Source organism: Vitreoscilla massiliensis, from assembly GCF_001457815.1.
GTDB lineage: Bacteria > Pseudomonadota > Gammaproteobacteria > Burkholderiales > Neisseriaceae > Vitreoscilla > Vitreoscilla massiliensis.
Map to the genome: position 1 here is coordinate 282,853 of NZ_LN898216.1, position 41,688 is coordinate 324,540.

The 41,688-nt window shown below is 50.3% G+C and carries 30 protein-coding genes, 2 tRNA genes, 3 rRNA genes and 2 pseudogenes (1 of these 37 only partly in view); 17 read left to right on the plus strand and 20 right to left on the minus strand.

Features of this window, described 5'->3' with window-relative positions:
• Positions 1–435: the 3' portion of a hypothetical protein gene (locus BN3003_RS02005; RefSeq protein WP_147645301.1), read on the plus strand. 30 nt of this gene lie to the left of the window's left edge; the window shows 435 of its 465 coding nt (coding positions 31–465); the start codon falls outside the window, past its left edge; the stop codon is at positions 433–435.
• 87 nt (positions 436–522) lie between these two features.
• Positions 523–951 carry a hypothetical protein gene (locus tag BN3003_RS02010; protein WP_147645303.1) on the plus strand — a complete coding sequence of 143 codons (429 nt, stop codon included), beginning with the start codon at positions 523–525 and terminating at the stop codon, positions 949–951.
• Between the two features lie 60 nt (positions 952–1,011).
• Here BN3003_RS02010 and BN3003_RS02015 read toward each other — a convergent pair whose 3' ends face one another.
• Entirely contained in the window at positions 1,012–1,479 is a 468-nt protein-coding gene (locus BN3003_RS02015; protein ID WP_058305065.1) for a TlpA family protein disulfide reductase, read from the minus strand.
• 147 nt (positions 1,480–1,626) lie between these two features.
• Here BN3003_RS02015 and BN3003_RS02020 point away from each other — a divergent pair, with 147 nt between their 5' ends.
• The 4 genes from BN3003_RS02020 to BN3003_RS02035 all read left to right on the plus strand — a co-directional run bounded on the left by BN3003_RS02020 (position 1,627) and on the right by BN3003_RS02035 (position 3,100).
• Positions 1,627–1,932, plus strand: coding sequence for a hypothetical protein (locus tag BN3003_RS02020; RefSeq protein WP_058305066.1), 306 nt, complete (start codon positions 1,627–1,629; stop codon positions 1,930–1,932).
• 70 nt (positions 1,933–2,002) lie between these two features.
• A complete protein-coding gene (locus BN3003_RS02025) occupies positions 2,003–2,311 on the plus strand; it encodes a hypothetical protein (protein ID WP_058305067.1) in 309 nt (102 codons plus the stop codon).
• Between the two features lie 64 nt (positions 2,312–2,375).
• Positions 2,376–2,705 (plus strand): hypothetical protein, encoded by a 330-nt coding sequence (locus tag BN3003_RS02030; RefSeq protein ID WP_058305068.1) that lies wholly within the window; start codon positions 2,376–2,378, stop codon positions 2,703–2,705.
• Between the two features lie 59 nt (positions 2,706–2,764).
• The gene (locus BN3003_RS02035; protein WP_058305069.1) at positions 2,765–3,100 is read left to right on the plus strand and encodes a hypothetical protein; all 336 of its coding nucleotides are present in this window, start codon (positions 2,765–2,767) and stop codon (positions 3,098–3,100) included.
• Positions 3,101–3,178: 78 nt separating this feature from the next.
• On the opposite strand, the gene BN3003_RS02040 is transcribed toward BN3003_RS02035, so the two are convergent.
• The gene (locus tag BN3003_RS02040) at positions 3,179–3,784 is read right to left on the minus strand and encodes a nitroreductase family protein (protein ID WP_058305070.1); all 606 of its coding nucleotides are present in this window, start codon (positions 3,782–3,784) and stop codon (positions 3,179–3,181) included.
• 240 nt (positions 3,785–4,024) lie between these two features.
• Here BN3003_RS02040 and BN3003_RS02045 point away from each other — a divergent pair, with 240 nt between their 5' ends.
• The 9 genes from BN3003_RS02045 to BN3003_RS02085 all read left to right on the plus strand — a co-directional run bounded on the left by BN3003_RS02045 (position 4,025) and on the right by BN3003_RS02085 (position 16,916).
• Positions 4,025–5,800, plus strand: a complete 1,776-nt coding sequence (locus BN3003_RS02045) for a DUF2138 family protein (RefSeq protein WP_058305071.1) — start codon at positions 4,025–4,027, stop codon at positions 5,798–5,800.
• The gene (locus BN3003_RS02050; RefSeq protein WP_199822534.1) at positions 5,782–6,456 is read left to right on the plus strand and encodes a DUF1175 family protein; all 675 of its coding nucleotides are present in this window, start codon (positions 5,782–5,784) and stop codon (positions 6,454–6,456) included. Before BN3003_RS02045 ends, BN3003_RS02050 begins: the two co-directional genes overlap by 19 nt.
• 11 nt (positions 6,457–6,467) lie before the next feature.
• Positions 6,468–11,162 carry an alpha-2-macroglobulin family protein gene (locus BN3003_RS02055; RefSeq protein WP_147645305.1) on the plus strand — a complete coding sequence of 1,565 codons (4,695 nt, stop codon included), beginning with the start codon at positions 6,468–6,470 and terminating at the stop codon, positions 11,160–11,162.
• Entirely contained in the window at positions 11,162–12,913 is a 1,752-nt protein-coding gene (locus tag BN3003_RS02060) for a DUF2300 domain-containing protein (RefSeq protein ID WP_058305074.1), read from the plus strand. The genes BN3003_RS02055 and BN3003_RS02060 overlap by 1 nt, the downstream gene beginning before the upstream one ends.
• A 1-nt stretch (position 12,914) precedes the next feature.
• The gene (locus BN3003_RS02065; protein WP_058305075.1) at positions 12,915–13,679 is read left to right on the plus strand and encodes a YfaP family protein; all 765 of its coding nucleotides are present in this window, start codon (positions 12,915–12,917) and stop codon (positions 13,677–13,679) included.
• A gap of 28 nt (positions 13,680–13,707) precedes the next feature.
• Positions 13,708–14,439 carry a toxin-antitoxin system YwqK family antitoxin gene (locus BN3003_RS02070; RefSeq protein ID WP_058305076.1) on the plus strand — a complete coding sequence of 244 codons (732 nt, stop codon included), beginning with the start codon at positions 13,708–13,710 and terminating at the stop codon, positions 14,437–14,439.
• A 63-nt stretch (positions 14,440–14,502) separates the two neighbouring features.
• The gene (locus BN3003_RS02075; protein ID WP_058305077.1) at positions 14,503–15,249 is read left to right on the plus strand and encodes a toxin-antitoxin system YwqK family antitoxin; all 747 of its coding nucleotides are present in this window, start codon (positions 14,503–14,505) and stop codon (positions 15,247–15,249) included.
• Between the two features lie 82 nt (positions 15,250–15,331).
• Positions 15,332–16,312 (plus strand): toxin-antitoxin system YwqK family antitoxin, encoded by a 981-nt coding sequence (locus BN3003_RS02080; protein WP_058305078.1) that lies wholly within the window; start codon positions 15,332–15,334, stop codon positions 16,310–16,312.
• A 121-nt stretch (positions 16,313–16,433) separates the two neighbouring features.
• On the plus strand, positions 16,434–16,916 hold the full coding sequence (locus tag BN3003_RS02085) for a hypothetical protein (RefSeq protein WP_058305079.1): 483 nt from the start codon (positions 16,434–16,436) through the stop codon (positions 16,914–16,916).
• Positions 16,917–17,036: 120 nt separating this feature from the next.
• On the opposite strand, the gene BN3003_RS02090 is transcribed toward BN3003_RS02085, so the two are convergent.
• From BN3003_RS02090 to BN3003_RS02120, 6 genes and pseudogenes are all read right to left on the minus strand, one after another.
• Positions 17,037–17,744 (minus strand): phospholipase D family protein, encoded by a 708-nt coding sequence (locus tag BN3003_RS02090; RefSeq protein WP_058305080.1) that lies wholly within the window; start codon positions 17,742–17,744, stop codon positions 17,037–17,039.
• A gap of 49 nt (positions 17,745–17,793) precedes the next feature.
• Positions 17,794–18,843, minus strand: a pseudogene (locus tag BN3003_RS19040) (alpha/beta hydrolase).
• A gap of 100 nt (positions 18,844–18,943) precedes the next feature.
• Positions 18,944–19,261, minus strand: coding sequence for a quaternary ammonium compound efflux SMR transporter SugE (gene sugE / locus BN3003_RS02105; RefSeq protein WP_058305083.1), 318 nt, complete (start codon positions 19,259–19,261; stop codon positions 18,944–18,946).
• Between the two features lie 161 nt (positions 19,262–19,422).
• Positions 19,423–20,742, minus strand: a complete 1,320-nt coding sequence (gene niaP / locus BN3003_RS02110) for a niacin transporter NiaP (protein WP_058305084.1) — start codon at positions 20,740–20,742, stop codon at positions 19,423–19,425.
• 197 nt (positions 20,743–20,939) lie between these two features.
• Positions 20,940–21,890 carry an NUDIX hydrolase gene (locus BN3003_RS02115; RefSeq protein WP_058305085.1) on the minus strand — a complete coding sequence of 317 codons (951 nt, stop codon included), beginning with the start codon at positions 21,888–21,890 and terminating at the stop codon, positions 20,940–20,942.
• 40 nt (positions 21,891–21,930) lie between these two features.
• Entirely contained in the window at positions 21,931–22,839 is a 909-nt protein-coding gene (locus BN3003_RS02120; protein ID WP_082625490.1) for a DMT family transporter, read from the minus strand.
• Between the two features lie 114 nt (positions 22,840–22,953).
• Here BN3003_RS02120 and BN3003_RS02125 point away from each other — a divergent pair, with 114 nt between their 5' ends.
• Entirely contained in the window at positions 22,954–23,397 is a 444-nt protein-coding gene (locus tag BN3003_RS02125) for an Lrp/AsnC family transcriptional regulator (protein ID WP_058305087.1), read from the plus strand.
• 43 nt (positions 23,398–23,440) lie between these two features.
• Here BN3003_RS02125 and pnuC read toward each other — a convergent pair whose 3' ends face one another.
• The 7 genes from pnuC to BN3003_RS02160 form a co-directional block, all read right to left on the minus strand.
• Positions 23,441–24,139: a nicotinamide riboside transporter PnuC gene (gene pnuC, locus BN3003_RS02130; RefSeq protein ID WP_058305088.1), complete on the minus strand. Its 699-nt coding sequence runs from the start codon at positions 24,137–24,139 to the stop codon at positions 23,441–23,443.
• A 150-nt stretch (positions 24,140–24,289) separates the two neighbouring features.
• Positions 24,290–24,637: a hypothetical protein gene (locus BN3003_RS02135; RefSeq protein ID WP_058305089.1), complete on the minus strand. Its 348-nt coding sequence runs from the start codon at positions 24,635–24,637 to the stop codon at positions 24,290–24,292.
• 138 nt (positions 24,638–24,775) lie between these two features.
• A complete protein-coding gene (gene carB, locus BN3003_RS02140; protein ID WP_058305090.1) occupies positions 24,776–27,988 on the minus strand; it encodes a carbamoyl-phosphate synthase large subunit in 3,213 nt (1,070 codons plus the stop codon).
• Positions 27,989–28,040: 52 nt separating this feature from the next.
• The gene (gene leuE, locus BN3003_RS02145) at positions 28,041–28,688 is read right to left on the minus strand and encodes a leucine efflux protein LeuE (protein WP_058305091.1); all 648 of its coding nucleotides are present in this window, start codon (positions 28,686–28,688) and stop codon (positions 28,041–28,043) included.
• Positions 28,682–29,569: a PhzF family phenazine biosynthesis protein gene (locus BN3003_RS02150; protein WP_082625496.1), complete on the minus strand. Its 888-nt coding sequence runs from the start codon at positions 29,567–29,569 to the stop codon at positions 28,682–28,684. The genes leuE and BN3003_RS02150 overlap by 7 nt, the downstream gene beginning before the upstream one ends.
• A gap of 30 nt (positions 29,570–29,599) precedes the next feature.
• A complete protein-coding gene (gene carA / locus BN3003_RS02155; protein ID WP_058305093.1) occupies positions 29,600–30,739 on the minus strand; it encodes a glutamine-hydrolyzing carbamoyl-phosphate synthase small subunit in 1,140 nt (379 codons plus the stop codon).
• 235 nt (positions 30,740–30,974) lie between these two features.
• Positions 30,975–34,760, minus strand: coding sequence for a pilus assembly protein (locus BN3003_RS02160; protein WP_058305094.1), 3,786 nt, complete (start codon positions 34,758–34,760; stop codon positions 30,975–30,977).
• 539 nt (positions 34,761–35,299) lie between these two features.
• Between BN3003_RS02160 and BN3003_RS18300 the strand changes: the two are divergent.
• Positions 35,300–35,952: pseudogene (locus tag BN3003_RS18300) on the plus strand (IS1595 family transposase).
• Between the two features lie 181 nt (positions 35,953–36,133).
• On the opposite strand, the gene rrf reads toward BN3003_RS18300, so the two are convergent.
• From rrf to BN3003_RS02195, 5 genes are all read right to left on the minus strand, one after another.
• A 5S ribosomal RNA gene (gene rrf / locus BN3003_RS02175) occupies positions 36,134–36,247 on the minus strand.
• A 166-nt stretch (positions 36,248–36,413) separates the two neighbouring features.
• Positions 36,414–39,305: ribosomal RNA gene (locus BN3003_RS02180) — 23S ribosomal RNA — on the minus strand.
• A gap of 413 nt (positions 39,306–39,718) precedes the next feature.
• Positions 39,719–39,794 (minus strand) — tRNA-Ala (locus BN3003_RS02185).
• 138 nt (positions 39,795–39,932) lie between these two features.
• Positions 39,933–40,009 (minus strand) — tRNA-Ile (locus BN3003_RS02190).
• Between the two features lie 79 nt (positions 40,010–40,088).
• Positions 40,089–41,626 (minus strand): 16S ribosomal RNA (locus BN3003_RS02195).
• Together the 16S, 23S and 5S rRNA genes with 2 tRNA genes alongside form the textbook arrangement of a ribosomal RNA operon.
• Positions 41,627–41,688 lie beyond the last annotated feature (62 nt).

A 41,688-nucleotide genomic window follows, 5' to 3' on the forward strand; every position in this document is an offset into this window, starting at 1 on the left:
AGCATTTTGGCCTTGGCCGCTTGTGGCGGTGGCGAAAAAGCCGCCAGCGACAAACCAGCAGAAACCACCACCAGCACTGCTCCTACGACGCCTGCTGAAACAGCCAAATCGGGTGGCGACCCAGCATTGGACAAAGAAATTGATGCGGGTTTGGCACAAGTAAAATCACAATTGCCAATGAAATTGGGTGATGCCATGGAAATGACCTCCATGGAACGCAATGGCACCGACATTGTGTATACCTATACCTTCTTAACCGATGCGGTGAAAAAAGACAATTTCAAACTGGAAGACGGCAAAAAAACCGGTGCCCAACAATTGTGTGCCAATCCTGAAACCAAAAAATACTTGGATGCAGGTTACAGCTTCAACTTCAAATACAAATTCAAAGACGGTTCTGATTTGGAAGTGCCATTTAAAGCGGGCGATTGCTGATAGACAGCCCCATCAAAAACAGCCATCTAGTGTGGCTGTTTTTTGTTTACAGGCCGCTATCCAAACAGTGTGAGCTTTAAGGAGCAGATGATGAACGCAAAATACGCCACCGCAGTCGGTGTTTTATTGTTGCTGACAGGTTGTGATTATTTTTCTGAACAGACGGATAAACCAACCTTAGCAGGCCCCAAACCCGATTTGGATGCCTTAATGGACGCCGAGCTATCGGTATTGCGCCAAGACTTGCCGCAAAAAATGGCCGACAACCTCGACATGACTGACACCCGCCGCATTGGTAAAGACGTGACTTATACCTACCAATTTCAAGATGAGGTCACACATGCAGGCAATTTTGATGTCGCCGCCGGCAAGAAAGTCGCCATACCCGAATTGTGCAACACCGCATCCACACGCCAATATCTGGATGCGGGTTACCGCTTTGTGTTTACCTACCGCTTTAAGCAAGGCGCCGATGTAGTGGTACATGTGGTGGCTGCCGATTGCAAAACCATTTAACCATCTGCAGCCACGCATCACACCAACACTTGTTGCTATTTATCGGTTTACAGGCCGCATTTATTGAATTTGCGCCAGATATTGCTGCAATTGCTCAGGGCTTAATTCACCCAAACTGTGCGCCACCACTTCGCCGTTTTTGTTCAAGAAATACGTGCTCGGCAAACCTTGGTAAGGCAAGGCGGTGCGCGCTTGCATGGCCTCATCCAACCACACATGCGGCATGTTCAACTGATTTTGTTGCAAATACGCGCTCACCGCCGCGGCTTTTTCACCTTGGTTGAGCAACACGAATTGCACCTCATTATGGCTTTTTTGTGCTTGTTGCAACAAAGGCATTTCACGCCGACATGGCGCACACCACGTTGCCCACATATTGATGACCACCGGCTTGCCCTGCAGGGTTTGCAGACTCACTTGTTGACCACGAATGTCTTGCAAAACCAATTCAGGCTTGGGTTTGGACTCACCACAAGCCGTCAATACCAGCGCCAAGCACAGCGCACCACACCACTGAATTTTTCTCACTACTTTGTTACCTCAACCACACTCAAGCGCCGTTCATCACAAGAATTAACCTTGTTTGCACCGTTTTACGTGGATTCATTTTGATGAAAACAGAATTGTCGTATAATAACATCATTCGATGTCGCTGTTTTTTATAAGGATAACACCATGAAACATGTCATCAGCTTAGTCGCATTGCTGGCCGTCAGCACCGTTGCCTTAGCCAATAACAACCCTGCGCAACGCTGCAAACGCTATGCAGAAGCCAATGCTTTTCAATCCACTGTGGCCCAATTGTGTGGTGGTAACACGCAGTCTGAATTTGCCGGCGTGATGCAAGGTCAAGCCTGCGAAGAAACCGTGGGTAAGGAAAAATTAGCAGGCCAAGGCAAGACCCAAAGCAATGAATTACAGGCCGAGTACAACCGCATTGGCCACCAACAGTTTTGTGCCAAATATTCGGGGCGCCAATAAAGCTTGAAATGGGTGACATTAGCCCCATTTTCCAGCCTGTGGCACACCCACTTAAAGTAAAGGAAACACAATGAAACATCTGTTAGGTAGCTTGTTGGCCGTGGTCGCTTTGGGCAGCAGCAGCTTGGCTTTGGCCGATGCCGCTTGCACCAATATGGCGCGCGATTTGTACTCTGCCCAAGGTTACCAACAACGCTGTGGTTACCAATTGAAACAAACCCCGAATTTGTCTGCTCAGTTCAAAGCACAAAAATGTGACCAAACCCTATCTGGCGCCGACAAAAACAAAGTACTGAATGAAGTGAACAACAGCTTGAACCAAAGCTTTAATGCTTCCAAAAGCAAAAGCTGCGACGAAGGCAAATCCCGTTTCAATTAATTCCCTCCTTACAATGTCATCAGGGCAGTGAGCAAACTGCCCGCGTGACAGGACGCACCAGTTTATGTTTGCACGTATGTTGTGGACAAGCGCCTTATTGGCCTTGCCTCTTGTGTCTTGGGCACAAACCCACCCTTGTATGAACCTCCTCACCCAATCCGCCCAAGCCGGCGTGGCTGCCAAGATTTGCAACAAGCAAGTGAATATGGAAGCCATCACCCAATTGCATCAACAAAACCAATGTGCGGCTTTTTTTGCGCAAGATGCGGTCAAAAGCCAGCTCAACACCATCGCCAGCCAAGCCAGCCATCAAGCGGCTTTGCAAGCCAAGCAAAGCGGCAGCCAAAATTATTGCCAACAAGCGGCCACCGATTTGGGCAGCCTGTTGAAATAATGGTGTGATTTACAGGCCGCCACTGTTATGCTGAGTCATCACTGTGATGGGAGCAGACCATGTGGCGCACACGCATATGCAGCATCTTGGGTTTCTTAGTGTTAAGCAGTCATGTCAGTGCAGACGTCAACGACACTTGCACGCAATTGGCCATAGGCATAGGCCAATTTGAAAAAGTCCGATTGCAATGTGACACCGGTGGCATAGACTCGGCTTTTTGGCAGGAGCAGCTTAAATCCCTCAATTGCAGCCAAGTCTTGGGCGACGATGTGCTCACCCAAATCATCAATACCGCCAATAACGATGCCGGCTATGCGGCGGCAGCCAAAGGCCGTACCCAGTTTTGTGAACAAGATGGCACACGTTTGCTACAGCAATTGAGCACCCCCATGTAAGTCATCATCAAGCAGTTAAACAGACAAAAAAGCGGCCTGTAACGATTTACAGGCCGCTTTCATATGAATCTTAACTACTTAACCGAAGACTTTGAAACGATCAGCGCGTGGCATAAAGGTTTTGGCATCGGCAGCTTTTTCAATTGAGCCGAATGGCATTTGCGCACGCAACGTCCAAGTGGCTGGCAAATCCCAAGCCGCGGTCACCGCATTGTCGATCAATGGGTTGTAATGTTGCAAAGTCGCGCCCAAACCCAATTGCGCCAAGGCAGTCCACACAGCAAATTGCGCCATGCCTGCGTGTTGTTCAGAGAATTCTGGGAATTTGTCGGCATACAAAGCAAACATTTCTTGTTGGCCTTTGATGACTGCTTGGTCTTCAAAGAACAAGACTGTGCCCACGCCAGCCGCAAAACAGCCATCGACTTTGGCCTCGGTTTGCGCGAATTGCTCAGCAGGGATCATCGGACGCAAAGTGTCTTTGACGATGTTCCACAATTTTTGGTGCTCTTCACCAAACAACACCACCACGCGAGAAGATTGGCCATTGAATGCAGAAGGGGTTTGTTCCACCACGTCTTCAATCACGTTCACAATCTCATCGTGAGAGAGATTCACATTTTTACCGAGGTTGTAAATAGAACGACGGCGGCTGATGCCTTCCAAAAAGTTTGCTACGCTCATGTTGATTCCTTGATGTACAAATTGAGGGGGTTTCATCAATTGATTTGATGTGGGGCAGTATAACGACTCCAACACACAATTTCATTAGCTTTACAGTCAATGACGATTTACTGACAGTAAACAATGCGTCAACAAGTAGCGTGTTTTGCACCGATGTAAATCCACAAGACATAGTCATACAAGCTTGCGTATACTGGCGCTTACTGACTAAATACTCACCCATACCAATAGAGGCAGAGCATGGCCAAGTTCCAGTCCAAACACATCAAAATGGCGGTGGGCGGTGTCTTAATTGCCACAGTGGCCATCGGCGGTTGGCGTTTTGCCCAAAATCGCATGGGCAGTTTGAGCCAAGTAGACGCCATCAGCATCGATATGGCCAAGCCTGATGTGGTGATACAGTCAGACCAATTCAACCAATTGCCAGCCAAACTGCTGACCATTCCTGTCGTTAAAGACGTACTCACCCAAGAGGTGGTGTTTTACTACCAAGAAGCACCGAGCAAACTGTCTTTACAGGGCGCATTACAACGCCTTGCCTTTGATCACCAACTGCGTTTTGAAGACAGACTCATAGACAAGATGCTGGCGCGCTCTGGCGATTTGTATGTGTGGAAAGGCCATACCAACAAACCCGATCATTGGCTGTTTGTCGGCAACAGCAATGCCATGAGCAGGTTTTCCGAAGTCTTGGCCAAAGTGGCTATGGACGACAGCCAATTGATCCAAGTGGGCACGCTTAAAGTCGATGGCGACAAAACCCCGTTGTACGCGCTGCATTACCAAGGCAAGACTGGTTTGTTTGCCGCCACAGCCGAACGCATCGCCTTTTTGTCTGATGCCGGCATGTTGATGGACGTCAAAGCCAGCCCGACCAAAGAGCTGCAATTGGAAGCCAAAATTGTGACCGATAAAAACGACAAAGAAACCGTCATCCCCTTGCCCATGCCCAAAGCCGCGCCCGTCAATGGCAAACTCATCTCTGAACGGGTGGCGATGTTGGAAAAACTGCTGAGCAAGCGGCCTGAAAGCCAACAAACCATCAATCAAGGCTTGGGCTTAAGCAAAAACGCGCAACACCCACATTCGGTGTATTTCTCAGCCGCCATGCTCACCTTGTCTTACCAAGATTTCATGGGCGGTTTTCAAGGCAGCCGTTTTGAATTTGATGGTCAGCAATGGCAACAAGCGCTGGCGATCAAGCGCAGCCTCTTGCCCGGCCAAGATTGGAATAGCAACGACTTGTTTTCCCACATGCCGCACAACGCCGCCTTCTGTGCCAACACCCCGACACAATGGGACAGCGTCAACCAACAAGCCAAAAAACTGCCCACCACCACCGATGCCGTTGGTTTGAACCAATTTAACAGCCCTGTGCTTGCTTGCTGGTATGCCGGCAGTCCTGCTGCCGCACCGTTGTTCCTCACCAAGCTGCCCAAAACTGAGCAACGTGCAGCGCAATTGGCGGCTTTGCAGCAAGTGTTCAGCGATGTCATCGGTGCCAAGGAATACACCCACAAACAGCGTTTTGCAGTCAGCCGCACCGAAACCCAAGGCGCAGTGGTGAGCGAACGCATCGTCAGCGCCCGTTATGGCAGCCACGACATGGACGACTTGCCCGCCCAAACTGCCAAAGAATTGTCGGCCGAGAGCTACTTCCCCGTGCGCTATGCCGTCAGCGGCGATTATGTGTGGTTTTCACCCAATGGCGATTTGGTTGAGCAAGCATTAGCCGTGAACTCGCAACAAGCCCCTGCTCTGTCCGAACAAATGAATTTACAAGGCAAACCGCTGCTGTGGCTCAATGGCCCAGAATTGGCGAAATGGCTGCAACAGCAAACCAGCGCCGTGATTGCCGACGACAGCGACATGCGCATCGTGTTGTCACAACGTTTAACGCCTAAATTGCGCCTCATCAGCAGCAGTGGCTCATGGCAAGCGCAAGCCGATGTAAGCGGCCTGAACCATGGCAACACCACCGCATGGATACCCGTGACATGGCAACACCAGCCTTAAGCCGCCGCGCTTGTTTGGGCCTGTTGGCGGCGCTGAGCATCAGTTCACCCGTACACGCTTTAAGCGGCTTGGGCGCAAGCCCCAACAGCGCGCGTTTGGATGCCGAGCAAAGCCGCCGTTTTCGCTTGTGGTTTGCCGCCATTGTGCGCCAACAAGTGGCGCAAGGCCCATCGGCACGCTGGCAACACCGCGACTGTGCCGGCTTGGTGCGCTTTGCCGTGTTTGAAACCTTGCGCAGCCACGATGCCGCGTGGCGCCGTGCCAGCGGTTTTCACAGCCAAAACCTGCCGCCAGAAATGCACTTGACCGCCGCTGAGCAAGCCTTGCGCAACCAATGGCAAGTCAGCGACGGTGGCAGCAGTGCTTATGTCAGCGCCATTGATTTAATTGGTCGCAACAGCGTGGCCTTGGGTAAGGCCAGGCAAGCAGCGCAAAGCGGTGATTTGCTGTTTTTTGACCAAGGCGACCACCAACATGTGATGGTGTGGTTGGGCGATTGGGTGATTTACCATACGGGTACGGTTACCCGCAACGACAATGGCTTGCGCGCCGTGCGCCCGCAAGCGCTTTTAGAGTGGAAGGATACGCGGTGGCGCATCAACCCAAGCAACCCCAATTTTCGCGGCTTTTACCGTTTGGCTTTGTTGTCGCGTTGAGTGTGCATGGTGTGAGCCATGCCCAGCCAACCGAGGCACAAAAGAAACTCTTCAACCGTTTGCCGCAAACCGCCGACATCAGCGAACGCAGTGCGGTAACGGAGCCGTTTTACGTGCTCACCGACCGCAGCTATGGCAGCAATGAGCCAACGTTGGTGCGGGTGGAAGTACCGAAAAGCTATGCGCAAGGCGACACGCCGTTGGAAGTGGACATGCGCGTCTACCGAATCGACAATCCGCTCGACTTTTTGGCCAAGCAGCCGGATTTGCACCGCATACAGCTACAAGGTCTGCCCAAAAGCGCGCCCTTGATGCCGATATTGGAATATGTGTGGGATGCCAATCTCAAGCGCAGCCGCATGTCATGGCAACGCATTTTCTCGGCCGAAACCCGACAAGCAGTGGTGAAAGAGCAGCCACAGCTGCGCATTCCGGCCAAGACTTTGCTCAGCGCCACACCAATGCAGCAAAGCATCCGCTTTGACGCCTTGAAAGACTATCCGCTGCAAGCGCAGTTTCGCTATCCTTTGTGGCAGGCCAAACCGATACAAGCACCGGCCGATGTGAAACTCGATGGCAGCTCTTCGCATTTTATTTCGCCGCGCTTGGGCAATGCCGAAGTGAATATTGGCACCTTACCGGCCGGCCTGTACGTGGTTGAGGCGATGGTGGAAGAACAACGCGCCACCACGCTGGTGTTTGTGTCTGACACTGTGGCGGTGACCAAATCGGGGCAAGAGCAGATGTTGGTGTGGACAGTGAATCGCAGCACGGGTCGCCCTGTCAGCAACACGCAACTGCGCTTGTCTGATGGCGTCGGCGTGCTTGGAAGCGGCAACAGCAACATCAATGGCATTGCCGAATTCAAACAAAACCTGCCTGAGAAAAACTATGTTTATGGTATGGATGGCCAAGGCGGTGTGTTCATCTCTGAGCAGTTTTATGAAGACAGCGCAGCGGTATTGCCAGAAGTGCTCACCGTTACCGACAAGCCTTTGTACCAAGCCGGTGAGACGGTGCGCTTTAAAGCCATCGTTAAAAATGCCAACGCGGGCAGCGGCGCGTGGTCTTACCAAGTCAAAGACCCGAATGGCGATGTGATGGCGCAAGGCAGTTTACAGGCCGCATTGGATGGGCAATTCAAGCTGCCAGCTCTCGCTATGGCCGGCGGTTATGAATTGGCCTTGAACCAAGGCGACGATGTGTACAGCGCCGAATTTCGGGTGGCGCAATACATCAAGCCACATTTCGACATGTTGCTCTCAGGCACCGATGCGCTCAAAACCAACCAGCCCATCGAAGCCAAACTGAGCCTGCGCTATCCCAATGGCGAACCGGTGAAAAACGCGCAAGTGCAAGTCGATGTAAAGGCGCAAAAACTGTCTATGGTCGACGGCCAACTCGATTACGCCGGCCTGTTCCCAATTCAATTGTCACAAAAAGAATTCAGCACCGACAGCAGCGGCGATGTCACCCTAAAACTGCCTGCTGCCACTGAGCCTAGTCGCTATGTGCTCACCATCCTTGCCAGCGACCAAGCCGCTTACCGCGTGCGCATGACACGCGAAGTCTTGGTGGAACGCGGTCCCAATCTTTACCATGTGCGTGCGGCCAAACAATTTGGCGCAGTCGGTGAAAACGTGCGCTTTGCCTACAGCTTGGCCAATGGCAATGGCGGCCAACAGCCAGTACGTTACCGTGTGGTGCGTTTGGAAGACCAAAGCGATTTCGGTGGCAAACTCGGCACGGGCACAATGTTTGACGTCAGCTTCAAACAAAGCGGCTCTTACAGCGTGGAATTGTTGGACAAACATGACAACCTCATCGGTGCCACCAATTATTGGGTGCAGGGCAAGGATTTACAGGCCGCTCCTTTGAGCGTGGAAATCGTGCCCGACAAAACCCAATACAACATCGGCGATGCTGCGCAAGTCTTGCTCACCTTCCCTGTACCGGTACAAGACGCTTTGCTCACCTTAGAGCGCGAAAACGTTGCCCAACACGGCTTGCTGTCGCAAGCTGGCGGTTGGGCACAGGTGAAAAAACTGTCGGACCAGCAATACCAATTGTCCATCCCCGTCACCGCCGACATGGCGCCGAACATGGCGCTGTCGGTGTTATACCAACACAACAACCAATATGCGTTTGAAAACGCTGGCTTGGTGGTGGCCAAACCACAATTGGGCATCAACATACAGGCCGACCAAACCACTTACAAACCCAAGCAGCAAGTCAGCCTCGACATCTCGACCTTATTTGATGGCGAGGGCGGCGTGCCGGCGGATTTGACCGTGAGCGTGGTCGATGAAATGGTGTATGTGTTGCAACCGGAAATCGCGCCGAGCATGGGCGAATTCTTCAACCACTTGCGCCGCAACCAAGTCACCACCGAATCCAGCCTCAACTTCATCACTTACGACCAATCGGTCAGCGCCAAAGGCGCACCGGAAGACAGCAGTATGGCGCCGCGCGAACGTGCCGTGAAGGTATTGGAGCGGCCGCGCCGCGACGACCAAGACACAGCATTGTGGCAACCGAGCATCAAAACCGATGCCAGTGGCCACAGCAAGCTGACCTTTACCCTGCCCGATGCCTTAACACGCTGGCGCATCACCGTGCGCGCGCAAGACAGTCAAGGCCGTGTGGGGCAAAAAGTCGCTCACATCACCTCCAGCCAACCGTATTATTTGAAATGGAGCTCGCCCAATGTGTGGCGCAGCGGCGACCAAATGAGCGCCGATGTGTTGGTGTTCAATCAAACCGCACAGAACAGCACCATGCAATGGCAAGCCTTAATCGACCAGCAAGTGGTCAAACAAGGCGAGTTGGAAGTGAAAGCCGGCGCCAATTATTTGCGCCTGCCAACCGCAGGCTTGAACGGCGTGGTAACACTGCAATTGCTACACAACGGCCAAGTGGTCGACAGCCTCAACCAACGCGTCAGCAGCGTCGCCGCCACTTGGGACATCCCGCAACAGCAAACCGTCAGCCTGCAAGAAGCACAAGCCGGCCTGAAACTGCCTGCCGATGCGCGCAACATCCGCGCCAGCGTGCTTGGCGATGGCGATTTGGCTTTTAACCGTGTGCTCGATGGTTTGGTTGATTACCCATATGGCTGTGTCGAGCAAACCGCCAGCCGTTTGATTCCGTTGAATCTGGCCGTCAAACGCCTGCCGACCACCACGCCACAGTGGATACAAAACAGCTTGCGCGAACGCTTGACCAACCAGCGCTTGCGTCTTATCAATATGGCCGGCGAAGGCGCGCAATTCTCATGGTGGGGCAACCAAGCCGACGGCGATTTGCTGATGAGCAGCTATGCTTATTACGCCGACTTCCTCAGTGGCCAAACCTTGGGCTACAGCCGCAATCCTGACGATGCCAATGTGTTGCTCGAGGTGTACAAAAAACAGGCCGACAACACACCCGTGACTGAGGTGATGTTGAGCCTGTGGCTGATGCGCGAAATGGGCTTGCCAGTGAACAACTTGGCCAGCGGTGCCAAACGCCGTTTGCTGCACGAATGGCAGCTTGCCAGCGAGGCCGAACACGCCAGCGCCGTGTTTGCCAATAACAAACAAAGCTTGGCCTTGGCCGTACTCATCAGCCAAATGCTCGAGAATAAAGCCGCACCAGCAGTGAATAAGCGGCCTGTAAACACCACCGTAGCACCAGCAAGCCCAATCAGCACGGTCAACACCGCTTCTGCGCCTGTTAACACCGACACAGCAGCAAGCGCCAGCGCGCCAATTAGCAAAGCCGATGCCACCACAGTTGCCGCTTCCGCCGTGGCAACACCTGCCGTGAGCAGCGCCCCCATCGTCAGCACCGGCTTAGACAAGGTCACGGCCGAAGCACTGGCTTTGGCACAGAACTCGCCGTCCATCGTGTTACAGGCCGCCTTAATCAAATTGGGGCACGGCCAAGCAGACCTAGCGGCGCTGTTATCCAAAGCCAGTTTGGAAACGCCGACCATAGACCGCGCCTTGGCCTTGCTGTGGTTGCAACAAGCGGTCAGCAGCCAAAGCGCCAGCTTTGCCGATTTGAAAACCAATAGCAGTGCATGGGCGGCCATAGCCCCAACCGGCAGTGGCCAATGGCAATGGGCTTGGCGCGGCGCTGGTGTGCCCACTGGTTTTGCCCTGACCCAAGCACCGAGCAATGCATGGCTGGTGTTGCGCTACGATTCCAGCGCCGCTCCGGCGCAAACCTTGCCGGTCACCGTCAGCCGCCAATTGTACAAATTGGAAACCACCAAGCTGGCCAAAGACAAGGCCGATGCTCCCGACAACCAATTCTTGGGCTTTAAAGCAGTGAAACTGGGCGCGGCCGAAGCGGTGTACAGCAACCAATTGTATGTGGATGAGGTCACCTTGCTGCCGCAAAACAACAGCGTGCCAGTGGCCTATGCCTTGGCCGAAGTGGCTTTGCCACCAGGTGCCAGCGTTGAAGGCTCGACTTGGGGCATGTTGATTGCTGGTTTGGGTGCGGCCGATTTGAAACCGTTTGCCAACCCCACTTATGAAGACGGCGTGTTGTCTTACCGCATGCCGGTGCAAAAATTAACGGGCAAAACCGTCTTGCGCCAATTGGTGCGCTTTGGGCAAAAAGGCCGCTTTGATTTACCAGCGCCACGCTTGTTCAATATGTACGACCCCAGCCGCGTCAGCTTGGCCCAGCAAAATACGGTGTTAGAGGTACATTGATGCGGCCTGTAACACCGATTGGATTGGCGCTGTTGGCACTAATCACCCTGATGGCTGCGTTGCCAGTGCATGCCGCCACCGTCTGGCCACAAGGCGAACAGGCTTTGTATGCCGAGGCCAACGGTGAGCGCATGCAAGCGTGGCAAGTCAACACGCGCACGGCGCGGTTGCAAACGCAAAACCTCAACGACTTGGCCACGCCGCTGGGCAGCACTTGGAAGCTGTTTGTGTATGCGTATGCCGTCGATAAGGCCTTGCCGGACACACCGTATCAGTGCACGGGTGGCAACAGCGAAGAAAAGTATTGTTGTGACAAAGGCGGCAGCATCGGTCGCGACCAAGCCTTATTGCAATCATGCGGCCTGTATTTTCAGCCGCAGCGCTTGGGCATCCGCGCGCAAGACTGGCGCTATTATTGGTATTTGCAACGCGCGCCCTTGTGGCTCACCGAACTGGGCAATTTAAAAGAAGACACGGTGTTGCCGGTGCGCGATGTGTTGTGGGGGCTGCAACAAGTGCCGAGCGCGCCCAAGTTACAGGCCGAACAAGTGTTGCTGAATGTGTGGCTGCGCACTGACAACCGCAACAGTTTGAATCCCATCGGCAGCCATTGGCGCGGCAAAACCCTGACCATGCCGCACCCGCTGGATAAGGCGCAGCGCATCGGAGGCATGGCTGGCTGGACTGGCGACGGCGCGGCATTTTGGTTGCTGGCACGCGGCAACAGCCACGAGGTGTTGGCGCGCAGCGGTGCATGGTTGCCCAAATTGAGTGCGTTAAAATCGAACCAGACAGAATTAAGCCCGGAAACAACGCCAAGCCAACCTGTACAGCCTTTACAGGCCGCTTGTGTGGAGGTGGATTATTTGGCGTTTATGACCAACCCCATCGTCAGCGTCAAACGTGCGGGCACACAGCAAAACATCTATGGCGGCGTGTTGCCACGCGGCGATTATGTGGTGGCCTTGCACAACGGTCGGCAGGTCAAGCTGCACAGCGTCGGCGACATCAGCGTGTTTGCGCAAGACGCGCATTACCGCCTGCGCGCGCGCATGGACATGAACGAGTATGTGGCGCGGGTATTGGAGCGCGAAGCGGCGGCCGTGCCCGAACAAGCGGCCAAGGCCTTGAGCGTGGCGATACGCACTTATGCTTTGAACGAAGCCAGCGGCAGCGGCGCTTGTTTGCTGATGCGCGACAGCACCCAGCAACAGCGCGTGCTCACCCAGCCGGCTTCAGCATCGGCCAAGCGCATCGCCATCAGCACCGATTTATTGGTGTTAAACGGCGCGCACGGGCGTTTTCAGGCCGACTCCAGCAGCAGCGGTGTGTTGGGTTGGCAACAGGCGGTGGCGTGGGCGCAGCAAGGTTTGGGCTTTAAAGATATTTTGGCACGCGCCTATCCACAAGCCAACCTTGGCGTACAAGGCAAAGACATGGGGGAGCGCTGTCGCCCGATGCTGCAAGCGCAAAAATGGTTGCAAACGCAAATGCCACGTTGGCACAAGACGTTGCAACGCGAGGCCGGTTACAAGCCGCTTGCCCAAGCGGCGAGCGTGTGCCAATTGTCGCGCGGCACACCGTATGCCGATGTGGCTGCCAATCGGGTTTACATCCGCCGCCTGCACAGCGAGGCAGAACAATTGACGCTCACGCACGAGTATTTGCATTTGCTGTTGCAACACCACCCCAATGGCCGCAATGAACGCTATATCGAAGCGCTGGCGCAGCGCTTATTGAAAGGACTATGACATGCAACGCTTGATTTTGGCCGCTGGCAGCTTACTGCTCATCGGCTCTGTTGCTGCCGAAAGCGGCATCCAGTTTTCCACTCCCAAAGGCGGTTGGCGCCATGCCCAAAGCCAAAGCCAATACACGCAATCGGTGCAATACCCCGCTTCGCGCGTCAACAGCGACAATTTCACCAAGCAAACGCAATTGATTGCTGGGCGGATTACAAACCACCGTAAAGACGACGCCACACCGGCACGTTTAATCGTCAACGGCATTGCCATGCCGCAAGCGATAAACGACGATGGCAGCTTCAGCCGCCCGTATGCGTTTGGCCGCGGCAGCAACAGCGTCGAATTGCGCAGCGCCACTGGCGACAAGAAACGGGTGCAGTTTTACGAAACCAACAAGGCCATGACCAGCCCAAAATTGCGCGTGGTTTTGTCTTGGGACAGCAATAACACAGATTTGGACTTGCATGTGGTGACACCCGATGGTGGACACAGCTATTATGGCAATCGGGTATTGAAGAACGGTGGTGCTCTTGATGTGGACGTGACCACCGGTTATGGCCCAGAAATATTTTCCGCGCCTTCGCCGCAAAACGGGACGTATTTGGTGTATTTGAACTATTATGGTGGCGACAGCGACCAAGTCATCACCACTGCCACCATCACCATCATCAGCAACGAAGGCCGTGCCAATGAAAAAAAACAAAGCTTCCGCGTGCCCATGCGTGCCGCTGGTGAGCTGACCTTGGTGAAATCTTTCCATTATCGCGGTTAAACGCGCTTAACCTATCAGGGAAACGACGATGAAACTGCTTTTGAACATCACACTCCTCAGCTTGAGCATGGCGGTCTTGGGTGCTTGCAGCACCAGCGCCACACCGAATGCCAGCGCCCAAGTCGCGCACAAAGACGCACGCACACTGGGCTATTTCTCAGAACGCGGCGCCTACAGCCGCGACAAAATCGCCAATGGTTTCGAGCGCAAACTGCTCAGCACCTCGCGCAAACAGCATTGGGTGTTGCAAGACTTTTACAGCATCAATGGCCAGCCGCAAACCGCGCCGTTTACCGTCATCGACGAACGCGCCCTGTATGACTGGGACACCATGCGCTTCATTGATGGGTCGGTGCATTTCTTCTATCCCGATGGCAAAAAACAATCGACCATCCAATTGAAGCAAGGCGTGGTCAATGGCAAGCGTGAGGTGTATTACCTCACCGGCGAGGTGTTCCAAGCGCAGCAGTTTAACGACAAGGGCGCAATTACCGAGGAAACCTTCTTCGAGCGCGATGGCAAACGCATCTTCACCTTGCATTACAACCCCAGCAATGCTGAACAATCGTCGTTGGTGTTTTACGATGCCAACGGCAAAGAACAATACCCAAATGCCAACAACCGTGAACAAGCGCGCGCTTTGGCCGAAAAAGTCCAAGCCATCATGATGGAATTGGAGCGCGAAGTTTACCAACAAGCTGGGCAAACGCCGCCTTTTGCCGATGACAATATGGCGAGCAACCAACACCAGCACCCCTGATTGGATGCGGCCTGTAAGCATTTACAGGCCGCATTTTTTTGTTTGTTTTCAAGAGGAACCACCATGTCATTCACACGCATCAGCGCCGCCGCCCTTATCTCCATCGCCATCTTAAGCGGCTGTGCCAGCACCACCGCAGCTACTGCCAAAACCGAAGCTGTGAGCAGCGTTAAAATCGCCCAAGCCGATGAGCGCGTGTTGGGCTATTTCAATGCCGATGGCGAATTTGGACAAGAAAAAACCAGCAATGGCTACATGCGCAAATACTTGGGCAAAACCGCCGACGGTAAATCGGTATTGCAAGACTTTTACGCCATCAATGGCAAGCCACAAACCAGCCCGTTTGTGTTGTTTGACGATGCTGGCTTAGAAGATTGGAACAGCTTGCAATACACCGATGGCGACATCGTGTTTTACAATGCCGACGGCAGCGTTTCCGCCCGCACTTCTTTGCAAGACGGCCAATACGTCGGCAAACACACCCAATACCACGGCAATGGCAAAGTCTTTGTCGAAGAGGTGTACAACCCAGACAGCGAAATCACCGCCACCTCGTATTACGATGAAGCCGGCAAACCCCTGTTCGCCTTCCACGTCGACAACAGCGACGATTACAAAGTCACGGTGCAAGTCTACGATGCCGCCGGCACCGCCTACCCTGCTACCGAAGACCATGCCGACAAAATTGACGCAGTGACTGAAACCATCGTCAGCTTGATGAACAAACGCGCCGCCACCGAAGCCAAGCTCGCCGGCCAAGCAGCGCCAGAAGCACAAGAATTACTGTTGCCGCGCCAACCTGAAGAATAAACCTCAGTATGGTCAACCGATGCGGCCTGTAAACCTGCTATCGCTTTACAGGCCGCATATTTGATTCACGACAGGAGTTGCGATGATTGTGTGCGTGTCTGCTTGGCTCAAAATATTGAGTATCTGCGGCGTGGTTGTGGCCTTGGCCGCCTGCCAAACCCCCGTCGCCACCAACCATACCAGCCTCAACACCCCGTCTTTGCCACACGCCGCCCAAGTGCAGCGTGCCCAAGCGCAAACCATAGGTTATTTCGATGCCAATGGCCGCTTTAGCCCCAACCAACAAGCCAACAGCGCGTATGTGCGCCAACAACTGGGCTGGGATGCGCACGGCCATCCTGTGTTACAAGACTTTTATGTGTGGCAACACCGGCCGCAAACCAGCGCTTACGCCATCATCAACACAGAAGCCTTACACACATGGAACATAGACGATGCCGGCGAAGGCGAATTTGTGTTTTACGACCCGCAAGGTCAGGTCTCTGGCCATGTGCGCTACCAAAATGGTGCACCGATAGGGGTGCAACGCCATTACCATGCCAATGGCACGCTGTTCAAACTCAGCCGCTACGACTATTTTGGCAATCCTTTGCAAACCACGTTTTACCGAGGCAATGGCGTGCCGCTGTACCAAATCACTTATGACTTGGCGGCTGGCGATGAACGAGCATTGGTGCTGTTTGACCCACAAGGCCAGCCTTATCCGCCAGCACAATTGAACGCCGCGCTGGTGCATGCTGCCGAAGCCGACATCGCCGCCACCATCAACTCCATGCAAGCGCGCACTGCCCAACTCGCCCACATCACACCGCCACCAGCCGTCGCCATCAAACTGCCGTTCAAACTGGCAGCAACAGTGGCAGGGCAATGCCAACAACACAGCGTGCAACAACTGATGGGCATGCAAAACCTCAGCGATGCGCAAATCCTGCACATCAGCGGCGCCACCCAAGTGCGCCGCGCCGCCGATAATGAGGCCGTCGAAGACGATGTGCGCACCGAACGCGTGACCGTGTTCATCAATCCCCAAACGCAGCGCATCAGCGGTGTATTTTGTGGTTAAGAACCAAACAAGCGGCCTGTAAGCTGCGATTGGGTTTACAGGCTGTTTGAAGCACATCAACCACGCGGTAAAGACAGAATGCACATAGAACATGCAGCACCCTATCCATGGAGCAAGCCCTATGAACACAGATGAATTCGCCAAACAGTATTTGTGGCAACTGGCCGATGCAGAGGCATTGCACTCGTTTTACCAACACATCGGTGGCACAGCGGCGCCAAGTGCGAAAAAAGATGACCCCGATTTTTATTTTGAGAGCAAGAAGTTTCTGCTGAATCTGCATTTTGTGGATGAGGATTATCTGCTCAAACGGGATGTCCCAAGCTATGGCCAGGCCGCGATGCGTTTGGTCAGTGCGGAAATTCCTATCGCAACTGCCACCAGCAAGCGTCAGCCCTTAATCGCATTACCCTTCGATGTTCACACCATTAGCAACCGGGCACAACTGCTCGCAGCCATGCCCAAAGCAGCCGATAAAACCTTTGAACTCAAAGGCAGCGTGCGCAATGATCAATGGTTCTTCCCCGATTACCGCTTGGTCTGCATCTACAAACCCGTAGACCTGAGTTTAAAAAGCATTCAAATCATTTCTCAGCATTATTGACCAAAGCGCTGCCTCATGCTTAAGCCCTGTTGAATCTGGCATGTACATCTATAATGCATACAATGCGGCCTGTAAACCATCAAACAAGGTTTACAGGCCGCATGTCGACGCTGAGATTACTTATTTCAATTCGGTTTCTGCGGGCCATAGGAAATAAGCACCATGCGGACCAGTGCGAAATTCACCGCCATTTTGCTTACCCGCTTCGGTAATAAAATGTTTGTCGCCTTTCAACTCCAACCAACCTTGCTGTACCAATTTGTCCAGCAATTCTGAGGTTTTCAGCTTCAATTGCGTCGCCAATTTGGAAGTGGTGAGTTTTTCATGTGGCGGTTTGCTGCTGGCTTTCACCTCATTGGTATTGCTGACACTGGCTTCGTCAATTTTTTCCATGCTGATGCGCACCTCATCGCTGACACGGATAATGCGCTGTGCTTCTTCATACGCATCTTTGTACACCTCACCGTCTTCTTCGCGGCTTAAAAAAATGCCCATTTCATTGTTGTTGATTTGACTGAATTCGTACAAATTCAAGCTGGTGATGATGCAAGAGTCTTCATTCAGATAACACTTGGCATGCAGGTTTTTGCAAAAACTGGTACGAATATAGTCTTGCGATTTCAGCCACTGAATTTCTTCCGGTTGCAATTCGCTTTTGCCGTAGACGATGCGGATGTCGATTTTTAAGCGGTTTTTGTCTTCCAGCAATTCTTTAACGCGGTCGTTGAGCTTCAAAAATGGGCTAATCAATATCACCCGCTCTTTGGCCTGCTTAATCAATTCTTCCAAAAAATAATTGGTGGCACTGGTGTTTAAAAACTTGGCCATCTCTCCCCCTGTAAATATGTCATGGAAATAAAATATGACTTATTCTAAATTAAAAACAGCGGCCTGTAAGCTTTATGTCTTGCTTACAGGCCGCTTGTTTATTGGCTGTGCTGCTGCATAAAATCCACCGATTGCTGCAATACCGTGTGGCTGGCGGCGAAATCCATATTGAAATGGAACACATGCGGCAGTTTTTCGGCGTGGGTTTTGGGATAGATTTGCGCCTGTACGGGCACGCCGTGGGCGCGTAAAGCAGCGATAAACGGCTCGGTTTGGCTGGCGGTAAGGCTGTCGTTGGCGCTGGCTGACACATACACGGTGGATAAGCACGGTTTAGCCACGGCGTTGCCGACATGTTTTTCAGTGTCTGCGCTTGTGGTGGGTTTTCGCCGCTGATGGCGCTGACCACATTGCCGACGCTCCAAGCGATGATTTTTGGGCTGTGTTCTCGTGCGGCGTACAAGGCATGCAGGTCGAACACGCCGCTGTGTAACAGCAAACCTCGCACGTGCTGGCTTTGCAACACGGGCCGCAAACCCAAGCGCTGTTGCAAATCGGCATTGCTGATGGCTGCGGCATAGGTGGACACCAAGTTGGCACCCGCCGAATCACCGCCAAAAAACACCTGGCGCATATCCAGCGGCCACTCGGAAGCGTGTTGCAACACATACGCCAGCGCTTAATTGAGCTCGTGCAATTGCTGCGGATGGTAGGCTTGCGGCGCCAGCGTGTAATCGACATTGACCACGGCGATGTCTTGATTGGCATACAAGGCCAAATACGGGCGCGCATCGTTTTTGCTGCCCGCTACCCATGCACCACCCTGCACCCATACCAGCACTGGCAGTTTGCGCCCCGCTTGCGCAGCGGCTTGCGGGTAGAGGATGTCGATGCGGGAGGGATACGCGCCGCCGACGTTTATGTCTGCATCCAGTTGTAGCGTTTGCTGGACATGGTTTTGGGCATACTCGTGTAAAGCGGCGGTGGTTTTGGCGGTTTGGTGCTCGAACAAACGTGCGATGGTGCGGGTGCCAGTGTGTGCGCACGCGCTCACTGCCAAGATGATGGCCAAACTGCATCCTAGGTGTGCGCGCAACATGGCTGACCCTCACAACAATACGATGCTGAAATCATAAAATAACAAGCGGCCTGTAAGCCCTATCTTGGCTTACAGGCCGCTTGTGTGTCTGATACAATGATTAATGTGACGCCAATTTCATCAACACCAAACCGCTGACAATCAACACAGCGGCGGCGATGCGCATGGCGCTGACTTGTTCGCCCAAAAACACAATGCCAACGATGAACGCACCAATCGCACCGATGCCCGTCCATACCGTGTATGCCGTGCCCAAAGGCAGGCTGCGCATGGCGGTGGCCAATAAGCCGAAACTGGCCAACATCGCCACCAAGGTAATCATGCTTGGCCACAAGCGGCTAAAGCCGTGCGACTCTTTCATAAAATACGCCCACACCACCTCGAGCACACCTGCCACCAATAAAAACATCCAGGCCATCTTGGCCCTCCTTTCGGTAAGAGCCAGGACGTCCTGGACATGATTCCCAATTGTGGGGGAGGCCGTTCCTCCTAAGTGGTTTGCATCATAGCAAATCCTAGCCTGCGGTCAAGACTTGCGCCCACTTGTTACCTACTGTTACACAAGGCTTTACAGGCCGCTTATTGGCTGATGGATTCCAAAGTCTTGCCTTTGGTTTCTTCACCCAAGATGAACACCACCGCCGCCACCGCAAACAACACTGCGGTGAACATCATAAAGACATTGCTAAAGCCATTGGGCATCACCATCATGCTGGTCACCACCATAGGCGCGACGATGCCGCCGATGCGCCCTACTGCCGAAGCCCAGCCCGAGCCAAAGGCGCGGATATTGGTTGGGTATTGCTCGGGAGTGTAAGTGTATAACACGCCCCACGCGCCCAAATTGAAGAAGGACAACAAACAGCCCCAGACGATGATTTCGGCTTCCGAACCGGCGCCACCAAAGAAGTACGCACACACCGCGCACGCAGCCATAAACAGCGCCAAAGTGGTTTTGCGACCGAGTTTTTCAATCAACCATGCCGCCGCCACATAGCCGGGCAATTGCGCCAAGATGAGCACCAAACTGTATTCAAACGATTTGACAATCGGATAGCCTTTTTCCACCAACAAGCTCGGCAACCACGTGAAAATGCCGTAATACGAAAACACGATGCCAAACCAAATCAGCCACAACATCAAGGTGCGGCGGGCAAAAGCCTTAGACCACAATTGCCCAAAACTGATGGTCGATTTTTCCGCCACCGGCGCCACTTCGATTGTGTCTATCACGTCCACGCCCGCATCGCGCTCCAATTTGGACACGATGGCATGCGCTTCTTGCAAACGGCCTTTGTTAATCAAATATGGAATGGATTCGGGCACCAATTTCCACAGCAAGAACACATACAAAGCGGGAATGCCGCCGACAAAGAAGGCTGCATGCCAATCGTGGTGCGGGATGACAAAATAGGCAATCAAGGCCGCGGCCAACCAGCCCAAGCCCCAAAAGCTTTCCAACAACACAATAAAACGCCCACGCACTTGCGCAGGCACATACTCACTGACCAAGGTCACCGCCACCGGCAATTGTCCCCCCAAGCCTATGCCGACAATAAAGCGAAACACCAACAGCCACGTCAAATTCGGTGCGATGCCACACAAAGCGGTAGCGACGCTGTAAATGACCAAAGTGCTGGCAAACACGGTTTTGCGGCCAATTTTATCGGCGATTGCCCCCGCCACCACCGCGCCTATGGCCATGCCAACAAAACCGATGCTGACGATTAAGCCTTTCTCTGCCGGCGCCAATTGCCAATCGGTGGCCAAGCGCGTCATGATAAACGCAATCAAACCCGTGTCCATGGCATCGAACATCCATCCCAAACCCACCACCACCAATAAGCGATAATGAAACTTGCCTATCGGTAAACGCTGTACGCGTGCAACCAAATCCATTGTGTGTTTCCCAGTGTGTAGTCAAAAAGACCAAGCTTAGTCATGGCTGACCTTGGCTTGGTTCACTTGCCGAAAATATATACTCATTTTGAGCATATATCAAATAAAAAATACAGCGGCACTGAGCCGCTGCGGTGGTAATGCTTTGTCCAGCCATCCGGTGTATTCAAATACCGCCAACACGCCCGTCAACATGGCTATTTGTTCAGCGGCATCTTGCCGCGCGCCAAGCTTTGTTCTTTTAACACATTCGGCTTAAAGCGGTATAACTGCGCCGGCCGGCCACGGTCTTGCATCACGCTGTCACCAGTGGGTTCAATCAAATCTTGGTGTTGAATCAGGCGGCGGAAATTGGGTTTGTGCAAGGTCAACCCGGCCAAGGTTTCGATGCTTTGTTGCAATTGCAATAAGGTAAATTCGGCCGGCATCAAATCAAAAATAAGCGGCCTGTATTTGATTTTGGCGCGCAAACGGCTGATGGCAGTGGCAAAAATGCGTCGGTGATCGCCCTGCATCGGAATACCGGTATACGGCAATAAGGCATCATCAGGCTCAGGCGACTCGTGCAACATACCCGTTTCATACATCAACTCATAGCGTTGCAAGGCCAGCTCTTCCGACCACGCCCATTCGCCTTGTCCCCAATACATGTCCACCCGTTGCTGGCGAAATTGTTGGGTTTCCGCATCATCGCTGGCTTCTATCCACGCTTTTAAGGCCGCTAAGATGACTTTATCGCGCCCGGCTTGGGCGGCGCGGCGATCTTCCCATGGGAAAAACGCATACCAATCCATCCATTTGGCCTGTAAATTCAGATTGGACGCTTCCACTTCTGTCACCAAGCCGACATAGCTGACCGACAACCACAACTGCTTGGCCGCCTGTCCGCGCTGGGTGTCGACAAAGGTGTACAGCTGCTCCAAATAGCCCAACGGTTGCGCCGTTTGCTCTTCCACCCACACGCGCACGCCTTTTTGCAAAGAGCGGTGTAAGGGTGACAAAACGCCGGCAGGCAAACTTTGGCCTTGGTGGGTGGTTAACACCCGCGCTTGACCGTTGGTGACGGCCACCAAAACCGCCACCAATTCGGTTGCGGCGGTTTGCTTGTCGTCGATTGTGTGTGGTGTCGTGGTGTTTGTCGTATTCATACTGGCTGTTGTTATTGTGAACATGCTAAGCATACCATGTTCAGCAGCCTGTGGTGGTTTCAGGCCGCTTTGATTTTAGGGGAAATGCCCAATTCAAATTCATGCCCGCCACCGACAACAAAATCAAACCCGCGGCGAGGATTTGCCACATGTTTAACACATGATTGAAGACCCACCAATCGAGCAACACCGCCACCAATGGGTAGACAAACGACAAGGCGGCAAACAAATACGTTGGCAAGCGACTGATGGCGGCATACACCAGCGACATCATCACCGCGGTATTGACCACGCCGAGCATGATCACACTCAACCATTGCACCGAAGTCTGGGGCACGTTGCTCAAAGCCCCGAACGGCAACATGATGGCCATGCCCACCAACACCTGCATCAAGGTCACACTGGTGGCCGGCGTTTTGGGCATGCGTTTGGCGATGAGTGTGCCGGCAGCGTAAAACGTCGCCGCCGCCAAAGACAAGGCAATGCCGAGCACATAATGGTCGCCGCTCAAGCTCACACCACCGCGCGCCAATACCAACATCACCATGCCAATCAAACCCAAGCCCAACCACAGCCAGCGGTTCAGCCCCATCCGTTCTTGGAAAAATGCCATGCCACCGACCACCACCAATAAGGGCTGCGTTTGGTAGACGATGGTGGCCACGCCTATCGACACATAATGAAAACTTTGGAAGAAACACACCCAGTTCAATACCAGCGTCGTGCCAGCGGCCACAGACCACAACAGTTGCGCACGCGTGAGCCAACCCTTATGAATGCGGCCTGTAAACAGCATAAAGCCCAATAAGGCGACAAAGCCAAACAGGCAGCGCCAAAACACCACGCTGAAACTGGGCAGTGCCGCCCATGTTGCCCACAAACCCACCCCACCCGATAAAGTCATGGCGGTGGTCATTTGTGCCACGCCGACTTGTTGTTGATTCATCATGCTCTCCTTTAACTATGTGCACAGTATCATGCATAGGCGCGCCGGCGACTATGGAGCGACTAAGGAATTTCTGCTATCTTGCTTGGGAAAATAAGGAATTTACAGGACGCTGCTTTGTTAGATAAGTTAGACCAAAAAATCATCTCCCTTTTGCACCAAAACGCCCGCATTGCCTACAAAGAAGTGGCCGCACAAGTGGGTTTGTCTGCGCCGGCGGTGACTGAGCGCATCGCCCGTTTGCAAGAACGCGGCATCATCCGAGGCTACCATGCCGAATTGGATTTTTTGGCCTGCGGCTACCCGTTGGAAGCGGTGTGGTTGGTGCGCACCCACCACCAGCAATTGTTCGCCGCCATAGACTTGGTCAAAAGCCTGCCGGAAGTGGTGAGCTGCGACACTGTGACCGGTGAAAACTGTCTGTTGGTGCGCTTGTTCGCCACCAGTGTGGCCCATCTCGACCAGCTCACCTATCAAGTGTTGGCTTATGGCGAGGTCAATACCATGATCGTCAAACAACACGTGGTCAGCCCGCGCTTGCCACCATTGCAACAGCCATAAAAAAACAGCATGGGAAACATGCTGTTTTGGGTTTACAGGCCGCTTAAGCCGCTTGTGCTTGCAACATCTGCGCGCGTTGGCGCTCTGAGCGTTTCCAAGCCATCAAGCCTTGCACTGCCAACACCACGAAGATGGCGTATTGCAATGAGGTAATGCCATAGCCTTTGTACAACATCAGCGGCACCATCACCACATCGCCAACAATCCACATCGTCCATGAATCAATTTTGCGCTGTGCTTGGAACCACATGCCGATGAAGAACACCGCCGCAATGCTGGCATCCAAATAGTCTACCCAACCAAAATGGTGCACGCCGATTTGTGTCCAACCGGCAGCGCTGAAACCGTCTTGTATCCAAGGGCGGAAATAATATACCGTCAATACAAAAGCAAAGCTGGCAATCCACACCACCGCCGCCCACAGCCAATCGCGCTTGTCCGCCCATGTCACTTGCACGTGCACATGGTCGGTATCGGCTTGCTGGTACCACAATACCCAACCGTATATAGACATGGCAGTGTAATAGAAATTGATAATGGTTTCGCCATACATGCCCCAGCGGAAAAACAAATAAGTGTAAAGCACGGTTGAAACGATGCCAGTCGGAAAAATACCAATGTGGCGGCGCTGCGCCAACAATACCGAAATCACCCCGAATACCGCGGCCAAGCTTTCGACGATGATTTGCGCGCGCGTGTAGCTTTCGTATGGCGCCAATAAATACTGCACGATGTCTGTCATGTTTGCTGTTTCCATGCGGGTTGTGTCTGAAAAAATAGGCGCACGCAGCAAAGGTGCGGTGCGCCGTGCACTATATACCGATATGCAGCCGTGCACCAAGCAGGTTTAAAGCCAGCTTGGTGGATTTACAGGCCGCGCTTCAGCAAAATCTCAGCGTTTGCGCAATTTGGTCGTATGCCCTGCCCGCGGCGTGCGCAACCCAACCACATTCAACACCGCGCCCACAATGAACAACAGCCACAACAGCGGCACCAAGATAATCAGCTGTATCCCGCTGTAACAGCCCGTGCAATCCTTGGCCAAATATGTCATTAACTCCACACTGCCCACCGCCAACAGCACACTCAAGCCATGCAGTGCCATGCCGAAGTAAAACGGCTTGCGCTGAGGAATGGCGGTTTTTTTCAAGGCCAATACCAGCCACACCACCAAAGCCAACAGCGATGGACAAAACAGCAACACCACTTGCAGGGTCAAAACCATGTCGCTCCATCCCATTTCGCACCTCCTTTGTGTTGTTCCACTTTCAGACCTCAATACCTGCTTGAGATTCACCATGCAAACTAACACAGCACGCACACAAAAGCGGCCTGTAAATGCTTTACAGGCCGCTTATTCATGCTTTAAGTAGCAAGATTACTGTTGCTGCAAACGCGCATGCAATTCTTGTACGCTGTACACATCGGTATCGTTCAAAGACTTCACGCCTTCACTCATGGCTTCGCCACCGGCGATGGTGGTGTACAGCGGAATGCGGTTGTTCAATGAAGTTCGGCGGATGGAATGGCTGTCTTTAATCGACTGCACATCGCTGGACACCGTGTTGATTACCACTGCCACGTCGCCATTTTTAATCATGTCGACGATGTGTGGACGGCCTTCCAACACTTTGTTCACCACTTGCACGATGATGCCTTTTTCTTTCAAGTAAGCAGCCGTGCCGCGGGTGGCACACAAACCATAGCCCAACTCTTGGAAGTTGCGCGCGGTTTTTTCCACATACGGTTTGTCTTGCTCACGCACCGACAAGAACACTTTACCGACGCTAGGAATGCGTTCACCCGCACCCAATTGCGCTTTCAAATAGGCTTCTGAGAAGTCCACACCCACACCCATCACTTCACCAGTAGAGCGCATTTCTGGGCCCAAAATGGTGTCGACACCTGGGAATTTGATGAATGGGAACACCGCTTCTTTGACGCTGTAATACGGTGGAATCACTTCTTGGGTGAACTGTTGTTCGTTCAAGCTGATGCCGGCCATCGCACGCGCGGCGATTTTCGCCAATTGCACGCCAGTGGCTTTGCTGACAAACGGTACGGTACGTGAAGCACGTGGGTTCACTTCCAACACATACACCACATCATCTTGTACGGCGAATTGCACGTTCATCAAACCCACTACTTGTAAGGCTTGCGCCATTTCTTTGGTTTGGCGACGGATTTCGTCTTGGATGTGTTGTGGCAATGAATAAGGTGGAATTGAGCAACCTGAGTCACCTGAGTGCACACCGGCTTGTTCAATGTGTTGCATGATGCCACCGATGACCACTTGTTCACCATCGGCGATACAATCCACGTCCACTTCAATCGCGTGGTTCAAGAAGAAGTCGAGCAATACTGGGCTGTCGTTAGACACGCTTACTGCTTCGCGCATGTATTGACCCAATTCGTCGGCATTGTTCACCACTTGCATGGCGCGACCGCCCAACACATACGAAGGACGTACCACCAATGGGTAGCCGATTTCGGCAGCCAAGGTAATCGCTTCTTCATTGGTACGCGCAGTGCGGTTTTCTGGTTGGCGCAAGCCCAAATCTTTCAAGATTTGTTGGAAGCGTTCGCGGTCTTCGGCTGCGTCAATGCTGTCAGCAGAGGTACCGATGATGTTCACGCCGTTTTCCACCAAGGCATTGGCCAATTTCAATGGCGTTTGACCACCGTAATGCACAATCAAGCCGTAAGGTTGTTCAACCTTCACGATTTCCAACACGTCTTCCAAAGTCAAAGGCTCGAAATACAAGCGGTCTGACGTATCGAAGTCGGTAGACACGGTTTCAGGGTTACAGTTGACCATGATGGTTTCAAAGCCGCTTTCACGCAAAGCCAAAGCCGCGTGCACACAGCAATAGTCAAACTCAATGCCTTGACCAATGCGGTTAGGGCCACCGCCCAAAATCATGATTTTTTTGCGGTCGCTTGGATTGGCTTCGCACTCTTCTTCGTAAGTTGAGTACATGTAAGCGGTATCGGTAGCGAATTCGGCCGCGCAAGTGTCCACGCGTTTGTACACGGGGTGCAAATTCAAACCATGGCGGTGAGCGCGCACTTCGTCTTCAGACACATTCAACAAAGCCGCCATGCGTTTGTCGGCAAAGCCTTTGCGTTTCAAGCGACGCAATACGGTGTAATCCAAGTCTTGCAATGAGCCTGCAGCAATCTTGCTTTCTTCTTCAATCAAGTCACGCAATTGCGCCAAGAACCAAGGGTCGATTTTGCTGATTTCGAAGATTTCTTCCAAAGTCATGCCAATGCGGAAGGCATCTGCCACATACAAAATGCGTTCTGGGCCAGGAGAACCCACTTCACGGATGATTTCAGATTTGTCGCGGGTGCGGCTGTCGAAACCTGCCAAGCCAGTTTCCAAACCACGCAAGGCTTTGTGCACAGACTCTTGGAAAGTACGGCCGATGGCCATCACTTCACCCACTGATTTCATTTGTGTGGTCAAACGGTCGTCGGCTGCAGGGAATTTTTCAAACGCAAAACGGGGCACTTTGGTCACGACATAGTCGATAGAAGGCTCAAACGATGCTGGTGTGCGGCCACCGGTGATGTCGTTGTGCAATTCGTTCAAGGTGTAACCCACGGCCAATTTCGCGGCGACTTTGGCAATCGGGAAACCTGTGGCTTTCGATGCCAAGGCGGATGAACGTGACACACGTGGGTTCATCTCGATGACGATCATTTCACCGGTTTCTGGGTTGGTGGCGAACTGTACGTTAGAGCCACCAGTGTCCACACCGATTTCACGCAACACCGCCAAAGAGGCATTGCGCATGATTTGGTATTCTTTGTCGGTCAAGGTTTGTGCCGGTGCCACGGTGATGGAGTCGCCAGTGTGCACGCCACAAGGATCGAAGTTTTCAATCGAGCAAATGATGATGCAGTTGTCCGCTTTGTCGCGCACCACTTCCATCTCATACTCTTTCCAGCCCAAAATCGATTGTTCAATCAACAATTCGTGTGTTGGAGAAGCGTCGAAACCACGCTCACAAATCGCCAAGAATTCTTCTTTATTGTAAGCAATACCGCCGCCCGAACCGCCCATGGTGAATGAAGGACGAATCAAGGTTGGGAAGCCTACTTTTACTTGCGCTGCCAACGATTCTTCCATGGTGTGGCAGATGTACGATTGTGGGCAATGCAAACCGATTTTTTCCATCGCCAATTTAAAGCGACCACGGTCTTCGGCTTTGTCGATGGCGTCTTCAGACGCACCAATCAATTCCACATTGTATTTTTTCAACACGCCATTGCGCGCCAAATCCAAAGCACAGTTCAATGCGGTTTGGCCACCCATGGTTGGCAAGATGGCATCAGGGCGCTCTTTGGCGATGATTTGCTCAACAGTTTGCCAACGGATGGGCTCAATGTAAGTCACATCGGCCATGTCAGGGTCGGTCATGATGGTGGCTGGGTTGGAGTTCACCAACACCACTTTATAACCTTCTTCACGCAAGGCTTTACATGCTTGTGCGCCAGAATAGTCAAACTCACACGCTTGACCGATGACGATAGGACCTGCGCCTATGATCAAGATGGTTTTTAAGTCGGTACGTTTAGGCATAGTAATCTCTTATCTTTCAGGCCGCATACAAGCGGCCTGTACATATTAAAATCTAATTGGCAATCGTTGCTGTCCACAATTTGACAGCAAAACTCATGAACAAAGCACCTACAGAGGCAAGGCCGGTGGCCGCAATCTTGTGACGGCTGCGAAACCAGCGCACCAAATGCGCCCCTGAAAAAATCAACACGCTTAAGTAAGTCAAACTCACCACTTGCAAAATGCCTGCAAGCACAGCGAAACTCACCACAGGATACGGATAGCTTGGATCAACAAACTGCACGAAAAACGAAATAAAGAACAAAATGGCTTTGGGATTGAGCAAGCTCAAAAACAGCGCCCGTCCAAACACATTCGGGTTTTGCAAACTCGGTTCAGCCACGGTCTCAGAAACCGGTTTCATCCAGCCTTTGATGGCGCCGATGATCATCTTCGTGCCCAAATAGGCCAAATAAGCACCGCCGACATATTTAATGACATTAAAAATGGCCGGATACTTAATCATCAATGAAGCCGCGCCCAACGCCGAAAAAGTCATCAATACCAAGTCGCCGATGAACACACCGGCCGCAGCGGTATAGCCTTTTCTCACCCCGTATTGCGCACCCACGGTCAGACAAAACATGGAATTGGGCCCAGGCAACAAAATGATGGCAATCACACCAATCACATAAGTCGGTAAATCAATCACACCTAACATGATTCCGTCTCCTTAATCGCTTGTGGCACACTCAAACTGCCATGACCCACCACGATGGTTTCACCGCCCACATAAATCAAACCTGCGGCGCTGGTACGCAAATGCAAACGGTTGGGACGGCGCAGATAATCACCTTGCTGTATCAACCATTCCACATCGCTCAAACCATGGGCCAAACACCAACCGCCCAAATTGGCACAGGCTGAACCTGTACCAATGTCTTCGGTCAAGGCATTGCCCACGGCGCTGAAAAAGCGCACACGCACATAGCGGTTTTTCTCATGCCACAAATACACCGCTGCCCGCTTGCCTTGCTTGGCAAACCACGCCGACAATTTGGCCGCATCGGGCTTGATGCTGCCCAATACCTCGGTCTGACTCACTTCCAACAACAATTGTTCGCTGCCAGTATTGACCCAAGCCGGCGCGCTGGAGATGGACAATTCATCCAAACCCAAAGCCGCCAACAATTCAGCCACCTCAGCACTGTCCACATCGCTGCACACACCTTGCTCTCGGGTAAAGGTGTAGCGCATTTTGTCGCGTTGCAATTGGGTCATGCCCGCTTCGGTTTGCACGCTGAATTCCGCCGGCAAGCGCTTCAATTGATCCAATACCCGTGCCGCCCCAATAACAGGGTGTCCTGCGAACGGCAATTCATAATCAGGCGTGAAAATGCGCAATTTAGCCACCGCTTCCTCGCTTTTAAACGCGAACACGGTTTCGGCCAAATTCATTTGTATCGCGATGGCTTGCATGTCAGCATCGCTCAAACCATCGGCATGCGGAAACACCGCCAATGGGTTGCCAGCAAAATGACTGGGTGCAAACACATTCACCAGCACATAAGCGTAATCATGTAATTCCGTAGGCAAAGACATGGCATTCATGGTTTACAGGCCGCTTTCTGTTTAGGATTTCGCTGACATCGCGTTGATGAAACGGTCAAACAAGTAAGCCACATCGTGCGGGCCAGGGCTCGCTTCTGGGTGACCTTGGAATGAGAACGCTTCTTGGTCTGTCAATTCTATGCCTTGCACCGAACCATCAAACAATGAACGGTGGGTCACACGCACATTGGCCGGCAAACTGGCTTCATCCACTTCAAAACCGTGGTTTTGGCTGGTAATCATCACCTTATTGGCATCCACATCTTGCACGGGATGGTTGGCACCGTGGTGACCAAATGGCATTTTGCGGGTTTTACCGCCAACAGCCAAACCCAATAATTGGTGACCCAAGCAAATACCGAACAATGGTTTTTTGCTGGCCAAAATTTCTTGAATGGCAGTAATCGCATAATCGCAAGGCTGCGGGTCGCCAGGACCATTCGATAAAAACACGCCATCTGGATTCAAAGCCAACACATCTTTGGCAGGTGTTTGGGCAGGAACCACAGTCAAACGACAACCGCGTTCAGCCAACATGCGCAAGATATTGGTTTTCACACCATAATCATAAGCCACCACATGGAATGGTTGCTGAGCGGGTTTTTGGAAACCATGTTCCAAAGTCCACTCGCCTTCAGTCCATTCATAAGACACAGCACAAGTCACTTCTTTGGCCAAGTCTTTGCCTGCCATAGAGCCAAATGCTTTGGCTTGTTCCAAAGCACGCGCTTCGTCGGCCGCAGTCAAATCATTACCGGTCAAAATACAACCTGCTTGAGCACCTTTATCACGCAAAATGCGGGTCAAACGACGGGTATCAATATCGGCAATGGCAACGGTTTGATTCGCCACCAAATAGTCTTGTAAGCTTTGTTCAGAGCGGAAATTGCTTGCCACGATAGGCAAATCACGAATAATCAAACCGGCGGCAAACACTTGTCGTGATTCAGTGTCTTGTGAGTTGCAACCTGTATTACCAATATGGGGATAGGTCAAAGTGACCATTTGTTTGGTGTATGATGGATCAGTTAATATTTCTTGGTAGCCGGTCATCGCGGTATTGAATACCACTTCACCCACGGTACTACCTTCAAAACCAATGGATTGACCACGGAAAACACTTCCGTCAGCCAATACCAAAATTGCAGCAGTTGTCGTCATTTGGATTCCATTCTTTTCTGCAACAAACAGATAGCATGTTGTTTGTATTGCGTTTTTTAAAGCCATGCGAATTATGGTTAAAAAAAAACACGCCACACAGTGTACTAACAACTGTGTTACGTGCTTTTTTGACATGTCATCCATGCCTTAGAAGCAAGCTATTTTACTGAATTTACGACATTTAAGCAATAAAAAAGCTACCCTATTTCTAGGGTAGCTTTTTTTTCATGCCAAATCAGAAGATTTCACGCCATGACAAGCGTTTGAAACGCATTGCCTCACTAGGATCTTTACGACACTGAGGATCAGTACTATCCACACTATAGGTATCACAACCATCCGTCACACCAGACGTATTGGTTAATGTAATGATTTTTGCAAATGGTTGTATGGTGTCACCAGCCTTGAAGAAACCACCTTTAATATCCAAACTATTAATCACACCATCACCATTTGTATCATAAATAGCTTGATCCAAATCAGCCCCAGTATACGCTTTCACAGTTAAGTCATATGAAGCTCCTGATACAGTACATGGATCACTTACAGTATCTGGCTGAATAACGCGCACAGTCACACTCTTACTTCGTGGTAAGTAATCTACTGTATCTACCACTATTTGATTAGGCCATAAATCAATTTTCCAACCATCATAACCACTAGGCATTGGATTTTTCGTAATACTCCATGTCACAGGATTAGAACTGTCCACTGGATTTACTTGTTGCGACAAAGTTTGATCTAACAATTTCGGTGTAGTAATCGCATTGTTATTATCAAAAACACCATACACCGAATTGGATTGCCCAGTTAAATCAGTACCAGTCAAATATTTACCAGTCCCAAAAAATACCATAACTTGATTGCTGACCATTTGTACTGAGACTTGGGCCGTAATATTCTTACCCACATTAATCAGTGGCGCACCACTAAATGCTGTCATCCAACTACCCGCTGTAGCGTGGTCTACTCTCCATACAGAACCACTTAAATCACCAACATACACACGGTCAACTTTACCATCTCGGTTAGCATCATAAGCAAATGCACCCGCAACACCAGAATTACCTAAAGCGATTTTAAAGTAATTAGAATTAACTGCCCAAGCTTGACCACGTGGCTTATCTAAGTAAAGTACATATAAATAACCATTAGCAGTACCACTGTTATAACCACTGGTCACCAATGCAATAGGGCGCCCTGCTTGATCTTGGGTTAATACAGGCTCACCTATGGTTAAACCCATATCTGCATCAGTAAACTCCCACAATACTGTATTTGCGTTAGGGGTTGATAAGTTGGTTACATCAAATGCATACACACTCTTACCACCACGGCCCGTCGCACCAACCACATACGATGTTGGAGTTGCAGTTGCACCACCTTCACAATAGGTTTTCAAGGTACTACTACCATCATTCAAATAGATATGGTCATAATTTTTATCTGCATACATCTTCAACTCAGCCAAACTGGTGCTCGGTAAATATGAAAATACTTCTTGGCCACTTGAATTAAAAATATGATACATACCATCATTAGCAGCTACACCCACATGAATAGGAGGATTAGCTGGTGCATTAGCTGCACATTCCAATCCAGAAGCATCAGTTGTAATACCTAATGATGGGGAATTTACCAAAGTACCCAGAATAGACTTACGTGTTCTGGTACTATCAGATAATCCTTCATTAGCAGAATTACCCAAAATATATTGAATCAATGTTGTTGCTTCTGCAGTAGTTGATAAACCTAAAGCCGAAGTCAATCCACTTGCATTTGCAGTATTAAACGCAGTTGCCACCCCACCAACAGTTGTAAATACCTGTGTACGATTTGCATAATTACTAGCATTGTGATAATTGCTATCTAAAATATTGGCAGCAGACCAGTTGGGACTCGCTGGTTTCACCCATTTAGTACCTTGCTTGATATATCTAAAAGCTTGCAAATCACCTGTCCAATTTTGTCCATCGTAAAGTGACTGGAACATCAAATCACCTTGAGTACCATCATTTGAAACTTTGATATTCATGGTTGTACTACCACTACCAACTGCAGTTTGTGCGGCCAATCCTGATATTTTGGATTTTTCAAATGCGGCCTTAATTGCACTTACCATGTTATTAGGATTGTTTGCAGCAGCATAGTAATCAGGTACACCATCTGTAAAATCTGCAATGGTAGTTGCACCTACTGCATCTGTGGTCCATTGACTGCGTGCCAATGGCAATGTCAAACCAGTTGTAGTATCAAACCCACCATATTTGGCTGCCCAATAAAATGCATTACCAGCATTTTTATACCGTCCATTTTCTACCACATCTATCATAAAGCTATTGACTGTAATAGGTTTAACACTTGTCACAGTATCACCAGCATAACCACGTATATTATTTACATGAGCCCAATATGCCAATGCCGAAATGCCCGCAGGACTATTTTGAGAACCGTACGAGGTATACAAACTAGGGTTTGCTCCCTTACCCTCAGCTACCAATATCTTTTTAAGATAATCTGCTGTAGGAATATCATCATCAGTAATGGCAACACTTGTGCCTTCAGAACCTACTTCAAAATTTGGTAATCCTCTATCTTGGTGACTATTCGTATCGCCTAAATACATAATCATATTTGATCTACAGATCATTTTAGATACATCGTCATTATCATCATATGCAGTTTTATATGGGTCATTCCATTTCAAATATGCAGGAAAACCGTCCGTTGAAGATGCACTTAATCCATTAATATACTGAGATAAATTTGATTTACCGCGCAAATACCGTAAACTAGCATAATACAACTCAGCCGCTGGATCATAGGTTTTATACCCACTAGCATCACCAAATTTATTAATGTAGTTAATTACACCACTATTAAGTGTACCGTTACTATTTTGTAAATAATAAGTACCAGTTAAACTTGTCGAACTATTCAAAGCCAAATTATCAGGATTCACTGGAAACTGTCCAGTACTTTGATTAACTTCATTATTTAAATATTTCAGCGGCGAACGCATCACGCCACCATCTTGAACATTATTGGCAATATTCAAATAACTGAATAATGAAAATTTAGGCGACTCTTGACGTTGGCTTAAATCAGTAATGATATTTTCCTGCATTTGCCCTTCTGGCTTATACACGCTACCATACTTCTTACAATTGGTCTCTAGAAACCCTGCTCTGCAAGCCTCAACGACAACTGTAACTACTTCAGAACCTGTCCCAGTGGCGCTACCATCATTTTTACCCAATCCAACCTGAAATTGATCTACACCAGAAATATTATGACGAGCATAAAATTTAACATTGGTACCGCTTTTCTCTAAATATACGTAACTGGCGCCACTACCACTGCCAGTTGTGCTTGAAAATTTATCTGGTAACAATGATTTAAGTACAGTACTAACCTGAGAAGCTGGAAATGTTAACGTTTTCAAAGAGGAATTTGGAGATTGATAACGACCTTTACGTAAGAAAGTCGAAGTAGTGGTATCACCTGCATTATAAACAGCTGCAGTGGCACCCAAACCTTTAGCTCGATTACCACCCGTCATGGTTTGTCTATAAATATCCATAGCAGACATTGTGAACCAATTCATGAAATTTCCACTGTAATCATTAGCACCATCGCACCCCCAGTAACCACTAATATTTTTAGCATATCCACTAGGTGTAAAATAACCTAATCGTGTACCTGTTGCATTGGATCCACTTTCTTGCACATAGGTATAACATTTAGCATTATCAAAATAACCGAGAAACCTAGGTGATGTTGTCTTAAATTCATCAAGATTTCCCATTGTCGTAGTTGGATACGCAAAACCTGCAGTCGGATATTCTATCGATAAATCAATAACCACATTTGGACCATAACTGGTTACCGCCCCCACCAGAGGTTTTTCACTTACCAACACATCAGCTTGAGTCGAGGTTGGAATCGCAACGCAAAATGTCGTCAATGCCATTAATACATAATGACGTATTTTTTTTTCTTTAACTTGAGATATTTTCATGACCAATCCCACATTTATTATTTAACTGTGTTACTTACCGATCACAATTGATAAGTAATATAAATTTTCACGCCTAGATTGTGCTATAGATTCTCCAGCCATTACATATAATTTACCAAGCGGGCATAATACGCCATAAATGGAAACACTTCTTTGCAATAAGTAAGCCCTATAAGTCCATCAAATATTAAATGTAATCTATCAGCTCATATACAGTCACATAGACATAGCCCTATTCAAAGTCTTCTCAATTCGTTCTTGAAACATACCGAATGAACTATTTAGTAACTTACTTGGCATAGTGTATGGACTAATGGCTATTTGCACTTGCGCGATTTAGTTTTATGAAAGCATTTTTCTTAGTCATTAGGGGAGATACCGAAAATTTATATACTGCCTACCAAGTTGAACAACAACAATAAACTCGGCTATTTAGAATAGTATCAATTTAGCTGAATCAGACTTTAAAGTTGTAAGCAATAAATCTAGAGACCGTCCTAGATAACTAGGAATATTCAACTTCAGGTTAGAATAGTCCTATGAGAAAAAGCTGTCTTTGTCAGTACAAACAATATAAATTGATTGAACTGTTTGTTGCGGGAGTTACTGCCCGAACAGCAGCAGAGTTGGTTGGTTTAAATAAAAGTACGGCTGCGTATTATTTCCACCGTTTACGGCTACTCATTTTTCAAAACAGCCCTCATTTGGAAATGCTTGATGGTGAAATTGAAATAGATGAAAGTTATTTTGGTGGGCATCGAAAAGGTAAGCGTGGACGAGGTGCTGCTGGGAAAGTAGCTGTATTCGGGCTTTTAAAGCGCAATAGCCAAGTTTATACCGTCGCTGTACCTAAATACTCAAACCACCACTTTATTGCCCATAATCCGTGAGCAGGTTAAACCAGACAGCATCGTTTATACAGACAGTTACAGAAGCTACGACGTATTGGATGTGAGTGAACTCAGCCATTTTCGCATCAATCACAGCACACATTTTGCAGAAAAGCATAACCACATTAACGAAATTGAAAATTTTTGGAACCAAGCAAAACGGCATTTACGAAAATTCAATGGCATCCCAAAAGAGCATTTTGAGCTATACTTTGAAGGAATGTGAATGGCGCTTTAACCACAGTGAAATTAAAGTACAAATTTTCATTTTAAAACAATTAGTAAGAGTGAATTTAACCTAGTTATCTAGGACAGTCCCTAAATCTAAATATTAATAAAAACGGCCTGTAAGCGCCCATTACTGGATTTACAGGCCGCTTTACTGTGTGTTCTGGTGCTTTTGGTGCTTTTGGTGCTTTTGGTCGATCTGCGTCTGAAATGAATAAAGCCCTGATGCATTGCATCAGGGCTTTAGAATGGGGAGTTTGGCGGTGACCTACTTTCACATGGGTAATCCACACTATCATCGGCGCTAAATCGTTTCACGGTCCTGTTCGGGATGGGAAGGCGTGGGACCAACTTGCTATGGCCGCCAAACAAAAAGGGTATTAGAAAGCCGTTTTGTGAAGCGTCTTTGGACTGTTTTCACAAGGTTCGCTTTTTGTAAGTCGCGTATTATGCGCCTTACGTAAACTTAAATCAACAGGTAATGAATTGTATGCTTATTGTAGTAAGCTTCATCATTCGAAGTTCTTCAAATGATAGAGTCAAGCCTCACGAGCAATTAGTATGAGTTAGCTTCAAGCGTTACCGCTCTTCCACACCTCACCTATCAACGTCCTGGTCTCGAACGACTCTTTAGTGTGGTTAAACCACAAGGGAAGTCTCATCTTCAGGCGAGTTTCACGCTTAGATGCTTTCAGCGTTTATCTCTTCCGAACTTAGCTACCCGGCTATGCCACTGGCGTGACAACCGGTACACCAGAGGTTCGTCCACTCCGGTCCTCTCGTACTAGGAGCAGCCCCCGTCAAACTTCCAACGCCCACTGCAGATAGGGACCAAACTGTCTCACGACGTTTTAAACCCAGCTCACGTACCACTTTAAATGGCGAACAGCCATACCCTTGGGACCGACTACAGCCCCAGGATGTGATGAGCCGACATCGAGGTGCCAAACTCCGCCGTCGATATGAACTCTTGGGCGGAATCAGCCTGTTATCCCCGGAGTACCTTTTATCCGTTGAGCGATGGCCCTTCCATACAGAACCACCGGATCACTATGTCCTGCTTTCGCACCTGCTCGACTTGTGGGTCTCGCAGTTAAGCTACCTTTTGCCATTGCACTATCAGTCCGATTTCCGACCGGACCTAGGTAACCTTCGAACTCCTCCGTTACTCTTTGGGAGGAGACCGCCCCAGTCAAACTGCCTACCATGCACGGTCCCCGATCCGGATAACGGATCTGGGTTAGAACCTCAAAGTCACCAGGGTGGTATTTCAAGGACGGCTCCACAGAAACTAGCGTCTCTGCTTCAAAGCCTCCCACCTATCCTACACAAGTGACTTCAAAGTCCAATGCAAAGCTACAGTAAAGGTTCACGGGGTCTTTCCGTCTAGCAGCGGGTAGATTGCATCTTCACAACCACTTCAACTTCGCTGAGTCTCGGGAGGAGACAGTGTGGCCATCGTTACGCCATTCGTGCGGGTCGGAACTTACCCGACAAGGAATTTCGCTACCTTAGGACCGTTATAGTTACGGCCGCCGTTTACTGGGGCTTCGATCCGATGCTTGCACATCTTCAATTAACCTTCCAGCACCGGGCAGGCGTCACACCCTATACGTCCACTTTCGTGTTAGCAGAGTGCTGTGTTTTTAATAAACAGTCGCAGCCACCTATTCTCTGCGGCCCCACATCGCTTACGGAGTAAATCCTTAACGTTATGGGGCATACCTTCTCCCGAAGTTACGGTATCAATTTGCCGAGTTCCTTCTCCCGAGTTCTCTCAAGCGCCTTAGAATTCTCATCCTGCCCACCTGTGTCGGTTTGCGGTACGGTTCGATTTAAGCTGAAGCTTAGTGGCTTTTCCTGGAAGCGTGGTATTGGTCACTTCAGTTCCGTAGAACCTCGTTATCACTTCTCGGTGTTAATGAATTCCCGGATTTGCCTAAGAATTCCACCTACCGGCTTGAACAAACTATTCCAACAGTTTGCTGACCTAACCTTCTCCGTCCCCACATCGCACTTAAATCAAGTACAGGAATATTAACCTGTTTCCCATCGACTACGCATCTCTGCCTCGCCTTAGGGGCCGACTCACCCTACGCCGATGAACGTTGCGTAGGAAACCTTGGGCTTTCGGCGAGGGGGCTTTTCACCCCCTTTATCGCTACTCATGTCAACATTCGCACTTCTGATACCTCCAGCATGCTTCACAACACACCTTCGCAGGCCTACAGAACGCTCCCCTACCACATACGCTTACGCGCACATCCGCAGCTTCGGTTATAGATTTGAGCCCCGTTACATCTTCCGCGCAAGACGACTCGACTAGTGAGCTATTACGCTTTCTTTAAATGATGGCTGCTTCTAAGCCAACATCCTAGCTGTCTGGGCCTTCTCACTTCGTTTACCACTTAATCTATCATTTGGGACCTTAGCTGGCGGTCTGGGTTGTTTCCCTCTTGACACCGGACGTTAGCACCCGATGTCTGTCTCCCGAGGAATCACTTGATGGTATTCTTAGTTTGCCATGGGTTGGTAAGTTGCAATAACCCCCTAGCCATAACAGTGCTTTACCCCCATCAGTGTACCTCGAGGCACTACCTAAATAGTTTTCGGGGAGAACCAGCTATCTCCGAGTTTGTTTAGCCTTTCACCCCTATCCACAGCTCATCCCCTAATTTTGCAACATTAGTGGGTTCGGACCTCCATTACCTGTTACGGCAACTTCATCCTGGCCATGGATAGATCACTCGGTTTCGGGTCTACGCCCAGCAACTAATCGCCCTATTAAGACTCGATTTCTCTACGCCTCCCCTATTCGGTTAAGCTCGCTACTGAACGTAAGTCGTTGACCCATTATACAAAAGGTACGCAGTCACGGAACAAGTCCGCTCCCACTGTTTGTATGCATCAGGTTTCAGGTTCTATTTCACTCCCCTCCCGGGGTTCTTTTCGCCTTTCCCTCACGGTACTGGTTCACTATCGGTCGATGATGAGTATTTAGCCTTGGAGGATGGTCCCCCCATATTCAGACAGGATTTCTCGTGTCCCGCCCTACTTGTCGTTAGCTTAGTACCTTAATTGAGATTTCGAATACGCGACTATCACGCTCTATGGTCATACTTTCCAGAATGTTCTTCTATCTCGACTAATATCACTAACAGGCTTTTCCGTGTTCGCTCGCCACTACTTACGGAATCTCGGTTGATTTCTTTTCCTCTGGGTACTTAGATGGTTCAGTTCTCCAGGTTCGCTTCTCTAGACCTATGTATTCAGTCTAGGATACTCAATAAATTGAGTGGGTTTCCCCATTCGGACATCGCGGGATCAAAGCTTTATTGCCAGCTCCCCCACGCTTTTCGCAGGCTTACACGTCCTTCTTCGCCTATCATCGCCAAGGCATCCACCTGATGCACTTATTCACTTGACTCTATCATTTCAAGAACCTCTGACTTTGTTTAACTGGACAGTTGACGTGTCTTCCTTAAACTTGATTCTCTCTTACAATAAAGCTTACTACTTGGTTGTTACGATTAACGCCTTTTGAATTCGTTAATCGCAGATACAATCATCACCCAAATTACTGTGTTATTTAAGCGGCCTGTAAAGGCTGACTTACGTCTTGCTTAAACAACAACATTGTCTTTTGTTTGTTGATTTCGGCTTTCTAATTTTTTAAAGATCAATGCGTTGCTTTTTATGTGTTTCGCTTTGTACTGCTTATCCGCTCACACGCTTCGCAAATCAAAGACGACTAGTATACCATTTCCTTATTAACAAGGAAACAAATAACAGCCGCAGCTGTTAATCTTCTTTGATTTGCAAAGTTACTACAGCAGTCAGTGGTGGAGGCAAACGGGATCGAACCGATGACCCCCTGCTTGCAAAGCAGGTGCTCTACCAACTGAGCTATGCCCCCTCTGATGTATTGATACTTCGTTGCTCAGTCGCTCACATACATAAGTATGCTTCGCTTCTTCTCGCCTCGTCTGAATACATCATACTCAGCTAACTCCGTACCAACCACAACCATCACCTATAAGTCTTACTTAATAAGTGGTGGGTCTGGGAGGACTTGAACCTCCGACCCCACGCTTATCAAGCGTGTGCTCTAACCAGCTGAGCTACAAACCCAGGTCGTTGCTGTTTCTTCTTGCATCTTCATTTCAGTTTACCGATAAGTGTGAATGCGTCAAGCCTCTTCTATCTCTAGAAAGGAGGTGATCCAGCCGCAGGTTCCCCTACGGCTACCTTGTTACGACTTCACCCCAGTCATGAAGCATACCGTGGTAAGCGGACTCCTTACGGTTATCCTACCTACTTCTGGTATCCCCCACTCCCATGGTGTGACGGGCGGTGTGTACAAGACCCGGGAACGTATTCACCGCAGTATGCTGACCTGCGATTACTAGCGATTCCGACTTCACGCACTCGAGTTGCAGAGTGCGATCCGGACTACGATCGGCTTTATGAGATTGGCTCCACCTCGCGGCTTGGCTACCCTCTGTACCGACCATTGTATGACGTGTGAAGCCCTGGTCATAAGGGCCATGAGGACTTGACGTCATCCCCACCTTCCTCCGGTTTGTCACCGGCAGTCTCATTAGAGTGCTCAACTGAATGGTAGCAACTAATGACAAGGGTTGCGCTCGTTGCGGGACTTAACCCAACATCTCACGACACGAGCTGACGACAGCCATGCAGCACCTGTGTTACGGTTCCCGAAGGCACTCCTCCGTCTCTGGAGGATTCCGCACATGTCAAGACCAGGTAAGGTTCTTCGCGTTGCATCGAATTAATCCACATCATCCACCGCTTGTGCGGGTCCCCGTCAATTCCTTTGAGTTTTAATCTTGCGACCGTACTCCCCAGGCGGTCAATTTCACGCGTTAGCTACGCTACCAAGAGCTTTTAATCTCCCAACAGCTAATTGACATCGTTTAGGGCGTGGACTACCAGGGTATCTAATCCTGTTTGCTACCCACGCTTTCGAGCATGAGCGTCAGTGTTATCCCAGGGGGCTGCCTTCGCCATCGGTATTCCTCCACATCTCTACGCATTTCACTGCTACACGTGGAATTCTACCCCCCTCTGACACACTCTAGTTATCCAGTTTCAAATGCACGTCCCAAGTTGAGCTCGGGGCTTTCACACCTGACTTAAATAACCGCCTGCGCTCGCTTTACGCCCAGTAATTCCGATTAACGCTTGCACCCTACGTATTACCGCGGCTGCTGGCACGTAGTTAGCCGGTGCTTATTCTTTAGGTACCGTCATGACTCATTGGTATTATCAACAAGCTTTTCTTCCCTAACAAAAGTACTTTACAACCCGAAGGCCTTCTTCATACACGCGGCATGGCTGGATCAGGGTTCCCCCCATTGTCCAAAATTCCCCACTGCTGCCTCCCGTAGGAGTCTGGGCCGTGTCTCAGTCCCAGTGTGGCGGATCATCCTCTCAGACCCGCTACTGATCGTCGCCTTGGTAGGCTTTTACCCCACCAACTAGCTAATCAGACATCGGCCGCTCAAATAACGCAAGGTCCGAAGATCCCCTGCTTTCCCCCTTAGGGCGTATGCGGTATTAGCCACTCTTTCGAGTAGTTATCCCCCATTACTTGGTACGTTCCGATGTATTACTCACCCGTTCGCCACTCGCCATCAGGTGCAAGCACCCATGCTGCCGTTCGACTTGCATGTGTAAAGCATGCCGCCAGCGTTCAATCTGAGCCAGGATCAAACTCTTATGTTTAATCTCTAAGCTAATATAACTTCTGGTCTGCTTCTCAAAAGAAAAGAACGAGAAATGATCAC

What these genes read in the sequence shown, in the direction of transcription:
- BN3003_RS02010 (WP_147645303.1), top strand. Translation starts at nt 523, where the DNA reads ATGATGAACGCAAAATACGCCACCGCAGTCGGTGTTTTATTGTTGCTG.
- BN3003_RS02020 (WP_058305066.1), top strand. Translation starts at nt 1,627, where the DNA reads ATGAAACATGTCATCAGCTTAGTCGCATTGCTGGCCGTCAGCACCGTT.
- BN3003_RS02025 (WP_058305067.1), top strand. Translation starts at nt 2,003, where the DNA reads ATGAAACATCTGTTAGGTAGCTTGTTGGCCGTGGTCGCTTTGGGCAGC.
- BN3003_RS02030 (WP_058305068.1), top strand. Translation starts at nt 2,376, where the DNA reads ATGTTTGCACGTATGTTGTGGACAAGCGCCTTATTGGCCTTGCCTCTT.
- BN3003_RS02035 (WP_058305069.1), top strand. Translation starts at nt 2,765, where the DNA reads ATGTGGCGCACACGCATATGCAGCATCTTGGGTTTCTTAGTGTTAAGC.
- BN3003_RS02040 (WP_058305070.1), bottom strand. Translation starts at nt 3,784, where the DNA reads ATGAGCGTAGCAAACTTTTTGGAAGGCATCAGCCGCCGTCGTTCTATT.
- BN3003_RS02045 (WP_058305071.1), top strand. Translation starts at nt 4,025, where the DNA reads ATGGCCAAGTTCCAGTCCAAACACATCAAAATGGCGGTGGGCGGTGTC.
- BN3003_RS02050 (WP_199822534.1), top strand. Translation starts at nt 5,782, where the DNA reads ATGGCAACACCAGCCTTAAGCCGCCGCGCTTGTTTGGGCCTGTTGGCG.
- BN3003_RS02060 (WP_058305074.1), top strand. Translation starts at nt 11,162, where the DNA reads ATGCGGCCTGTAACACCGATTGGATTGGCGCTGTTGGCACTAATCACC.
- BN3003_RS02065 (WP_058305075.1), top strand. Translation starts at nt 12,915, where the DNA reads ATGCAACGCTTGATTTTGGCCGCTGGCAGCTTACTGCTCATCGGCTCT.
- BN3003_RS02070 (WP_058305076.1), top strand. Translation starts at nt 13,708, where the DNA reads ATGAAACTGCTTTTGAACATCACACTCCTCAGCTTGAGCATGGCGGTC.
- BN3003_RS02075 (WP_058305077.1), top strand. Translation starts at nt 14,503, where the DNA reads ATGTCATTCACACGCATCAGCGCCGCCGCCCTTATCTCCATCGCCATC.
- BN3003_RS02080 (WP_058305078.1), top strand. Translation starts at nt 15,332, where the DNA reads ATGATTGTGTGCGTGTCTGCTTGGCTCAAAATATTGAGTATCTGCGGC.
- BN3003_RS02085 (WP_058305079.1), top strand. Translation starts at nt 16,434, where the DNA reads ATGAACACAGATGAATTCGCCAAACAGTATTTGTGGCAACTGGCCGAT.
- BN3003_RS02090 (WP_058305080.1), bottom strand. Translation starts at nt 17,744, where the DNA reads ATGGCCAAGTTTTTAAACACCAGTGCCACCAATTATTTTTTGGAAGAA.
- sugE (WP_058305083.1), bottom strand. Translation starts at nt 19,261, where the DNA reads ATGGCCTGGATGTTTTTATTGGTGGCAGGTGTGCTCGAGGTGGTGTGG.
- niaP (WP_058305084.1), bottom strand. Translation starts at nt 20,742, where the DNA reads ATGGATTTGGTTGCACGCGTACAGCGTTTACCGATAGGCAAGTTTCAT.
- BN3003_RS02115 (WP_058305085.1), bottom strand. Translation starts at nt 21,890, where the DNA reads ATGAATACGACAAACACCACGACACCACACACAATCGACGACAAGCAA.
- BN3003_RS02120 (WP_082625490.1), bottom strand. Translation starts at nt 22,839, where the DNA reads ATGATGAATCAACAACAAGTCGGCGTGGCACAAATGACCACCGCCATG.
- pnuC (WP_058305088.1), bottom strand. Translation starts at nt 24,139, where the DNA reads ATGACAGACATCGTGCAGTATTTATTGGCGCCATACGAAAGCTACACG.
- BN3003_RS02135 (WP_058305089.1), bottom strand. Translation starts at nt 24,637, where the DNA reads ATGGGATGGAGCGACATGGTTTTGACCCTGCAAGTGGTGTTGCTGTTT.
- carB (WP_058305090.1), bottom strand. Translation starts at nt 27,988, where the DNA reads ATGCCTAAACGTACCGACTTAAAAACCATCTTGATCATAGGCGCAGGT.
- leuE (WP_058305091.1), bottom strand. Translation starts at nt 28,688, where the DNA reads ATGTTAGGTGTGATTGATTTACCGACTTATGTGATTGGTGTGATTGCC.
- BN3003_RS02150 (WP_082625496.1), bottom strand. Translation starts at nt 29,569, where the DNA reads ATGTCTTTGCCTACGGAATTACATGATTACGCTTATGTGCTGGTGAAT.
- carA (WP_058305093.1), bottom strand. Translation starts at nt 30,739, where the DNA reads ATGACGACAACTGCTGCAATTTTGGTATTGGCTGACGGAAGTGTTTTC.
- BN3003_RS02160 (WP_058305094.1), bottom strand. Translation starts at nt 34,760, where the DNA reads ATGAAAATATCTCAAGTTAAAGAAAAAAAAATACGTCATTATGTATTA.